This window comes from Paraburkholderia strydomiana (genome assembly GCF_031456815.1).
Taxonomy (GTDB): domain Bacteria; phylum Pseudomonadota; class Gammaproteobacteria; order Burkholderiales; family Burkholderiaceae; genus Paraburkholderia; species Paraburkholderia caledonica.
On record NZ_JAVDVL010000006.1, the window covers coordinates 171,543 to 229,213 of the forward strand.

The 57,671-nt window shown below is 61.3% G+C and carries 52 protein-coding genes (3 of these 52 running past the window's edge); 23 read left to right on the plus strand and 29 right to left on the minus strand.

Annotation, left to right across the window (positions count from 1 at the left end; all coding sequences use genetic code 11):
• The 4 genes in view from J2W46_RS18085 to J2W46_RS18100 are tightly spaced (at most 21 nt apart) and all read left to right on the plus strand, a layout consistent with a single transcriptional unit that may run on beyond the window.
• A protein-coding gene (locus tag J2W46_RS18085; protein WP_310355345.1) for a type VI secretion system Vgr family protein crosses the window boundary here: on the plus strand, positions 1-749 show its 3' end. It extends 2,107 nt beyond the left edge of the window; the window shows 749 of its 2,856 coding nt (coding positions 2,108-2,856); the start codon falls outside the window, past its left edge; it ends in the stop codon at positions 747-749.
• A 3-nt stretch (positions 750-752) separates the two neighbouring features.
• Complete coding sequence (locus tag J2W46_RS18090; protein ID WP_310355346.1) at positions 753-2,738, plus strand: phospholipase D-like domain-containing protein; 1,986 nt, start codon at positions 753-755, stop codon at positions 2,736-2,738.
• Between the two features lie 2 nt (positions 2,739-2,740).
• Positions 2,741-4,048 (plus strand): SEL1-like repeat protein, encoded by a 1,308-nt coding sequence (locus tag J2W46_RS18095; RefSeq protein ID WP_020067342.1) that lies wholly within the window; start codon positions 2,741-2,743, stop codon positions 4,046-4,048.
• A 21-nt stretch (positions 4,049-4,069) separates the two neighbouring features.
• Positions 4,070-4,357: a PAAR domain-containing protein gene (locus J2W46_RS18100; protein ID WP_084690089.1), complete on the plus strand. Its 288-nt coding sequence runs from the start codon at positions 4,070-4,072 to the stop codon at positions 4,355-4,357.
• Positions 4,358-4,468: 111 nt separating this feature from the next.
• Here the strand turns inward: J2W46_RS18100 and J2W46_RS18105 are convergent, their stop codons facing one another.
• From J2W46_RS18105 to dnaA, 6 genes are all read right to left on the minus strand, one after another.
• A complete protein-coding gene (locus J2W46_RS18105; protein ID WP_241077867.1) occupies positions 4,469-5,230 on the minus strand; it encodes a hypothetical protein in 762 nt (253 codons plus the stop codon).
• Positions 5,231-5,276: 46 nt separating this feature from the next.
• Positions 5,277-6,689 (minus strand): hypothetical protein, encoded by a 1,413-nt coding sequence (locus tag J2W46_RS18110; protein WP_020067344.1) that lies wholly within the window; start codon positions 6,687-6,689, stop codon positions 5,277-5,279.
• Between the two features lie 2 nt (positions 6,690-6,691).
• A complete protein-coding gene (locus tag J2W46_RS18115) occupies positions 6,692-9,370 on the minus strand; it encodes a type VI secretion system Vgr family protein (protein ID WP_310355347.1) in 2,679 nt (892 codons plus the stop codon).
• A gap of 790 nt (positions 9,371-10,160) precedes the next feature.
• Positions 10,161-12,632, minus strand: a complete 2,472-nt coding sequence (gyrB, locus tag J2W46_RS18120) for a DNA topoisomerase (ATP-hydrolyzing) subunit B (protein WP_020067347.1) — start codon at positions 12,630-12,632, stop codon at positions 10,161-10,163.
• Positions 12,633-12,745: 113 nt separating this feature from the next.
• Positions 12,746-13,849 (minus strand): DNA polymerase III subunit beta, encoded by a 1,104-nt coding sequence (dnaN, locus tag J2W46_RS18125; protein WP_020067348.1) that lies wholly within the window; start codon positions 13,847-13,849, stop codon positions 12,746-12,748.
• Positions 13,850-14,076: 227 nt separating this feature from the next.
• A complete protein-coding gene (gene dnaA / locus J2W46_RS18130; protein ID WP_027804513.1) occupies positions 14,077-15,696 on the minus strand; it encodes a chromosomal replication initiator protein DnaA in 1,620 nt (539 codons plus the stop codon).
• A gap of 384 nt (positions 15,697-16,080) precedes the next feature.
• On the opposite strand from dnaA, the gene rpmH reads away from it, so the two are divergent.
• The 4 genes from rpmH (at position 16,081) to yidC (ending at position 18,759) form a co-directional block, all read left to right on the plus strand.
• Positions 16,081-16,215 carry a 50S ribosomal protein L34 gene (rpmH, locus tag J2W46_RS18135; protein WP_004198824.1) on the plus strand — a complete coding sequence of 45 codons (135 nt, stop codon included), beginning with the start codon at positions 16,081-16,083 and terminating at the stop codon, positions 16,213-16,215.
• A gap of 14 nt (positions 16,216-16,229) precedes the next feature.
• The gene (locus J2W46_RS18140; protein ID WP_310355348.1) at positions 16,230-16,727 is read left to right on the plus strand and encodes a ribonuclease P protein component; all 498 of its coding nucleotides are present in this window, start codon (positions 16,230-16,232) and stop codon (positions 16,725-16,727) included.
• A 112-nt stretch (positions 16,728-16,839) separates the two neighbouring features.
• A complete protein-coding gene (gene yidD, locus J2W46_RS18145) occupies positions 16,840-17,070 on the plus strand; it encodes a membrane protein insertion efficiency factor YidD (RefSeq protein WP_006050604.1) in 231 nt (76 codons plus the stop codon).
• 30 nt (positions 17,071-17,100) lie between these two features.
• Positions 17,101-18,759 carry a membrane protein insertase YidC gene (gene yidC / locus J2W46_RS18150; protein WP_204522608.1) on the plus strand — a complete coding sequence of 553 codons (1,659 nt, stop codon included), beginning with the start codon at positions 17,101-17,103 and terminating at the stop codon, positions 18,757-18,759.
• A 114-nt stretch (positions 18,760-18,873) separates the two neighbouring features.
• Here the strand turns inward: yidC and J2W46_RS18155 are convergent, their stop codons facing one another.
• Positions 18,874-19,281: a transcriptional regulator gene (locus J2W46_RS18155; RefSeq protein WP_027804514.1), complete on the minus strand. Its 408-nt coding sequence runs from the start codon at positions 19,279-19,281 to the stop codon at positions 18,874-18,876.
• A gap of 369 nt (positions 19,282-19,650) precedes the next feature.
• Here J2W46_RS18155 and mnmE point away from each other — a divergent pair, with 369 nt between their 5' ends.
• From mnmE to J2W46_RS18170, 3 genes are all read left to right on the plus strand, one after another.
• Positions 19,651-21,045 (plus strand): tRNA uridine-5-carboxymethylaminomethyl(34) synthesis GTPase MnmE, encoded by a 1,395-nt coding sequence (gene mnmE, locus J2W46_RS18160; protein ID WP_310355349.1) that lies wholly within the window; start codon positions 19,651-19,653, stop codon positions 21,043-21,045.
• Positions 21,046-21,216: 171 nt separating this feature from the next.
• On the plus strand, positions 21,217-22,428 hold the full coding sequence (locus J2W46_RS18165; RefSeq protein ID WP_310355350.1) for a tyrosine-type recombinase/integrase: 1,212 nt from the start codon (positions 21,217-21,219) through the stop codon (positions 22,426-22,428).
• Positions 22,429-22,671: 243 nt separating this feature from the next.
• Positions 22,672-22,833 (plus strand): hypothetical protein, encoded by a 162-nt coding sequence (locus J2W46_RS18170; RefSeq protein ID WP_165572585.1) that lies wholly within the window; start codon positions 22,672-22,674, stop codon positions 22,831-22,833.
• Between the two features lie 90 nt (positions 22,834-22,923).
• Here the strand turns inward: J2W46_RS18170 and J2W46_RS18175 are convergent, their stop codons facing one another.
• Together J2W46_RS18175 and mdeB are read right to left on the minus strand one after the other, a co-directional pair.
• Complete coding sequence (locus tag J2W46_RS18175) at positions 22,924-23,268, minus strand: ecotin precursor (protein ID WP_310355351.1); 345 nt, start codon at positions 23,266-23,268, stop codon at positions 22,924-22,926.
• A gap of 114 nt (positions 23,269-23,382) precedes the next feature.
• The gene (gene mdeB, locus J2W46_RS18180; RefSeq protein ID WP_310355352.1) at positions 23,383-26,118 is read right to left on the minus strand and encodes an alpha-ketoglutarate dehydrogenase; all 2,736 of its coding nucleotides are present in this window, start codon (positions 26,116-26,118) and stop codon (positions 23,383-23,385) included.
• Between the two features lie 150 nt (positions 26,119-26,268).
• Here mdeB and J2W46_RS18185 point away from each other — a divergent pair, with 150 nt between their 5' ends.
• Positions 26,269-26,796, plus strand: a complete 528-nt coding sequence (locus J2W46_RS18185) for an Lrp/AsnC family transcriptional regulator (RefSeq protein ID WP_310355353.1) — start codon at positions 26,269-26,271, stop codon at positions 26,794-26,796.
• A gap of 138 nt (positions 26,797-26,934) precedes the next feature.
• Positions 26,935-27,360 (plus strand): HIT family protein, encoded by a 426-nt coding sequence (locus tag J2W46_RS18190; RefSeq protein WP_128596074.1) that lies wholly within the window; start codon positions 26,935-26,937, stop codon positions 27,358-27,360.
• Positions 27,361-27,434: 74 nt separating this feature from the next.
• Here the strand turns inward: J2W46_RS18190 and J2W46_RS18195 are convergent, their stop codons facing one another.
• Positions 27,435-27,614 (minus strand): hypothetical protein, encoded by a 180-nt coding sequence (locus tag J2W46_RS18195; RefSeq protein ID WP_088176051.1) that lies wholly within the window; start codon positions 27,612-27,614, stop codon positions 27,435-27,437.
• 503 nt (positions 27,615-28,117) lie between these two features.
• On the opposite strand from J2W46_RS18195, the gene sap1 reads away from it, so the two are divergent.
• Positions 28,118-28,456 carry a surface attachment protein Sap1 gene (gene sap1, locus J2W46_RS18200; RefSeq protein WP_020067361.1) on the plus strand — a complete coding sequence of 113 codons (339 nt, stop codon included), beginning with the start codon at positions 28,118-28,120 and terminating at the stop codon, positions 28,454-28,456.
• Positions 28,457-28,729: 273 nt separating this feature from the next.
• Here sap1 and J2W46_RS18205 read toward each other — a convergent pair whose 3' ends face one another.
• The 5 genes from J2W46_RS18205 to J2W46_RS18225 all read right to left on the minus strand — a co-directional run bounded on the left by J2W46_RS18205 (position 28,730) and on the right by J2W46_RS18225 (position 35,882).
• Positions 28,730-30,463 (minus strand): IlvD/Edd family dehydratase, encoded by a 1,734-nt coding sequence (locus J2W46_RS18205; RefSeq protein ID WP_310355354.1) that lies wholly within the window; start codon positions 30,461-30,463, stop codon positions 28,730-28,732.
• A 50-nt stretch (positions 30,464-30,513) separates the two neighbouring features.
• Complete coding sequence (araH, locus tag J2W46_RS18210; RefSeq protein ID WP_020067363.1) at positions 30,514-31,518, minus strand: L-arabinose ABC transporter permease AraH; 1,005 nt, start codon at positions 31,516-31,518, stop codon at positions 30,514-30,516.
• A gap of 119 nt (positions 31,519-31,637) precedes the next feature.
• Entirely contained in the window at positions 31,638-33,200 is a 1,563-nt protein-coding gene (gene araG, locus J2W46_RS18215; protein ID WP_088176050.1) for an L-arabinose ABC transporter ATP-binding protein AraG, read from the minus strand.
• Between the two features lie 92 nt (positions 33,201-33,292).
• Positions 33,293-34,297, minus strand: a complete 1,005-nt coding sequence (locus J2W46_RS18220; RefSeq protein ID WP_204522603.1) for an arabinose ABC transporter substrate-binding protein — start codon at positions 34,295-34,297, stop codon at positions 33,293-33,295.
• A gap of 136 nt (positions 34,298-34,433) precedes the next feature.
• Positions 34,434-35,882, minus strand: coding sequence for an aldehyde dehydrogenase family protein (locus J2W46_RS18225; protein ID WP_310355355.1), 1,449 nt, complete (start codon positions 35,880-35,882; stop codon positions 34,434-34,436).
• A gap of 149 nt (positions 35,883-36,031) precedes the next feature.
• Here J2W46_RS18225 and J2W46_RS18230 point away from each other — a divergent pair, with 149 nt between their 5' ends.
• Entirely contained in the window at positions 36,032-37,009 is a 978-nt protein-coding gene (locus J2W46_RS18230; protein ID WP_310355356.1) for a LysR family transcriptional regulator, read from the plus strand.
• Positions 37,010-37,152: 143 nt separating this feature from the next.
• On the plus strand, positions 37,153-37,707 hold the full coding sequence (locus tag J2W46_RS18235) for a YaeQ family protein (RefSeq protein WP_027776868.1): 555 nt from the start codon (positions 37,153-37,155) through the stop codon (positions 37,705-37,707).
• 37 nt (positions 37,708-37,744) lie between these two features.
• Here J2W46_RS18235 and J2W46_RS18240 read toward each other — a convergent pair whose 3' ends face one another.
• The gene (locus J2W46_RS18240) at positions 37,745-38,170 is read right to left on the minus strand and encodes a VOC family protein (RefSeq protein WP_310065977.1); all 426 of its coding nucleotides are present in this window, start codon (positions 38,168-38,170) and stop codon (positions 37,745-37,747) included.
• 390 nt (positions 38,171-38,560) lie between these two features.
• Between J2W46_RS18240 and ada the strand changes: the two genes are divergently transcribed.
• The 4 genes from ada to J2W46_RS18260 all read left to right on the plus strand — a co-directional run bounded on the left by ada (position 38,561) and on the right by J2W46_RS18260 (position 43,343).
• The gene (gene ada, locus J2W46_RS18245) at positions 38,561-39,736 is read left to right on the plus strand and encodes a bifunctional DNA-binding transcriptional regulator/O6-methylguanine-DNA methyltransferase Ada (RefSeq protein ID WP_310355358.1); all 1,176 of its coding nucleotides are present in this window, start codon (positions 38,561-38,563) and stop codon (positions 39,734-39,736) included.
• Positions 39,733-40,650, plus strand: coding sequence for a DNA-3-methyladenine glycosylase family protein (locus tag J2W46_RS18250; protein ID WP_310355360.1), 918 nt, complete (start codon positions 39,733-39,735; stop codon positions 40,648-40,650). Before ada ends, J2W46_RS18250 begins: the two co-directional genes overlap by 4 nt.
• 333 nt (positions 40,651-40,983) lie before the next feature.
• Positions 40,984-42,600, plus strand: a complete 1,617-nt coding sequence (gene gshA / locus J2W46_RS18255; protein WP_310355362.1) for a glutamate--cysteine ligase — start codon at positions 40,984-40,986, stop codon at positions 42,598-42,600.
• A gap of 227 nt (positions 42,601-42,827) precedes the next feature.
• A complete protein-coding gene (locus tag J2W46_RS18260) occupies positions 42,828-43,343 on the plus strand; it encodes a hypothetical protein (protein ID WP_310355577.1) in 516 nt (171 codons plus the stop codon).
• Between the two features lie 17 nt (positions 43,344-43,360).
• On the opposite strand, the gene J2W46_RS18265 is transcribed toward J2W46_RS18260, so the two are convergent.
• Entirely contained in the window at positions 43,361-44,947 is a 1,587-nt protein-coding gene (locus J2W46_RS18265) for a DHA2 family efflux MFS transporter permease subunit (RefSeq protein WP_310355364.1), read from the minus strand.
• Between the two features lie 137 nt (positions 44,948-45,084).
• Positions 45,085-45,627: a MarR family winged helix-turn-helix transcriptional regulator gene (locus tag J2W46_RS18270; RefSeq protein ID WP_310355366.1), complete on the minus strand. Its 543-nt coding sequence runs from the start codon at positions 45,625-45,627 to the stop codon at positions 45,085-45,087.
• A 259-nt stretch (positions 45,628-45,886) separates the two neighbouring features.
• Here J2W46_RS18270 and J2W46_RS18275 point away from each other — a divergent pair, with 259 nt between their 5' ends.
• Together J2W46_RS18275 and J2W46_RS18280 are read left to right on the plus strand one after the other, a co-directional pair.
• A complete protein-coding gene (locus J2W46_RS18275; RefSeq protein ID WP_087752395.1) occupies positions 45,887-46,255 on the plus strand; it encodes a hypothetical protein in 369 nt (122 codons plus the stop codon).
• A 186-nt stretch (positions 46,256-46,441) separates the two neighbouring features.
• Positions 46,442-48,043 carry an efflux transporter outer membrane subunit gene (locus J2W46_RS18280; protein WP_310355368.1) on the plus strand — a complete coding sequence of 534 codons (1,602 nt, stop codon included), beginning with the start codon at positions 46,442-46,444 and terminating at the stop codon, positions 48,041-48,043.
• Between the two features lie 153 nt (positions 48,044-48,196).
• On the opposite strand, the gene J2W46_RS18285 is transcribed toward J2W46_RS18280, so the two are convergent.
• The 8 genes from J2W46_RS18285 to gspG form a co-directional block, all read right to left on the minus strand.
• Positions 48,197-48,976, minus strand: coding sequence for a type II secretion system protein N (locus J2W46_RS18285; RefSeq protein WP_020067378.1), 780 nt, complete (start codon positions 48,974-48,976; stop codon positions 48,197-48,199).
• A 22-nt stretch (positions 48,977-48,998) separates the two neighbouring features.
• The gene (locus tag J2W46_RS18290) at positions 48,999-49,502 is read right to left on the minus strand and encodes a type II secretion system protein M (protein WP_020067379.1); all 504 of its coding nucleotides are present in this window, start codon (positions 49,500-49,502) and stop codon (positions 48,999-49,001) included.
• On the minus strand, positions 49,499-50,899 hold the full coding sequence (gspL, locus tag J2W46_RS18295) for a type II secretion system protein GspL (protein ID WP_020067380.1): 1,401 nt from the start codon (positions 50,897-50,899) through the stop codon (positions 49,499-49,501). Before gspL ends, J2W46_RS18290 begins: the two co-directional genes overlap by 4 nt.
• A 28-nt stretch (positions 50,900-50,927) precedes the next feature.
• Positions 50,928-52,118 (minus strand): type II secretion system minor pseudopilin GspK, encoded by a 1,191-nt coding sequence (gene gspK / locus J2W46_RS18300; RefSeq protein WP_310355370.1) that lies wholly within the window; start codon positions 52,116-52,118, stop codon positions 50,928-50,930.
• Between the two features lies 1 nt (position 52,119).
• A complete protein-coding gene (locus J2W46_RS18305; RefSeq protein ID WP_310355372.1) occupies positions 52,120-52,797 on the minus strand; it encodes a PulJ/GspJ family protein in 678 nt (225 codons plus the stop codon).
• The gene (gene gspI / locus J2W46_RS18310) at positions 52,775-53,188 is read right to left on the minus strand and encodes a type II secretion system minor pseudopilin GspI (protein WP_020067383.1); all 414 of its coding nucleotides are present in this window, start codon (positions 53,186-53,188) and stop codon (positions 52,775-52,777) included. Before gspI ends, J2W46_RS18305 begins: the two co-directional genes overlap by 23 nt.
• Position 53,189: 1 nt before the next feature.
• Positions 53,190-53,672, minus strand: a complete 483-nt coding sequence (locus J2W46_RS18315; protein WP_310355578.1) for a GspH/FimT family pseudopilin — start codon at positions 53,670-53,672, stop codon at positions 53,190-53,192.
• 89 nt (positions 53,673-53,761) lie between these two features.
• Complete coding sequence (gene gspG / locus J2W46_RS18320; protein ID WP_020067385.1) at positions 53,762-54,226, minus strand: type II secretion system major pseudopilin GspG; 465 nt, start codon at positions 54,224-54,226, stop codon at positions 53,762-53,764.
• Between the two features lie 157 nt (positions 54,227-54,383).
• Here gspG and J2W46_RS18325 point away from each other — a divergent pair, with 157 nt between their 5' ends.
• Positions 54,384-54,797 (plus strand): type II secretion system protein N, encoded by a 414-nt coding sequence (locus J2W46_RS18325; protein ID WP_027776885.1) that lies wholly within the window; start codon positions 54,384-54,386, stop codon positions 54,795-54,797.
• A 95-nt stretch (positions 54,798-54,892) separates the two neighbouring features.
• On the opposite strand, the gene gspF is transcribed toward J2W46_RS18325, so the two are convergent.
• Positions 54,893-56,110, minus strand: a complete 1,218-nt coding sequence (gene gspF / locus J2W46_RS18330) for a type II secretion system inner membrane protein GspF (protein ID WP_027776886.1) — start codon at positions 56,108-56,110, stop codon at positions 54,893-54,895.
• 4 nt (positions 56,111-56,114) lie between these two features.
• Positions 56,115-57,671, minus strand: partial view of a type II secretion system ATPase GspE gene (gspE, locus tag J2W46_RS18335; RefSeq protein WP_310355374.1) — the 3' portion only. It continues 3 nt past the right edge of the window; the window shows 1,557 of its 1,560 coding nt (coding positions 4-1,560); its start codon lies off the right edge, out of view; its stop codon occupies positions 56,115-56,117.
• Position 57,671 carries a 1-nt sliver of a type II secretion system secretin GspD gene (gene gspD, locus J2W46_RS18340; RefSeq protein ID WP_020067389.1) on the minus strand. Its footprint extends 2,351 nt past the window's final position, so only 1 of the gene's 2,352 nt is visible here; the start codon falls outside the window, past its right edge — the gene reads right to left on this strand; the stop codon is cut by the window's right edge — 1 of its three bases falls inside, at position 57,671. Before gspD ends, gspE begins: the two co-directional genes overlap by 4 nt.

Consider the following 57,671-nt stretch of genomic DNA (forward strand, 5'->3'; position numbering starts at 1 on the left):
AGCACGTCAATCTGGTCAGTGGACAGAGCACGCACGTTGCGACGGGCAAGTCGCTAATTGCGAGCGTGACGGAAAAGCTCAGCCTGTTTGCACAAAGCGCGGGTATGAAATTCTTTGCGGCAAAAGGGAAGGTCCAGGTTCAGGCGCACGCAGACAATGTTGAGATGACTGCCCAGAAAACGTTGAGACTACTCTCTGCGACCGACGTGCTACAGGCCGCTGCAAAACAGGAGATTCTTATAACGTCGAGCGGTGCATATATCCGGGTCAAGGACGGCAACATTGAGATTCATGCGCCGGGAAAGATCGATATCAAGGGTGCACAACACTCATTTAGCGGCCCAACGCGGATGGATGTCACCAGCCCGTCGTTCAAAGACATGCCCACTCAGCGATTGATGATCAACACCATCGCGTCGCCCTCTGCAACGAGTGTCATTCCAGAAGGTATGCCGTACAAGCTCTTTGCGGACGGCGCGCTGGTAAAGCAAGGGGTCATTGACAGCACTGGCCAGGTTCCCATTGATCATCATGTCACCACGCAACAATATAGACTGGAGCTGGCGAACGGTGTTACTCATGAGGTTCCCGTGCCCGCCGACTATCGGGGTGATGCGGCCAATGGCACGCTGGCGAATCAAGGGTTCCAATTTCATGAAAGCATGCCGGGGAGCAAATTTGCCTCGGCAGACCGGGCCGTACATCGGCAGGCATACAACGATCTGCTTAACCCCTCTTCGGACGCATAGGTCATGGCAACACCGAATCCGACCATTACCACACCAATTGCCTTGAACTGCACGAAAAGCGCTACGGCAACTCTGCCGTGGTTCGTGCAAAAAACCGAGTACGATCCAGCGCCCTGTGCGTTCAGACCGCTGGTGAATGGAGAAGAAGCATTCGGCGCGGTATATGACGCAATCGTACTTGCAAAACATTCCGTCGATATCATTTGCTGGGGCTTTCAGCCATCGATGCTTTTCAAGCGTAACGGTAGTGGTGTGCCGATTGGGCAACTCCTCGTTCAGAAGGGAGAGGAAGGAGTCAAGGTGAGACTGCTCTGCTGGCAGGATGACATCCATCTGGCGGAGTGGAGCGAAAACAACATGCCGGGTAACAATGCGGCAACCGCAGTAAAGCCCTACCTCGGTAAATCGGTCTACGCTCACATGTCGATGCTGTCACCCGACTATCAAAATAACACCGAACGGGAGTTCGACACCGAGTGGTACAGGCGTGCCAACCTGACCAATGTGACGTCGCGTCTACCCACACCCGGTGCATTGGCTGACGCGGCAGTTCGACGGATTGATCGGAAAGAGGCATTCAAGAATTTTGAGTTCGCCACGCGAGACTTCAACCCGGTCAATCGAATAGAAATAGCGTGGCGTACCTTTTGGCACGGTGAAGACTCGGCACGGAGTACACGAACTGCAGCTCAAAATAGTGCTTCAATGGGCGCGCTCGAACCCACTCATCATCAGAAAATGGTGCTGGTCGACTATGAATACCCTGATCTGGCGCTTGGCTTCGTCATGGGCCATAACATGCTGGATCAGTATTGGGATACTGACGCGCACAGTTTCGCACGGATGCATCCCCGCTTTGGGCGCAGCGGTCCTTCTCCATGGCAGGATATCTCGAGCCGGGTCACAGGCCCTGTGCTGCAATTTCTCAACGACAACTTCTGCCAGGCATGGGACGACGCGACGGGCCAAAGTCTGGGCAAATCGCGCAAGCGCTCTCCCACGCAACTATGCGCGTATCGCAACACGTCAGGCGACACACCCCTGATGGCGCAGGTGCTGCGTACGCAATCACAGGCGGGAAGTCGTGACATCGAAAAGATGTATCTGCAGGCAGTGAACAATGTCACAAAGCACATTTTTATCGAAAACCAGTATTTCAGATGGCCCCCGCTTGCCGAAAAGATCAAACAGGCCGTCAAGCAGCAAGCCACCTGGGGGCGCGATCTCGCCAAAAATCCTATCTACCTCTTTGTCGTCACGAATTCCACCGATGCAGCGGTAGGTACGGGAACGGTCAATACGTACCGGATGCTTCATGCGCTGGGCCGCGATGATTCGATCCCTGAGGTGAGCCGCCTCGAGCAGACCGATAGCCTGGCGAAAGAGCAAAAAGATGTGGAAGCACAACTTGAGCGCGAACAGCAGGCTGAAAAGAAAGTAGAAACCACTGGAGTCGACTTTTCATCCGTTGCTGGCGCGATGCAGTACCTCCAGCAGAGCCGGATGATTCAACAGGATCTTTGGCAAAAGCTGGCTGATATCAAACAAAAGCGCCGCGACGTGGCCGACCGCAGCAAGCAAATTGTTCCAACGGAGATCACGGGACTCAAGGTTCATGTCTGCACGTTGGTCGCTCCCGATTCGCTACCGGGAAATTGGCTCCCGGTATACGTGCACGCGAAGCTGATGACCGTCGACGACGCATTCATGACGTTGGGCTCGGCGAACATCAATACGCGTAGCATGGAAGCCGACAGCGAGTTGAACATCTGCCACGATAATGGAAATGTTTCCGGGGATCTACGGCGCCGGTTGTGGAGTCTTCACACTGCTGGTTTAGGTGCGAGCGATGACCCTAAAGCAGCTTTTGGCGCGTGGCGCGACATCATTACAAACAATACGGAATTGCAAAGCGCAGGCAAAAAGCCACCGTATGCGTCTCTTGTTGGTTTTATGCGAACCTCCAACGTTCGCAGTTATTCGGACTGACCATGCTCGGAAAATGTTTGATCGCAGCGCTGTTTTTTTGCCTGTTCGGCTGTACGCATAAGGACGATCCCTTGACTTCTCTGCCTGATATGAGCGCCGTGCGCGCAAATCTTGCGTTTACCTGCACGCATGAGGCTGACCATCTGCCGACACTGGATCCGCAGGCAGACCTTCTGTTCAAGTACGCGCGTTTCCTGCAGAACGCTGATGGCCCCAAGAACTTCAATGATATCGCCCGTTACTACCGGATTGCAGCAGCCCATGGGCACTACAAAGCCAATCAAAACGCGCAACTCCTGATTTCTCAGGGAATGGCCGACTCACCTGACGCGCCAAAAGAGAGCATTTCTCTTGCTAGTCAACTGGTCGAACAGGGTATACCCGGCGGCTACTATGATATTGGCCACTACCTCGAAATCGGCTACGGCTTGAAACAGGATCCCGAGTTGTCGCTACGCTACTTCCGTAAAGCGGCTGACCTGGGAAACCCCGAGGCGCAAGGGTATGTCGGAGACCTTTTGTCGCCGCACGACAAAGCTCCAGAAATAGCTAGACAGATGCGCCAGTGCGCGGTTGATCAGGGCTATGGCAAAACTGCGGGTTCGCTTGGCGTTAACCTCAAAAATGATGACCTTCAGGCTGATGCCGTAAGAGTATTCCAGAAGGGTGTAGAGAGCGGCGATGCGCAATCAGCATCATTTTTGGGAAACGGATTCAAGGGACCGCCTCAATCAGACCGGCTGTACTATCTTGCCTTGCCAAACGACCCCGAACGTACGCACCGTTACGAGCAAATCGGCAACTTCCTCGACGATAACGAAGGTCGAAATCCCAAGGTCCCCGACATCGACAAGATTGTGCCTTTGCCACCAGCGAAACTTCCGCCGTGGGATGGCACATTCCAGTGGGAGAAAGAGCGGGCGGCGGCCGTTCCGCCGCAGAAGCCGTCCGATGAACTCATCGACCGGTTGAGCAAGGAGAAGAATCTTGATCCGGCTACGGGACTGCCGCTGGCCGGGTCCTCGAGCAAGACATCGCAGAACGAGCAGCCCGCAAATGTTGCGACAAGGGTGCCGCTTGGTACTGTCGCGCAAACAGGTGAGCAGTGTCCGGAAGAAGGCGTATGGTGCGCAAAGCTCGAAGCTGGTCAGATTGGCGACGCACAGCGGCGCTTCCTGAAGGGGGACACGCTACCCTCGATTGTTGTACATGAGCCGCGAAAGGTTGCGTTGCTGGACCGCTGGATCGGTGCCCGGCAACATCTCGCAAAGGTTGAATGGCAACTGGTTGCCTACAGCGACCAAGCCTAACAGGCAAAGAACAGGTCCACAATGAAGCGATTTCTGATTCTGAACGGGGACAAGACGACGTCGAATGGGACCGTCGTCGCCCGATCGACCACGCTCGAATTGCAGGGTCGTCAAATTGCGCACGAAGGCGACGATGTCTCATGCCCAGCCTGCCATTCGACCGGGAGGATCCAGTGCGACGGGCCGCGTCTGGCGATGACTGGACCGGATGGGCGACGGGCAGCGCTGAACGACGATCTGTGCATCTGTCACTGCAACCCACCGCCGAAACTGGTCGCTTCCCAAGGTTCGACTTCTATTGAAGTCTGACTCTATAAGCTCGCGGATCGCTTGCCACCGCCACGTTCCACGACGCGCGGCCAAAGCCTCGCGTTCCAACAAACGCGGGCCGCATCGCTTCACATAATGTGGCCCGCGCCGCTAGTCAGCGACCAACACAGGCTTGCGATGTTCCTTCTCCAGTTTTCTGGGCAGGCTGACCATCACGAGATAGAGCCGAACAATCAGGCCGGCAAACCAGAGTGACACGGGCATGCCCAACACCGCCAGGGCAAACAACACACCGTTCGTTCCGAAGTTTGACGACAGTAGCCGACCCAGTATCAGATAGAACGGCGCGATACCGAAGACGAGATAGGAATAGATTTTTGGAAGAGGCGAGCGCTCTTTATTGAGTCGCTCGAACAGTGCCATTCCTGCTTGCGTTCGATAACGAAAGTCGGATGCGTTTTCTTCGAAAGCCCGTTTGACGAAAGAGGTGTTTGTGATCGTATGCATCACCGCTTGCCGTGTCATGACTGCCCAATACAGCGTCAACACAAACCCACCAAGCAGCCCCGGCCAACGCAGAAGGGGCGCCATCGGTGCAAATACGAAGTAGTAGAAATAGGCGAATATGCCAAAGAAGAAGTACATGGCAAATGTCGCAATTGATAGTATCAGCCCGCATACCCACAGCAGGTTCGAACGGCGGTACATCATCGAGACAGCAAACGGTACGAAGAGGCAAACCAGCGTAACCAGTAGTCCGATTTTCCATGGCAATCCGGATACCGCAAGATCATCCGCATATGCCGCGTACGACACACCAGCGCCCAGTACGGGAAATATGAAGTTCACCGGCGTGGCTTTCTTCGTCATCTCCCAAACTGCGTCTTTCGGTTCGGTCTCGGGCTTCGTCATCGATTGCGATCGTTGCATCTGGGCTCGCTTTCCGGTGGATGCCATCTCACGGCATGTACATCATGGGGTACTGATCATAGTCTTTGGGCATCGACTTTTCCAGATATTCGGCTGCGTGCTTCATCGACTCCCCGATAGACCGAAACCATGACGTCACATGCTCGGTGGTGTGGGTTTTCTTGTCGATCCAGTCAAGTCCATAGCCTACCGCGACCGCCACAAGGACAGTTCCTACTACGATTACCGACACCGGTAAAGCAACGGTTCCTGCGAGTAGCGCGACGGCCGCGCCGACCGCCATAGACGCAATCGCCGCACTCAAACCCGCCTTCGCAAGATCGATCCCAATCTTGCCCAGCAGGTCGGCGATGTCCTTCTTTCTCTTTCCGTCTGGACCGATTTCCTGGTAATCATGCAGCCATTCAGCCGTATCAAGCGTGATGGTAAAAATCAAAGCGATCAAGCCAGCTTTCTTGAATGCTCCTTTGGATCCCTCCCACGCGGCAGCCGCGCCCGACTCGGCCGTACCCGCTCCCCCTGCAATCGTCAGTACTTTTTCGTTTCTCACGCCGTACCGCGCGGCCGTCACCAACTTACGCAGTCGAGGGTTGCCAGTGAAAACAACGTAAGTCTTTTCCCCGACGTTCTTGTGAACGATCTTCATTAATCTGAACTTCTCCCCCCAAAGCTCCTGAATCCACTGCTTGTTGTCGTTCAGAAATGCCGTCGCACCAGCCAGTTGTCCTATTAGCCAGTTCCGTGTCGCAATCTTGTTAGTGTCTATGGCCGTATCTTCGGCGCCACCTGCAGCCAGCGTATCCACGACTTCCTTGGGAATCGAATTCTTGTCGACTTCAAAGACGTGCGCTTCCTGCATCGGCTCGACGGTGGTGCGAGGTGCCAGCTTGATCGGCAATGGGCACGACCAGAGTTGATCCGCGTGTAGCGGATCAAACGGCGGGGCAGGGCGCAGATAGTCGGGGATGGGCGGCTGCGGGTACGTGATCAGCGGCGCTACGCTAGTCGGCTTCGGCGATGCCGAAGCGGTTGGCGGATGCGAGGCGTGATTCGTACCGATCGCGATGATGATCGGCTCAGGCTTGGCTTTCGGCGACGAGGCGGTATTCACTAAACCGAACATCTGCATCGAATAGTTCTGGTACACCTTGCCGTCCTGCTTGAGTATCAGATGCCCCTTGAAATCCCTGCTGATCCAGATGTGATAGCGCTGGCCGTCCTGGAACTGCCCCTGCTTGACGCGCTTCTTTTTGGTCACGTCATAGATCCAGTCCTCGGTTGCCTCGATAGTGTAGGTGGCGCCTTTCTTCACCTGGATATCGAATACCACATCACGGTGCTTGCGAAGCAGAACTGTGATGTCGGTCTCGGCCCAGCATTCAACCGGTTCACCCGGCAGATCAATGCAGACGGTATGTTGGATAAGGGGACGGTCGCCCATTTTTATTCTCCGCTTCGCTTGACTTGGTCTGCCACGAACTTGCCGAAATCGATGCCCTTCAATTCGCCCTTGCCCTCTCCGTCGAGAACGACGTTATGCAACGCACCATCCTCCGACGCGAGCTTGATCGGTTCACCTTCGGGCACATTGCCCTCTGCGTCCATATAGCGGATTCGCATGTCGGCTTTCTTGCCTTCCGCGTTGTAGGTTCGACTGAGGCTCGTCGGTCCACTGAACGAATGATCACTACCCTTGATGTCGATCTTGCCCGGCGCGTGGATCTCGATGTTTCCGTCCTTGAGACGGATATAGGCGCCGCCTGAAGTAAGCAGAATCTCCTGCTTTGCAGCAGCATCGATACGCTCGGTTGCAGACAGTAACTTCAAGCTCTTTTGAGCGGTGATCTCGAGGTTATCTGTCTGCGCCTGAATCTCGACCTTGCCTTTCGCCGCAAACAGCTTCATTCCAGCGTTCTGCACAAACAGGCTGACCCTTTGCGCAGCGCTCACCAGCAACGATTTGCCGGCCGCGATATGCGTGCTTTGCCCGCTGACCAGATTGATGTTCTGATCGGTCGCAACGTGAGCGGATTTTTGCGTCGACAGCGCGACACCCGCAGGCGACGCGAACAGCATGACTGGTTCCTTGAACGCGTTGGCGCTGCCAGTACCGCCTCCTGCCGTGTTGCCGCCCGTGCCTGTTGTGCCCTGCACGCTGTTCTGAGTCGCATCGACGAACGATTTAAGCGAATCGCTCCCGTCCTTCAGGTTCTCCGCCTGATGCGTCTCGCTCGCCTGCGAGAGTGCCTCGATCAGGCCTTCCGAATTGCTTAGCTGGTTGCTGGCGTTGCGCACATCGAGCGGCTGGCTCGCCGCGCCACTGGTAGGGTGGGTCGACACGTAAAGCCCCTGCCCCGCCCTGACCGCGCCATACGCATCGGATTTCAGATCAAACCCGCTTCCGAGATAGTCACCGCGAGCGTTACCGGTCTGACTGATGAGATACCCAAGATGCAACTGCGCGTTCGTGCTGCTGCTGTAGAGCTGCACGCGGTTCTGTCCGGTGGCATCGTCCATGACCATCTGGTTGTATCCGCTGCCCTGATATTCCTTCGACTTGTACCCGGAAAGAATTCCGTTCGAATGCCAGTCGGGAGCTTTCGCGCCGTTGTACACGCGTCCGGTGATGACGGGACGGTCGCAGTCGCCGTCGACAAACGACACCATCACCTCTTCACCAATCCGCGGCACGTGCACCGCGCCATAACTGCCGCCAGCGTTAGACTGCGCGACCCGCATCCAGCACGACGCCTTCTCGTCCCCGGGATTCAACCGGTCCCAGTGCATCTGTACCTTGATCCGGTTGAGTGTGTCGGTGAAGACCTCCTGGTTGGCCGGACCGACTACCGTCGCGGTTTGCAGATGCATCGCGGGTTTGTGGTGCTCGAGAGGGCTGCGGAAAGGCACTGTTCGCCGCTGCGTTTCGACATTCGCCATGAAGAAGCCTTCGCTGCCGTCGCCTGAACGGATCGTCATTCCCTGCGCGCCGTGCTGTGCGCGGGCGGCGGCAAGGTGAGCGTTCAGGCTATGGGGGAAGTCTGTCGTGCTGTTTGATGCAGGCAGATTGTTCTCGATCGCCCATTCAACACCGAGCACCGCGAACTGTCGCTCCTGTTCACCGCCGGAGCTGTGATCCGGGTGGTCGGCGAGTTCAAACCAGCGGCCCGCGTCGATACGCCGGACCGCTCCAACACCATGAAAGCGCTTCGCTCGCGATTCCCATTCCTCCATCCGTACCTTTGACAGCTGATCGCCGCGCTCCTGTTGTGCATAGGTATATGCGCCGGTGTACTCGTACACCTCAGCCTGCGACGGCAGATCACCCTGTGTGGTAAGTGTGGGGACCGTGGTGCCCTTCGGATTCGCGGCGGACGACGGCGCCTTGTAGTCGAACGTGCGCGTCGTGAGGGTCGTGCTCTGCAACGTCCGGGTCCCGCTCCACTGCACGAAGGCGTCGGTTTCGCTATTGGTACCGGATCGATAGAAGTTGACCGTTTGCGGTGACAGCGGTGGAAAGGCGTCAAGATTATCAGTGACGACCAGCGTATGCGATTTGCCGTCGGCGGCCTGCTCGAAATAGCCGAACAGACCTTCGGTCTCCATCAGCCGGTGACAGAAATTCCAGTCGTCTTCGTATTGCACGCAAAACGATCGTTGCGGCAATGGATTGCGCAATGCGAAGCGGAATGCACCTCGCGCCTGCGGATGCATATTGAAGACATCGGTGAGAATCGCATCGACTGACTTATCCTGCCAGATTCGTGCATCTTTACGGAAACGCAGAAAATGCATCCATGAGGCAAACACGATCTGATAACTGGTTAGTGCGCTATCAGAACCCAGACGACGGGCGGTATGAACGTAACCGTGATGCCCGGCGTACGACTGGTCCGCTTGCTGCATCCACAGCGTGACAGGTTGGGCGATTAGCTTTTTCAGTTCAATACTGTCATTCGTCGAGACGGCATCGAGCGTAAATTCATAGTGACGGCCAACCCGGGAATGGCCCACCAGCCGCTGCGGCAGTAAAACATTAATGCCTAACGGACTGTCCAATTTCAGGAGGCGTCCCGTCTGAGCGAGTCCGCCAGTAATCGCACCAATCAGGTCCTGTGCTCCCATACCGCCTCTTCTTATTCGGCACGCGCCCCCGCGTTATCGCGCGATTCTACATAAAATCAAATGATTATCGCAATCCCACTTTAAAAAACAAATGTTAAATCGGTAGCTCTTCCGCAGCGAAATCATGCGTTCGCAATATCGGTAAAATTAACCAGAGCCGGAATTTGATCGATTACCTACATCTTCTTACATGTGTGCGAAAAATAGCGTGGGCTTTATGTACAACGCCTAAGCTTCGTACGCCGTTTCCGTACACTGTTCATGTGCGTTTCTGTGAATCCAATCATGTCCAGTGCCTTTGCTCACTGTCGTGTCAGCACGCACGAATACCCGTAGAAAGAAATTCCGACGTGGTGAATGGTGTTTTTTACCACTGCGCTTTGAGTTCAGTTGGAAGAAGAAGGATGGTGCGCAGATTCTCGTAATCCTTGAGCGAGCGGTTTAGCCGTCCAACGAAGGGCTTTCCGTGCGCATGACGCGATTTGCAATGCATGGGGTCGATGTCGAGACGGGTCAGCCCCTCCAATCGCCGCCCCTCCGTCTCTGGGCGTTGTCGAATATGAGCAGGTGCGGCGTGCCGAAGACATCAAGGACGTAAGTCAGGCCGAGCTTCGCAAGCCTGGCTTTCTTCGAAAACAGGATGGATTCGACGTACTGCAAGTGCCTCACGCAGCCCGCCGTCGGCAGATTTCACATTTTGGTGACCTCACAACTATTAAGAAAAAAGACCCATAAGTTTCTCAACTTATGGGTCTTTTTTTCTCAGGTTATGCGTCTACCTACAACACCCTCAAACATCAATATTCCCAGCCCTAAGCGCATTAGACTCAATAAACGCCCGCCGCGGCTCCACATCATCCCCCATGAGCGTAGTGAAGATCCCATCAGCCGCAATAGCATCTTCGATCTGCACTCTCAGCAAACGACGCACTGCCGGATCCATAGTCGTCTCCCAAAGCTGCCCGGGATTCATCTCACCAAGCCCCTTATAGCGCTGCTTGGAAACGTTACGCTCAGCATCAGCCAACAACCACTTCATCGCAGACTTGAAGTCGCTAACAGCCATACTCCGCTCACCGCGCTTGATAACGGCACCAGGACCAATCAATCCCTTGAATGTATTAGCGGTATTGACCAGTTGCTGATAATCGGCGGTCAGCTGAAACTCTTCGTCCAGCACCGAAACCTTCTGATTCCCGTGATGCGTCCTCGCCACGCGCAGCGACCGCAACTCGCGCACCGGGTCATACATCGTCGTAACGGTGACTTCGGGCTTCAGCGCGTCGTCCCGCAGCTTAGCCTCGAGCGCTTTCGCAGAAGCCTCAGCGGCATTTTCGCTAGAGAGATCGATGACGACTCCATCCATCACAGCCTCGAGCGCTCCAGCGTCATACAGCCTGCTCAACCGGTTGACCACCGCCTGCGCAAGCAGGTAAGCACGCGCCAACTCGCCCAATGCATCGCCGGTAATTGCCGTGCCATTCTCAGACGGCAACAATTCCGAGCCCTGTAACGCGAGCTTCAGAATGTGAGCATTGACCTCGTTCTCGTCCTTCAAATACCGCTCGTCCTTACCCGCCTTGATTTTGTACAGCGGCGGCTGCGCGATATAGATATACCCGCGCTCGATCATCTCCGGCATTTGCCGATAGAAGAACGTCAGCAGTAGTGTCCGGATGTGCGCGCCGTCCACGTCGGCGTCCGTCATGATGATGATGCGGTGATAACGCAGCTTGTCGAGGTTGTAATCCTCTTTGCCGATACCGCAACCCAGCGCCGTAATCAGCGTCACGATCTGCTCCGAAGAAAGCAGCTTGTCATAACGCGCCTTCTCCACGTTGAGCACCTTGCCGCGCAGCGGCAAAATCGCCTGAAACTTCCGGTCGCGGCCCTGCTTAGCCGACCCGCCTGCCGAGTCACCCTCGACGATGTAAATCTCCGACTTCGCCGGATCCTTTTCCTGACAATCCGCGAGCTTGCCCGGCAAACCAACGCCATCGAGCACGCCCTTGCGACGCGTCATCTCACGCGCCTTGCGAGCGGCGTCGCGAGCACGCGCTGCATCGACGATCTTGCTGCAGATAATCTTCGCGTCGTTCGGCGTCTCGAGCAGGAATTCTTCGAGCGCCTTCGCGACCACATCTTCCACCGGCGCGCGCACTTCGGACGACACCAGCTTGTCCTTCGTCTGCGCGCTGAACTTCGGCTCCGGCACCTTCACCGACAGCACGCACGAAAGCCCTTCGCGCATGTCGTCACCCGACGTCTCGACCTTCGCTTTCTTCGCGACTTCGTGATCGGCAATGTACTTGTTCAACACGCGCGTCATCGCTGCGCGCAAGCCGGTCAAGTGCGTGCCGCCGTCGCGCTGCGGAATGTTGTTCGTGAAGCAGAGCACGTTTTCGTTGTAGCTGTCGTTCCACTGCATCGCCACTTCCACGCCCACGCCGTCCTTCTCGCCGCTCACGTGGAAAATGGTCGGATGCAGCACGCTCTTGGTTTTGTTGATGTACTCGACAAAACCCTTCACGCCGCCGACAAACGCGAAATCGTCTTCCTTGCCCGAACGCTGATCGGTCAGGCGAATCCGCACGCCGTTATTCAGGAACGACAACTCGCGAATCCGCTTGGCCAGAATGTCGTAGTGATATTCGACATTGCCGAAGATCGTCTCGTCCGCCATGAAATGCACTTCGGTGCCGCGATTTTCGGTCTCGCCCACCACCTGGATAGGCGACACCGCGATGCCGCCGATCTCTTCGATCACACGGTTTTGCGGCACGCCACGGTGGAATTCCATGAAGTGCTTCTTGCCGTCGCGACGAACCGTCAAACGCAGCCATGCGGACAATGCGTTCACGCACGACACGCCCACGCCGTGCAGGCCGCCCGACACCTTGTAGCTGTTCTGGTCGAACTTGCCGCCGGCATGCAGTTCGGTCATCACGATTTCGGCCGCGCTGCGCTTCGGCTCGTGCTTGTCGTCCATCTTCAGGCCGGTCGGCACGCCGCGGCCGTTGTCGGTGATCGAGATGGAGTTGTCAGCGTGAATGATCACCTGAATGTCGTTGCAGTATCCGGCCAACGCTTCGTCGATCGAGTTGTCGAGCACTTCGAACACGAGGTGGTGCAAACCAGTGCCATCCGATGTATCCCCGATGTACATCCCCGGCCGCTTGCGCACCGCCTCCAGACCTTCGAGGATCTGAATGGACGAGGCGCCGTAGCTGTTGTCGGGTTGCGTATTGTTCGTTTCAGTCATGGATTTTTTCCGGTTCTGCATTACTGCTGGGTTGCTGCTCGGGACTTTTCAAAATGCCATAAAAACGCCAAAGGGGCGCTGCGCCCCTTGGTGTGTTCTGGTTTTTGGACGCGTTAGATGCGCATTGGCATCACGACGTATTTGAATTCGTCGTTCTCGGGAATCGTGATCAACGCGCTGGAGCTGGCATCGCCAAGGCTCACTTGCAACATGTCGACCTTCAGGTTCGCGAGCACGTCGAGCAGATACGTGACGTTGAACCCGATATCGACGCTGTCGCCGTCGTACGCGATTTCCAGTTCTTCTTGCGCCTCTTCCTGATCGGCGTTAGTCGACATGATCTTCAACTGGCCCGGCTCGATAATGCAGCGCACGCCCTTGAATTTGTCCGACGTCAAAATCGCCGCGCGTTGCAGCGAACGCTGCAGTTCTTCACGGCCGATCACGAACTGGTTTTTATGCGACTTCGGAATCACACGCTGGAAGTCGGGGAATTTTCCTTCCACCAGTTTCGACACCAGTTCGACCTGACCGAACGTGAACTTCACCTGCGTTTGCGCGATGTCGATGTTCAGCGTGTCGTCGATGTCTTCCAGCAGACGCTGCAACTCCAGAATCGTCTTGCGCGGAATGATCACTTCCTGGCGCGCGAAGGCACCTTCGATCTTCATCGACGAAAACGCCAAGCGGTGGCCGTCGGTTGCGACCGCCATCAACTGGTCGCCGTCTACTACCAGCAGCATGCCGTTCAGGTAGTAGCGAATGTCCTGCTGGGCCATCGAAAAATGGACCATGCCGAGCAACTGGCGGAACGTCTTTTGCGGAACCACGAGGCTCGCGCCGTAGTCTTTAGCTTGCGCGACCGTTGGGAACTCGTCTGCAGCCAGCGTTTGCAGTGCAAAGCGGCTCTTGCCGGATTGCACCGTCAGACGCTTGTCATTCAGCGTAAGCGTGACCTGGCCGTCGGGCATGGCGCGCAGAATGTCGAGGAGCTTTCGTGCTGCCACCGTGGTGGCCACCGAATCGCCGCCCACGCCGAAATCGGCGCGCGTGGTGATCTGCAACTCCAGGTCGGTCGACAGGAACGACACGTCCGGGCCGTTCTTGGTAATCAGCAAATTGGCGAGGATCGGCAACGTATGGCGGCGTTCGACGATGCCGCTCACGGTTTGCAGCGGCCTGAGGAGGTTATCGCGTTCGGTCTTGACCAGTTGCATAGAGTTCCTTCGTTGATATAACGGCCCACGCGCCTTTCAGCCCTTTTGGGCATTTTTCCGGCACGCAACCGCAGCTCCCCGCCGGCGCCACGCAGCGCCCGTCACGGCGTGAAATCCGCCCGCGGCCGCCGGGCGGTTAAACCTGTATTGTGCCTGAAAAAGGAACCGCCTCACTAAAATGGGGGCGAGTTACGAAATAAACAGGTCGATTTTTCCGTCGGTACCGCTCAGCCTTTCAGCGTCTGCTCCAGCACGTGCAGCTCGTGGTTCAGTTGAGCGTCCTTGCTGCGCTCGTCGGCGATTTTTCGCACCGCGTGCAGCACCGTGGTGTGGTCGCGTCCGCCGAACAACTCGCCGATTTCCGGCAAGCTCTTCTGCGTGAGCTCTTTCGCGAGATACATGGCGATCTGCCGCGGCCGCGCGATGTTCGCCGGCCGCTTTTTCGAATACATGTCCGCGACCTTGATGCTGTAAAAGTCCGCCACGGTCTTCTGAATGTTCTCCACGGAGATCTGGCGGTTCTGCACTGTCAGCAGATCTTTCAGCGCTTCTTTCGTCAGCTCGATAGTGATTTCGCGGCCGTGGAACTTCGAGTACGCCAGAATCTTGCGCAGCGCGCCTTCGAGTTCCCGCACGTTGGAGCGCAGATGCTTGGCGACGAAAAACGCGACGTCTTCATTGAGGCTCACGAATTCCGATTGCGCCTTGCGCATCAGAATCGCGACGCGCATCTCGAGCTCGGGCGGCTCGATCGCCACCGTCAGGCCGGAGTCGAAGCGCGAAATGAGACGGTCGTCGATACCCGAAATTTCCTTCGGATACGTGTCGCTGGTGATAATCACCTGCGCCTTGTTCGCGACCAGCGCCTCGAACGCGTAGAAGAACTCCTCCTGCGTGCGCGACTTGCCCGAAAAGAACTGAATATCGTCGATCAGCAGCAGATCCAGCGAATGGTAGTAGCGCTTGAAGTCGTCGAACGCCTTGCGCTGGTACGCCTTCACGACGTCCGACACGTACTGTTCCGCATGAATGTAGCGGATCCGCGCGCCGGCCTTGTCCATCAGAAGCTGGTTGCCGATTGCGTGGATCAGGTGGGTCTTGCCGAGGCCCACCCCGCCGTACAGGAACAGCGGGTTGTACGAGATGCCGGGATTGTCCGCGACCTGAATCGCCGCTGCACGCGCCAGCTGGTTGGCCTTACCGGTCACGAAGTTGTCGAAAGTCAGGACCGGGTTCAGCTTGGAGCGCTCGTACATCGAGTCGTTGTCGCCGTTGCCATTGGAGCTCGCGCTCTGGCCCGGACGCCATGTGCGGCGCGCGGCCGCGGCTTCGTTTGCGTCGAGGCTCGGCAGGTCGAGGTCGGCGGAATCTTCGGCTGCGGCGCGAGCATTTGCATTGTGCTCAGCTGCCGCGCGGGCGTTCGCGTTGAGGTTCGCCATCGCGCTGTTGGCGCCGTTCGCGCGCGCGGCGTGCGCCGCTTGTACGGCGCCAACGGCCGCGTCCACGGCAGCGCCGTTGCCCGCGCTACCGCCCATGGAATGAGGCGCCGAAGCCGGACGCGGCGCAGCCGGCGCGGCTGCCGCAGGGGCGCGCATGCCGGCTTTGGGATCCAGTACGAATTGCACGTCGACCGGGGTTTGCCAGAAATCGCGGGCCATATCCGCGATGCGGCCGGAGAACTGGCTCTTGACCCAGTCGAGCTTGAAGCGGTTCGGCGCAGCAATGCTGAGCGTGTTCGCAGCGGCGTCGAAGGCGACCGGGGCCAACGGTTTGATCCACGTCACGTACTGCTGGGGCGTGAGTTCACGCTCCAGCAATGCGGAACAGTGTTGCCAGAATTCGTTCATCGAGTTGCTGTCGTTATGGTGTGCACGACGTTCGCCGGTGCCCCCGTCGCGCGCACGCAACAAGGCCCGAAGCAGCCAGGCGTAACAGCCCCAGGCGCCTGTGCCACAAAGGATTTGCGGGGCAAGCGAGCCGGAGCGGCGTGCATCATTTTTGGGAAGTAAGGCGAGATTCTAACGCCAAACGGGAGCCGGAAGTGAGTTATCCACAGGGACGGATCAACTCCGCAAACGCACCGCGCGCCCAGACGGGACCGGCTAAAGTATTGACGGTCAACGAAAAACGGGTTTAAATAGCGGGTTCCGCGAAAACCAATTCAGCAAACCTCCGGCCATTGCGCTTTCAGCGATGATCGCGCGGTTTTTTTTCGATCAAGTGAGAGCAACATGAAACGTACTTACCAACCTTCCGTTACCCGTCGCAAGCGTACCCACGGCTTCCGCGTTCGCATGAAGACCGCTGGCGGCCGCAAGGTCATCAACGCACGTCGCGCGAAGGGCCGCAAGCGCCTCGCCATCTAAGGCAGGCGAGCGGATTGCGCGCTCTGTCCGTACCGGGCAAGACCGGTGGCGAAGCGGGACCGGCAGAGGCGCCGCAGCAGCGCTCGGTACCGTTGCGAGCGCAAGCCGCCTTCCCCAAAGCCGCAAGGCTACTGAAAACGGATGAATTTTCATCCGTTTTTCGTTTGCGCCCGTGGCGCCGCACTGCGCACTTCGTGGTGTACGGCCGGCCTACCGGCAACGAGGCTCGCCTCGGCCTCGTGATCGGCAAGAAGTATGCGCCGCGCGCGGCCACGCGTAATCTGGTACGTCGAGTCGCGCGCGAAGCCTTTCGGGTGCGTCGCGCGGAATTCGGCGGTTGGGACGTGCTGCTGCGTTTGCACACGCGCTTCGACAAAAAGGCTTTGCCGAGCGCCGCGTCGCCGCCGTTAAAGGCGTTGTGCCGCAGTGAAATCGAGTCGTTGCTCGACAAGGCAGCACGCGAAATTGCCCGTCGTCAGGCGCCGCCCGCGGACGCGCCCAAGACGGAATGACGCTCAGGTGACCACCCGCTTTTTCGCTCAGGCTGCAGTAGCCCCGGCAGCCTTGAACGGCGGGTGTCGTCCGGTACTTCACGTTGCGCGGCGCTGTCCGGCCGCACCAGCCATGCAAACGGTACTCATCGCTTTACTGCGTTTTTACAAGCTTGCCGTGAGTCCAATGCTCGGCAATCGGTGCCGTTTTTACCCTTCCTGCTCTGATTACGCGCGCGAAGCAATCCAGTATCATGGCGCCGCGCGCGGGACTTATCTCGCCGCCAGGCGTATTTGCCGTTGCCACCCGTTTTCCGCGGGCGGCATCGATCTCGTCCCGCCTCCCACTTCTGAAAAGCGCTGACGCGCCGTTCCATCGACACTGAGACAACGCATGGATATCAAACGCACCGTCCTATGGGTCATCTTCTTCATGTCAGCGGTCATGCTGTTCGACAACTGGCAACGCGACCACGGACGCCCGTCGATGTTCTTCCCGAGCGCCACGCCGACCAAGACGGTCGGTAGCGCCGCACCGGGAACCACGACGCCGGGAACCCAGCCCGCCGATTTGCCGGCCACCAACGCAGCAGCCCCGGTCAACACGCCGGCGGCTACGCAGTCGCAACTCGTCAAGTTCAGCACCGACGTCTATAACGGCGAAATCGACACTCGCGGCGGCACGCTGTCGAAGCTGTCGCTCGTCAAGCAAGGCGACGGCAAGCAGCCGGATCTCGTCATCACGCTGTTCGACCGCACCGCGAATCACACGTATCTGGCGCGTACGGGTCTGCTCGGCGGCGATTTCCCGAATCACAACGACATCTTCACGCCGTTGCCCAACCAGCCGCACGACCTGACGGGCGACGCCAAATCGTTCCAGCTCAGCTTCGAGTCGCCGGTTAAGGGCGGCCTGAAGGTCATCAAGACCTACACGTTCACGCGCGGCAGCTATGTGATCGGCGTCGATACGAAGATCCAGAACGTCGGCACCGCGCCGGTGAGCCCGTCGGTTTATATGGAACTGGTGCGTGACGACCAGCCGGTGGAAACGCCGCGCTTCTCGCACACGTTCATCGGCCCGGCTGTCTACACCGACCAGCACCACTTCCAGAAGATGACGTTCGGCGACATCGACAAGAACAAGGAAGACTTCACGAAGCAAGCCGACAACGGCTGGATCGCGATGGTGCAGCACTACTTCGCGTCGGCGTGGATTCCGCAGCAGGGCGTGAAGCGCGACATCTACGTCGAGAAGATCGATCCGACGCTGTATCGCGTTGGCGTTAAGCAGCCGGTTGCGGCCATCGCGCCGGGCCAGACGGTCGACGTGTCCGCGCGCCTCTTCGCCGGTCCGGAAGAAGAGCGCATGCTCGAAGGCATCGCGCCGGGTCTCGAACTGGTGAAGGACTACGGCTGGGTGACGATCATCGCGAAGCCGCTTTTCTGGCTGCTCGAAAAGATCCACAGCTATGTCGGCAACTGGGGTTGGGCGATCGTGCTGCTCACGCTGTTGATCAAGGCGGTGTTCTTCCCGCTCTCGGCCGCAAGCTATAAGTCCATGGCGCGTATGAAGGCGATCACGCCGCGCATGCAGGCGCTGCGCGAACGCTTCAAGGGCGATCCGCAGAAGATGAATGCCGCGCTCATGGAACTCTACAAAACCGAGAAGGTGAACCCGTTCGGCGGCTGTCTGCCGGTCGTGGTGCAGATTCCGGTGTTCATCTCGCTGTACTGGGTGCTGCTGTCGTCGGTCGAAATGCGCGGCGCGCCCTGGATTCTGTGGATTCACGATCTGTCGCAGCAGGACCCGTTCTTCATCCTGCCGGTGCTGATGGCTGTTTCCATGTTCCTGCAGACGAAGCTCAACCCGACGCCGCCGGACCCCGTTCAGGCGAAGATGATGATGTTCATGCCGATTGCGTTCTCGGTTATGTTCTTCTTCTTCCCGGCCGGTCTGGTGCTGTACTACGTCGTGAACAACGTGCTGTCGATCGCGCAGCAGTACTACATCACGCGCATGATGGGTCAGTCGAAGGCGAAGCCGGCCTGATCGCTGCTTGAAGCGCTGAGGGCAAGTCGCCTTGCCTGCAAAAACAAAGCCGCCCGGTTCAAACGAACCGGGCGGCTTTTTTCATGCGATCTGTGTGGGCAGACGGCGCACGCGCTACTCTTCTTCGGTATCCTCACCGTAAAAGCGCCCAATCATTTCTTCGACGAGAAAACGGTCTTTCGGCGTCAACGATTCGATCTTGGACGCCAGTTCGATCGTTTCCTGAGAAGGCGGATACTTCTCGCCGCGGGCCATCGGTCTGGCGCTCGCACCGGGCGAAGGCCCGTAGTGCAGCCAGTGCTCCTTCACGTTCAACCACTCGGCAAGCGTGCGCAACTTATCGGGCTTTGGGATCGTCGTACCCGTGAGCCACTTGTGCGCGGTTTGTGGAGTAACCGGACGGTCACCGCGATAGCGAAGGTTGAACTGTTCGGCGAGCTTGGTCCCGCCGCGAATCTTCAGCGGCTCCAATGTTTCCTTCAGCCTCTTCGAGAAGGCAGCTTTTTCTTTCGGGGTTGGCATGGGCCAGATTGTGCAATTCAGCGTCCTCCCAGTTGACAACTGATCAGGCTCATGTTGAACGTATTTGAGATAATTTTAGCTTGCGTGCCGCAGCACAACAGCGATTCAGCGCAATGTCAATTTTTGCGACTTTTCCATGTAGGACGTGCGTCTGCACGGCACAGCGTTCTCGTTGAGTCTGGCTCAGTCCTATTCATCAAGTAAAAATCCTAGCTTGTTTAGGATCAATCTCAACGGCGACCTGGAAAGGACGTTCTGGTCGTCAGGTGACGCGCAGACCGGCCGGCACATAGCCCGCGTTACAATGCCCGGCGCCCCGGAAATGTCCGCGCCGCCCTGCCCCACTCTTCCGATTTCGCCGCCTCACTCATGCTGACCACCGATTCCGATCCCATCGTCGCCATTGCCACCGCGCCCGGCCGGGGAGGCATCGGCGTCGTGCGCATTTCATTTGGACGCGCGGGCGAGGCCGCGGCGCAGCCGCTGATGCAGGTGTTGACCGGGCAAGCACTCGCGCCTCGTCACGCGAGTTATGTGCCTTTTTTCGACGACGGCGGCAACGCGCTCGATCGCGGCATTGCCCTTTACTTTCCCGCGCCGCATTCGTACACCGGCGAACACGTACTCGAGTTGCAAGGCCATGGCGGGCCGGTCGTGCTGCAATTGCTGCTGCAACGTTGCATCGACGCAGGGCGCGGATTTGGCCTGCGGCTCGCCGAGCCCGGCGAGTTCACCCGCCGCGCCTTTCTGAACGACAAGCTGGATCTCGCGCAGGCTGAAGCGGTGGCCGATCTGATCGAAGCGAGCACCGAGGCCGCTGCGCGCTCGGCAGGTCGTTCGCTCGACGGCACGTTTTCGCGCGACATCCATGCTTTGGTCGAAGAAGTAATCACGCTGCGCATGCTCGTCGAGGCAACGCTGGATTTCCCTGAAGAAGAGATCGATTTCCTCGAAGCTGCCGACGCCCGCGGCAAGCTCACGCGCATTCGCGAGCGTCTCGCGCACGTGCTCGCCGAGGCACGGCAAGGTGCGCTGTTGCGCGAGGGATTGTCGGTGGTGCTGGCCGGTCAGCCGAACGTCGGCAAATCTTCGTTGCTCAATGCACTTGCCGGTGCTGAACTCGCTATCGTCACGCCGATTGCGGGCACGACGCGTGACAAGGTCGCACAGACCATCCAGATCCAAGGCATTCCGCTGCACGTGATCGACACCGCAGGCCTGCGCGATACCGAAGACGAAGTCGAGAAAATCGGCATTGCGCGGACGTGGAGCGAGATCGAGCGCGCGGACGTGGTGCTGCATCTGCTGGATGCGCGCACGGGCATGACCGTGGAAGACGAAACCATTGCCGGACGCTTCCCGGCCGGTGTTCCGGTCGTGCGCGTGTTGAACAAGACGGACCTTGTCGGCTTGCCGCCGGAGGCTCGCGCGCTCGATGCCGATTTCGACCTGAGCGAAGTGCGCCTGTCGGCGAAACAAGGCGACGGCGTGAGCTTGTTGCGCGACGAACTCCTGCGCATCGCCGGTTGGCAGGCCGGCGCGGAGAGCGTCTACCTTGCGCGCGAACGTCATCTGATTGCGTTGCGCGCCGCGCAGGACCACCTTGCGACGGCCGCCGCGCATGCCGATCAAAACTCGCAGGCGCTGGATCTTTTCGCCGAAGAACTGAGACTCGCACAGGACCAGCTCAACTCAATCACTGGCGAATTCAGCTCCGACGATCTGCTGGGAGTGATTTTCAGTAGGTTTTGTATCGGCAAGTAGAAGCGGGCATGCAAACCGCCAAAAAATGGCTAAAGGCCGGACTGTAAGCCGCTTGAACGCGTTGCGAGCGAGACGGATCAACATGCTTTGTAGACCAATAACGCCGGCTTTATCTTGGTACACAAACGCAGACAGTTTAAACTCGCTCTGTCGCGTACCAGCCACTCCAACATGCCTCGCCTAGCCGCCCCGCTCACCGAATCCCAGATACGCGCACTTGAACCGCGCGCCGCCCGCTACAGCGTCGCCGACGGCAACGGCCTCGTGATCGAAGTGATGACCACGGGCACGAAGATCTGGCGCTTCCGGTATTCGCTGAACGGCAAGCGCCAGCCGCTTGCGACCATCGGCGATTACCGGATGATTTCGCTGCGCGTCGCCAGAGCGAAGGCGCAGAAGTACGCGGAGCTCGTCGCGCAAGGAATTTCGCCGGTCGCGACTGCACGCCGCGACCGCGGGGCCGAAGCGAAAGCCGACGTGCTGCGTGAAGCAGCCGAGCTTTATATGGCGACCGAGATGGCCGGGAAGTCAGATGAATATCGACGCACCACGCGCCGCGCGCTCGACAAAGACGTGTTGCCTGCAATCGGCGGCATGCGGGTCAAGGCGGTGACCGCGGAGCATGTCGTCGCCATCTGCGAGGCGATCAAAAGCCGCGGCTCGCCGAAGATGGCGCTGCATACCCGCAACGTCATCAAGCGACTCTACGAGTATCTGATCGCTCGCCAACTGGCAACCTCAAACCCGGCGGAAGTCGTGCCGGCGCGCTCCATCGCCACCTTCGAGAGCCGCACCCGCGTGCTTTCCGGCGAGGAGATCGGCACGATGCTGCATTCGATCGAAACGTCGAGCATCCGCCAGCCACTCAAGATAGCGCTGCATCTGTTGGTGCTGACGATGGTACGCAAATCTGATCTCGTGGAGGCGACGTGGGACGAGTTCGATCTCGACCGCGCGCTGTGGCGCATCTCCGCCGCGCGTCTGCATCAAGATACGGATCGCATCGTCTACCTGCCTCAGCAGGCGGTCGCGATGCTGCAACAGTTGCATCGCACGCGAGCAAGCCAAACCTTCGTCTTTCCGAGCGTAAGGGGCGACGACCGGCCGATTGCAAAGAGCACGCTCAACCAGGCGGTGAAGGCGCTTGGCCTGGAAGTCGAACATTTCGTTCTTCACGACTTCCGCCGGACGGCGTGGGCGCATCTGCGCGAGATGACAGAGCATGCACAACGGGACAAAACATCAGCGCAAACGCGACAAAGCGAGTCGCAAGGCGAGCCTGAATCCGGTCCGGCTGAGCAGCGGCAAATCGCGCAGCAATGGGCGGATTTCGTCGATGCAGAGCTCGACGCAGCGCGGAAAAGAGCCGTGGGCGCGGGATGATCGAAGGAGCAGGACGCACGTAAAGGCGAAATGCCCGCGACCTGCAATTTTAGGTACACAAAGACACGGCAGGCTGCTCCAAGCGCCTGCCCTGTAAAGAAAACGGGCGTAGTTCACGAGGTTATTAATACATCGCCACAAGCGCAAAAGCGCCAAGCCATGCCCTCGCATCACGCGGCGCTTCTCTCCTGCGACTGATCGCCTACACTGGAGCAACGATGCAACCTTTTCGTGGAGGCTGCCATGTCTGAATCGTTGATCGCTTACCTGCTTGGGCCGACCGTGATGCTGCTGGTCGGCGGGGCAATCTGGGCGGCCTCCCGCTATCACCACAAGGCGGGACCGCAAAAGCTCGAGCGCTGGCTGGATACGCACTACGCCGAGTGGCTGCATCACAAGCACTGAAGCCCGCGCCTTGCGGCGTCAAAACAAAAGGCCGTCGCAGTGAGCGACGGCCTTTCTGTCTGCAGCGTGCAGTTACGACCCGCCTACCATTTACCACCTGGGCGCAGGCTCGCCATATTCGTACTGCTGCTGCGGCGCTCCGCACGCCACATATCCGCGCTGGTACTGGTCGTAGCAGTAGCCCGGGGGCGGGCCCGCGTAAGCCGGTGCCTGCTGGTACACCGGCTGTGCATAGACAGGCTGCGCATAGACCGGTTGTTGATAGGCCACCGCGGGCGCAGGATTCAATATCGACGTCACGACCGCGCCCAGCACCGCGCCGCCGATCAGTGCGCCCACTACATCGCCGCCGCCACCGCCATGACCATGAGCCGACGCTTGTCCCGCGACGCTCAAGCTGCCCACCATCACTAACGCCACTGCTAACTTTTTCATTTTTCGCTCCCGCCGTTCAGGCATGGAACGAATTGTCGGCTACGCGCGCAGAAATAGATGCTGCAAGTGGTAACGACACATTACCTGTGTAACCACCACCGTCGACCGGTCGGATCAACGTTCCCACGACGCCGCTTGCACCGGCGCATCGCCGTAATACCGCTGACGCGCATCGCTCAGAACATGCCCCTCAAGCACGCCTTCGTCCTTTAGCGCTTTGAGCGCGGCCATGACGATCGCCTTGCGATCCACCTCGAAAAATTCCCGCAAGGCCTCACGTGTATCGCTGCGGCCGAAACCGTCCGTGCCGAGCGTCACGTAGCGGCGCGGCACGTATGCGCGAATCAGCTCGGGCACGGCGCGAACATAATCCGTCGCGGCGATGATCGGCCCTTCCGACTCGCCCAGCACTCGCGCGACGTAAGGCACGGGCGACGACGCATCGCCATAACGCGCAAGCCGCTCCGCCGCCATGCCGTCGCGCTGCAATTCGCTGAAGCTGGTCACGCTCCACACCGCGGCGTCGATCTGCCAGTCGTCCTTCAGCATGCGTTGCGCGGCGATGACCTCGCCAAGAATAGCTCCGGCGCCGAGTAATTGAATCTGCGCCGGCGCGCCCTTCTCCGCACCGGCGGCAAGCGGATAAATGCCCTTCAGAATACCTTCGCGGATGGCAGCCACATCGCCGTCCGGTGCACAAGGCTGCGCGTAGTTCTCGTTCATCACCGTGACGTAATAGAACACGTCGCGCTGACGTTCGACCATCTCCCGCATCCCTTCGTCGACGATTACCGCGACTTCGTAAGCGAACGCGGGATCGTACGCGCGGCAGTTCGGAATGGTCGATGCCGCCAGATGGCTCGTGCCGTCCTGATGCTGCAAGCCCTCGCCGCCGAGCGTCGTCTTGCCCGACGTCGCACCGATCAGAAACCCGCGTGCGCGCTGGTCAGCGGCTGCCCAGATGAGATCGCCGATCCGCTGAAAACCGAACATCGAGTAGTAGATGTAGAACGGCAGCATCGGCAGGTCGTGCACGCTGTACGACGTCGCGGCCGCGATCCACGACGACACCGCGCCCGCTTCCGAAATGCCCTCCTCCAGAATCTGTCCTTGCGTGTCCTCGCGGTAATACAGCATCGAGCCGAGGTCTTCCGGCTCGTAAAGCTGACCCAACGGCGAGTAGATACCGACCTGGCGGAACATGTTCGCCATGCCGAAGGTGCGCGCCTCGTCGGCGACAATCGGTACGACGCGTGGGCCGAGACCCGCGTCCTTCAGCAGCGCGGTCAGCATCCGAACGAGCGCCATCGTCGTAGACATTTCGCGGCCGTTGCAATCAAGCGCGAACTGGCTCCAGGAGGACATCGGCGGGACGATCAGCCCCTCCGACGCAACTCTCCGCCTTCTGGGCAGATAGCCTCCGAGAGCGGCCCGGCGAGCATGCAGGTATTGCATTTCCGGACTGTCTTCCGCGGGTTTGTAAAACTTCACCTGTTCGACGTCCGCGTCGGTGAGCGGCAAACGGAACCGGTCGCGAAACGCCTTGAGGTCGTCGAAATCGAGCTTTTTCTGTTGGTGCGTGGTCATGCGGCCCTGGCCAGCGGTGCCCATGCCAAAGCCTTTCATCGTCTTTGCGAGGATCACGGTCGGCTGGCCGCGATGCGCGAGCGCTTTTGCGTAAGCCGCATGCAGCTTGCGCACGTCGTGACCGCCGCGCCGCAAGCGGTCGATATCCTCGTCGCTCAGTTGTGCGGCGAGCGCGGCCAATTCCGGGTTCTGTCCGAAGAAGCGCTCGCGGTTGTACGCGCCGTCGTTCGCCGAAAAAGTCTGGAACTGGCCGTCGACCGTATTCGCGAACGCGCGCAGCAAAGCGCCGCTGTGGTCGCGCGAGAACAGCGCGTCCCAGTCCGAGCCCCAGATCACCTTGATCACGTTCCAGCCGGCGCCGACAAAATGCGCCTCCAGTTCGTCGATGATCCGGCCATTGCTGCGCACCGGACCATCCAGACGCTGCAGGTTGCAATTGATGACGAACACCAGATTGTCGAGCCCTTCGCGCGCGGCCAGCGACAATGCGCCGGTCGACTCCGGCTCATCCATTTCGCCGTCGCCGAAAAAGCCCCACACCTTGCGGCCTTCAGTGAGCGCGAGGCCGCGATTCGCGAGGTAGCGCATGAAGCGCGCTTGATAAATCGCATTGATCGGGCCAATGCCCATCGAGCCAGTGGGAAACTGCCAGAAGTCCGGCATCAGCCACGGATGCGGATACGAACAGAGCCCCGGCCCGCCGATCTCACGACGGTAATGCCGCAGATTGTCCTCGGAGAGAAAACCTTCCAGATACGCGCGCGCATACACACCCGGCGACGAATGCGGCTGGAAATACACGAGATCGCCCGTGCCCTCGCCCGCCCCCGGCATCGACGCGCGAAAGAAATGGTTGAAGCCGACTTCGAACAGATCGGCCGCCGATGCATAGCTCGCGATGTGGCCGCCGAGTTCGCCGTACGCCTTGTTCGCGCGCACCACCATTGCGAGAGCGTTCCAGCGCAGCGCCGCGGCAAGCCGCTCCTCCATTTCGAGATTGCCCGGATAGCGCGGCTGATCTTCGGGCGCGATCGTGTTGCGATATGGCGTGACGTTGGTACGCGCCGATTCGACGCCGAGCGACACCGCGTGACTCGCGAGCCGGTCGAACAGAAACTGCGCGCGCTCGCGGCCCACGTGTTCCACGACAGCGTCGAGCGCCTCGAGCCACTCCGCTGTTTCCTGCGGATCGGCGTCCGCCGCCTCCGTGCGCTGAACGCCGAGGCTCCGTACCTGCTCACTACCGCTGGACAAATCCGTCATAGCACCACTCCGCATCGACACGCCGGTTCAAGATCGAGTGAGTCAATGGTACTTACGAGTCGGCAAAATGAGCGTCTCATTTGCTTGCAATCGCGCGCTGCGATAGGCTATTTATTCCAGATTTCGCCTTGCTCACGGAATATTTCATCTATGACCACGCCACCCAGACGGCTCGATCGGATCGACATCGGCATCCTGAGCCAGTTGCAGCAAAACGCGCGCATCACTAACGCCGACTTGGCGCGCTCGGTAAATCTCTCGCCCACGCCGTGCTTCAACCGCGTGCGCGCGCTCGAAAAGCTCGGTCTCGTCAAGCAGCAGGTCACGCTGCTGAACCCTGAGCCGCTCGGGCTACGCATCAACGTGTTCATTCAGGTAAGTCTGGAAAAACAGGTGGAGGACGCGCTGCTGCGTTTCGAGCAGGCCATTTCCGAGCGACCGGAAGTGATGGAGTGCTATTTGATGACGGGCGATGCCGACTACCTGCTGCGCGTGGTGATGCCCGATATGCAGACTCTGGAGCGCTTCATCGTCGATCATTTGACGAAGATTCCGGGCATTTCCAACATCCGCTCCAGCTTTGCACTCAAGCAGGTGCGATATAAGACGGCGCTGCCGCTGCCGTCGTCTGGATTGACGCTGACCGACCCGGACGACGTGGCGACCGACTGGCGCTGACGCGTCACCGCGCCTCGCTTCGTTTCGCTTCGGCCAAAGCGGTGGGCTGCTGTAATAGTGGCGGCCGAGAATGGGCACGACGGCGTGCGTCAAACCTTACCCGCGACAAGCGTGCAACAAAAATCAGGAGAAAAAGCGATGAACTACGACGACAGCAATCCCTTCGCGAAGATTCTGCGCGGCGAGCTACCGTGCATCAAGGTCGCGGAAACCGATGCCGCGCTCGCCTTCATGGACCTGATGCCGCAAGCCGACGGCCATTTGCTCGTCGTGCCGAAAGAAGCGGCTGCGGAGATCTTCGACCTGTCGGACGCGGCGACGGTCGCATGCATGCGCATGACGCAAAAGCTTGCCGTCGCCGTGCGCGCGGCGTTGCGTCCGGACGGCGTGTTCATCGGCCAGTTCAATGGCGCGGCTGCCGGGCAGACGGTGCCGCATGTGCACTTTCACGTGATTCCGCGCTGGGAAGGTCAGCCTTTACGCATGCACGCGCGCGACGTCGCGGACGCAGACACACTCGAAGCGCTGGCCAAACGCATTCGCGCGCATTGGCGAGCGGACTGAGCTGCGAGTCTTCAGTCTTCGGTGACATGCGGCGCGCTCGTAGAGTGCGCTCACCGCAGCGCACGGGCGCCGCGTTACAGCCGATGCCGCGAGCGGCGCAGCGGATGACGCCAGTCGACGCGACGCGGTCTCGCTTGCATGGGGCGCGTGTCGTGCAGATGCCGGTGTTCCTGCCACAATTCGTCGGAGAAAAGAAACGCGACGATCAGCAGCGGCAGGACGAGAAAAACGCCCAATATGAGGTTCTCGAGCACGGCGGCCTCCGTTCTCACGTTGCATGGTTTTTATTGTAGAGCACCGCACGTACCTGCAATGTCGGCCAGTTGCCGTCCAGGTGCGGCGCATAACGCTGAGCGGTACCTGGCATCGTTTATCTTCTGCATTTACACCGTTATATCCGCCGCTTTAACAAGTCGGCGAAATGACTTTGTGTGCAACGCACCAAGCGCCCTTGCCCTTACTAATAAATCGCTTAAATCGAATATCGCGTTAACGCTAATACGGCCCGCAAAGCATTACTGGTTAAAGCCGTGCGCGGGCGGAGTCGCTTAGTTATCCCGCTTAATTTGGTGGCTTTGATGCGTCGCCGAACCATCCGTCATATGACGCGCACGGTGCGACAATCTGCCACTGTTGCGACCGCACACAAGATGTGCTTGTGGTTCTTGCGCGTTCTCCTAAAGTGCAAGGTGCGGGCTAGACGATGGAGTTAAATACATAGCTAACCTGAGCATTCGGCCCGCACCCGGAGGAACATATGAAAACTCGACTCGCCCTTGTTTTCGCCGTTGCAAGTCTGGCTGCCGCAAGTGTTCAGGCGCAAGACGTCATGATCAAGCCGCAGCAAACCATTCAGTTCAAAGCCAACTCGTACGGCTGTTTGTCGAAAGACAAGCTCGACGCCGTCAATGAGCACGCGCAAGCCGGTGAACAGCAGAAAATGCAGGAGTTCTTCTCCGGGTATCAATGCGTCTCTACGCCGGAGAATTCGAGCTTCCGCGTCGTGCGTGTCGTCGGTCACGACTTCGAGTTCGTGAATGCCAGCAATAGCGACACGCAAGGCCTGTGGGCGAACGATCGCTTCATCAAGCAATGATCTTATAGAACACTGAGTGCGCAGACTTTCGGCGAGTTGCCGTAACGACATGCGCTCCAGTGAATTCTCTGGCTTAAAAAGCCGGAGACTGTGAGCTTGTGCTTAAAAAAAATCGGTTGGACATTTTTCAATGTCCGGCCGATTTTTATTTGTGCGACATGTACGTGCGATGCGCGTAAAAAAGCCGATGCGGTTATGTGGAACCGCATCGGCAGCACGCCTTCTCGCAAAGCGCAGGAACAACCGTTTAACTCTTCAAACGACTCGCGCCGCTCAGTGCGAGTCGCGCGGCACCGGCGCGCCGCTGGACCCCACCAGGAAGTCGAGATCCGCGCCCTGATCCGCCTGCAGCACGTGCTCGACGTAGAGCTTGTAGTAACCGCGCTTCGGCGACTCGGGCGCCTGCCATGCGGCACGCCGGCGCGCGAGTTCGTCGTCGCTCACGTCGAGGTGCAGGCGCCGCGCTTCGACATCCAGCTCGATCATGTCGCCGGTCTGCACGAAAGCCAGCGGCCCGCCCGCAGCTGCTTCAGGCGACACGTGCAACACCACCGCGCCGTACGCTGTGCCGCTCATGCGTCCGTCGGAAATACGCACCATGTCGGTAATGCCTTTTTGCAGCACCTTTTTCGGCAACGGCATATTGCCCACTTCGGCGAAGCCCGGATAACCCTTCGGCCCTGCGCCTTTGAGCACCATGATGCAGTTTTCGTCGATGTCGAGCGACTCGTCGTCGATCTTCGCGTGCAACTCTTCGATGTTTTCGAACACGACCGCGCGGCCTCGGTGCTTCAGCAGTTCCGCAGTGGCCGCCGACGGCTTGATCACCGCGCCGTTCGGCGCCAGGTTGCCCTTGAGGACCGCAATGCCCGCCTTCGGCTTGAACGGCTCGGCGAACGTCGTGATGACTTTCTCGTCATGGTTCGGCGCGTTGCGCACGTTGTCCCAGATGGTCTTGCCGTTCACGGTAAGCGCCTCGCGATGCAGCAGCCCTTGCTCGGCCAGTTGCTTGAGCACCGCCGGCAAACCGCCCGCGTAGTAGAAGTCTTCCATCAGGTATTCGCCTGACGGTTGCAGATTCACGAGACACGGCACGTTGGAGCCGAGCTCCCAGTCTTCCAACGAAAGCTCTACGCCAATGCGCTTCGCGAGCGCGATCAGATGCACGACGGCGTTGGTCGAGCCGCCAATCGCCGCATTCGTGCGGATTGCGTTTTCGAAGGCCTGACGCGTGAGAATCTTGTCCATCGTCAGATCTTCGCGAACCATGTCGACGATGCGCCGCCCGGCCAGATGCGCGAGCACCTGGCGTCGCGCGTCGACTGCGGGAATGGCGGCGTTGTGCGGCAAGCCCATGCCGAGCGATTCGACCATCGAAGCCATCGTCGACGCCGTGCCCATCGTCATGCAGTGGCCGCGCGAGCGGTTCATGCACGACTCCGCCTCGGTGAATTCTTCCTGCGTCATCGAACCGGCGCGCACTTCCTCGGACATCTGCCACACGCCTGTGCCCGAGCCGATATGCTTGCCGCGGAACCGGCCGTTCAGCATGGGTCCACCCGACACCGCGAGCGCGGGCAGGTTGCACGACGCCGCGCCCATCAGCAGCGCAGGCGTGGTCTTGTCGCAGCCGACGAGCAGAATCACGCCGTCCATCGGATTGCCGCGAATCGATTCCTCGACGTCCATCGAAGCGAGGTTGCGGAACAGCATGGCCGTCGGTCGCAAATTGGTTTCGCCGAGCGACATCACCGGAAACTCCAGCGGCAAACCGCCCGCTTCATGCACGCCTTTTTTCACGTATTCCGCGAGCTCGCGAAAATGCGCGTTGCAGGGCGTGAGTTCCGACCATGTATTGCAGATGCCGATTACCGGACGTCCGTCGAATTCGTCGTGCGGAATGCCCTGGTTTTTCATCCACGAGCGATGCAGAAACCCGTCGCGGTCCTTGAGGCCAAACCACGCCTGGCTGCGCAGCGGCTTTTTTGTCTGGTTGGAATCAGCCATGAAATCTCCTGTTGGCAAACATGTAGGGCAGGGCGCGCGTCATTGCACGCTTAGTGCACGCGCTTGCTGCGGCGGAACTGGTCGAACAGCACCGCGAGCAGCAGGATCCCGCCGCGAATCAGGTATTGATAAAAAGTCGGCACGTTCATCAGGCTCATTGCGTCCTGCACGGAACCCATGATCAGCACGCCCACCAGCACGCCGGAAATCGTCGCGACGCCGCCCGTCAGCGACACGCCGCCGAGCACGCACGCGGAGATCACGCCGAGTTCGAGACCGACCGACGTCTTCGGATCGCCGAGACTCATACGCGACGCAAGCATCACGCCCGCAAAGCCGGTGACGAGCCCTTGAAGCACGAACACGGTGATCTTGATGCGCGTGACGGGCAGACCCGCAAGCAGGGCCGCCTCGCTGTTGCCGCCGACCGCCAGCACGTTCTTGCCGAACACGGTTTTCTTCAGCAGAAAACCGAACACCACGAAGCCGATGATGTTGCTCCAGATCGGATACGAAATGCCGAGGAAGGAGCCGCCGCCCAGATCGAAGAAGCGTTCTTCCGAAATCATCACCGCGTCGCCGCTCGACGTGATGAAGGCGAGGCCCCGCACGACTTCCATCATCGCGAGCGTGACGATCAGCGAATTGATCTTGTAGCGCGCGACCAGCACGCCGTTCACGAGCCCGACCGCGCCGCCGGCAAGCACGCCCGCGGCAACGCCGAGCAATACGCTATGCGTCACGGTGATCAACGTGGATGCCACGACCCCCGCAAACGCCACGATCGACGCGACCGACAGATCGACCTCGCCGAGCGCGAGCACGAACATCATGGTCACGGAGATCGAGCCGATCAGCGTGACGGAAAGCAGCAGGCCCTGAATGTTTCGTGAACTCAGGAAGTCGGGCACGGTGAACGACAGCACCGCAAACAGGATGATGAAGACCATCACGATGCCGGACTTGTTGATCAGATCCCAGGTCCGCGCGGCGCGCGCGCTCAGGCCCGCGGAAGCGACGGCTGGCGTGGAGGGGTCGGTCGATGGTGTGTGCATGATGTGTGTTCCGTTTCAATGCCGCGTGGTTCGGTTCGACGGCGCGATTCAGTTGCGTTCGGTTCAGGTGCCTTCTTCAGGGGCCTTCATTTGTCTGGCACCTGAGGCCAGCATGTGTTCTAGCGAGGCAGCGCGAGCTTGATGAGCGCATCGGGTGTCGCCTGTGCTTTCGGCAGATCGCCGACCAGGCGGCCTTCTTTCATTACGATCACGCGGTCGGTCACGCCGATTACTTCGGCAAGATCGCTCGACACCACGATCACCGTACGTCCCGCGTCCGCGAGCCCATACAGCAGACCGTAAATCTCGCTGCGCGCACCGACGTCGATGCCGCGCGTGGGTTCGTCCATCAGGAACACGTCGATGTCTTCCGCGAGCCAGCGCGACAGAATCACCTTCTGCTGATTGCCGCCCGAGAGCGTGCCGATCGGCGTCTCGCCGTTGCGCGTCTTGATCGCGAGCTTGCCGATGAACTCTTTCGCGGTCTGCGCTTCCTTGCGTCCGTTGAGCACGTTGAAGCGGCTGAAGTGGCGGCGGCAACTGATGTTGAGGTTGTCCGAAACCGAAGCGATCGAAACAATGCCTTCCTGCTTGCGATCTTCGGGACACAGCGCGACGCCCGCGCGCACTGCGTCGCGCGGCGTGGCGAAGCGCACCTGCTTGCCTTTGAGCGTGATGTCGCCGGCCGTGGGTTTGACCGCGCCGTAGATGAGCTTCATCAGTTCGGAGCGCCCGGCCCCGACGAGTCCGAAGAAGCCGACGATTTCGCCTTTGCGTGCGGAGAATGTGGCGGGCTCGCGCAGGCCCGGTCCCATCAATCCCTTGACGTCGAGTTGCACATCGCCGACATCGCGCGTGCGATAGCCGTACACGTCGGCGATCGAACGGCCCACCATGCAGCTGATCAGGCGGTCACGGTCGAGGCCTGCGCCTGCGTCGAACGTGTCGATGCGGCGGCCGTCGCGAAACACGGTGACGCGATCGCATAGTTCGTAGACTTCATCCATCCGATGCGTGACGTAGATGATCGCGCGGCCTTCGGCACGCAACGCGCGAATGATCCGGAACAGTTGCGTGGTCTCGCGCGACGACAACGAACTCGTCGGTTCGTCGAATGCAATCACGCGCGCGTCGCGCATCAGCGCCTTGCCGATTTCGATCATCTGACGCTGACCAATCGACAGATTTTTCACCTGCTGCGACGGATCGATTTTTTCGCCGAGGCGTTCGAGTTCGCGCACCGCGCGCGCGACGAGCGCCTTTTCGTCCAGCACACCGAAGCGGTTGGGCAGCGCGCCGAGCATCAGGTTTTCGGCCACCGTCAATTCCGGCACCAGGTGCAATTCCTGATAGATGATCGCGACACCCGCCGCGATTGCCGCCTTCGTCGTGGTGAACTGCTGCTCCACGCCATCGAGCGACAACGTGCCCGCCGCGGGCTGGTTCACGCCGGACAGGACCTTGAGCAGTGTCGATTTGCCGGCGCCGTTTTCGCCCATGAGGCCGTGCACTTCGCCGCGACGCACTTCGAGCGACACCTGGTCGAGCGCGAGCACGCCGGGAAAGCGCACGGTGATGCCGTCGAGTTGCAGATACGGCTCGGTCGAAGCGGGCACAGGCGAGGGCGTCTGTAGCGGCGCGTCGGCACCGCTAAGGGATGTCGCAGTGTGTGAGGACGTCATCAAAAAACCTCAATGGTGGACAAGCTGTGCGGGCCGCTCTCGCGTCAGGCAAATGCGAGGCGCGGCCCGCCGCGTGCAAAGTCGAACGCAGCTTAAATGCCGAGTTCTTTACGCACGTCCTGCCAGTTGCTGCGCACCATCAACTTGCCAGTGGTCTGCGTATCGGCGGGCGGCTGCTTGCCGTCCTTGATCCATTCCACGAGGTTCTCGGTGCTCTCCTTGCCGTGCATCGTCGAGCTGACGGCGATCGTGCCGTAGAAGCCCGTCGGCTCTTTCTTCTGGAACTCGGCGAAAGCCTCGCCTGCACCGTTGATGCCGACACCGATCACGTCCGCTGCCGGAATATGCAGCTGCTCGGTAGCACGCACGCCGCCCAGCACGCTTTCCTCGTTGAGCGCAAAGATCACCCACTTCTTGATGTTCGGATGCTTGGCCAACACCGGCGACGACGCGTTGAAGCCGCCTTCGTCGTCGGTCGTCTTTTGCGGGGCGTCGAAAATGTTTTCCTTCTTGAAGCCGCCGGCGAGCAGCGTTTCAGTCGCGCCGTCGGTACGCAATTTCGCGGTCGGCAGTTCGTAGTTCGTGATACGCAGTGCGCCGACTTCCTCGGGCTTCCAGCCGCGGCGCTTCATTTCGTCGCTGATTGCCTGGCCGACCTGGTTGCCGATCTTGAACGCGGACATGCCGAGGTGAGGCACATTGGCGAGCGGCTTGCCGCTGGAATCAACCAGTTGATCGTCGACGGTGACGAACTTCATGTTGTAGCGCTTGGCGCGCGCCTGAATGGCCGGTCCGAGACGCACGTCAGGCGCGCAGATCACGAAGCCCTTCGCGCCCTGGGCGCCGAGATTGTCGATCGCGGACAGCACTTTCTCGCCGTCCGGCGTGCCGATGTTCACGACCGAAAAGCCGTCCTTCTGACCGAGCGCGGTCGCGGCTTTCTGTTCGTTGATAAACCACGCCTGCTCCGGCATCTTCACGAGGAAGCCTACTTTGAGCGGCTGATCCGCGTGCGCGGAAAGTTGGGCGGCGAACGGCGCGGCGATTGCGGCGGCGGCGATCGCGGTTAGCGTCAAACGGCGAAGCTTGCTGGTCATTTCTGTCTCCTGAGGTTGAAAAGCTGCATTGATTTCGTTTATGTGCAGCGAGGCGATACGCGACGGCGCTAGCCGGGGCGTAAAAACGTGGCTATGGGATCGAGGCGGGCGGCCGCGCGCAAAAATGTCTTCACGATCAGCTCGCGACGTACGCCGTTTTCACGGCCGTCCAGAATGCTGCGTCGGTCGAGCCGTACGCGGACGCCTTGCGCCCGCCACCAGGCGCGTGATGCTCCACGGCCGAGGTCGGCAGATTGATCGTGACGAGACCGCTATGCACGTGACGGCGGAAATGCCGCGCGCGGCTGAGCGAGCGCGTGCAGATGCCGGCGCATAGACCGTAAGCGGTGTCGTTCGCGAGATGCAGCGCGTGATCGTAGTCGTCGGCACGGAGCACGACCGCGAGCGGACCGAAGATTTCCTCGCGCGCAATGCGATGTTCCGGTTCGCCGACGAACAGCGCGGGCTCGAAAAAGTAGCCGCGCGTCGCGCGTTCCAGTTGACGGCCGCCGTGCAGCAATTGCGCGCCTTCCTGCTTGCCGATTTCCACGTAATCGAGATCGCGTTCGAGTTGCGCGGCGTTCGCTACCGGGCCCATGTCCGCGCCGTGCTTGAGCGCGTGGTCCACGTTGAGCCTGGCGAGCTTCGTCTGCAATGCGTCGACGAACGGCTCGAATATCGAGCGTTCGACGATCAACCGCGCCGCCGCCGTGCTGCGCTGGCCGGTCGAGCCGTACGCGCCGGTCAATGCGGCATCGACCGCGCTGTCGAGATCGGCGTCGGCCAGAACGACAAAGGGATTCTTGCCGCCCATTTCCAGTTGCACGCGCGCCTGGCGCGCGGCAGCAGCTTGCAACACGCGCGTGCCGGTTTCCGCCGAACCGCTGAAGCTGATCGCCGCGACGAGCGGATGAGCGACGATTCGCGCGCCGACCTGCCGGCCGCTGCCCATCACGAGATTGAAGACACCGGCCGGCAAACCGGCGCGGCTCACGATCGACGCAAGCGCCGCCGCGCAAGCCGGTGTCGATTCAGCCGGCTTGTAGACCACGCAATTGCCGTGCGCCAGCGCCGCGCCGATCTTCGCCGCGGCGATTGCGAGCGGCGCGCTCCACGGCGCGATGATTCCGACCACGCCGAGCGGTTCGCGCGTCATGTCGATTTCGACGCCCGCGCGCGCCGACGCAAGCGGTTCGGCATACGCGCGCTGTGCATCGGCGGCGAGCAGCTTGAACGTCTGACCTGCGCGCGTGGCCTCGGCCAGCGCCTCGGGCAATGTCTTGCCGACTTCGCGCGCGAGCAGTCGGCCGAGTTCGTCGCGGCGCGCCAGCATTTCGCTGCCGATTGCGTCGAGCGCGTCGGCGCGACGCTGCGCCGAACTGAGCGCCCATTCGCGGAAGGCCGCGCTTGCCGCTTCGATCGCGCTATCGGTTTGCCGGACGTCGGCGCGGACATATTCGCCGACAGGTTCGTCCAGATCCGACGGATTGAGCGAGACGCCCGTGGTCGCACCCGTCTCCCATCCGCCATTGATGTAATGGCGCAGCGGGCTGGCAACGAGCGGGACGAGCGGATCGCGGTTCATCGACGGAAAGGCGCCACATGAGAAGCTTAAAGTCCACGAATGGTATGAGTGCGCGCAATAACTTTCCAATCCGTTTTTGAGCTACCCCGATAACAATTCCGGTATGGCATGATTGTGGCGATTCGAAAAAAATGCTTTGGAGACAGGCGATGACGCGTAGCTACTCGAACTGGTTCGTCCGTGCGCGACTCAAGACGCGGCAGTTGCTGCTGCTCGCCGCAATGGAAGAAGAGGGCAACGTGCGGCGCGCCGCCGACGTGCTCGGCATGACGCAGCCGGCGGCGTCCCGCCTGCTGAAAGAACTCGAAGACATGTTGGGCGTGAGCCTCTTCGACCGAACGCCGCACGGCATGCATGCAACGCTGTACGGCGAAGTCATGATCCGTCACGCGCGCATGGTGCTGTCGAATCTCAGCCACGCGCACGACGAAATCTCGGCGCTGCGCGCGGGTCTCGCCGGGCAGGTGCGCATCGGCGTGATCGCAGCGGCGGCTGCAACCATGGTGCCGCGTGCCATCGCGAGTGTGAAGGAGCGTTATCCGCAGTTGCAGATCTGGGCGGTAGTCGAAACGTCAGATGTGATGCTCCCGCGGCTTGCCGAAGGTGAACTCGACATCATGATCGGCCGCGTGCTCGAGCGCCAGAACCAGTTCAAAACCGAAGTTCGCTACGAACCGCTCGCCGACGAACCGCTGTGCGTGGTCGCGCGGCCAGGCCATCCGCTGGAAAACGAAGCGGGCCTTACGCTGCGCGGCATTGTCAACGCGAGCTGGGTATTGCACCCGCCGGGCAGTGTTTTGCGGCATCGTTTTGACCTGATGTTTTCGCAGATCGGCCTGAATCCGCCGCAGAACGTGGTGAACACCAACAACTTCCTGGCAATTTCCAGCTTGCTGCTTCAAAGCGACATGTTGGCGGTCTTGCCCGACGAAGTGGCGCGTCAGTACCAACAGTACGGCGTGTTGAAGCGCTTGCCAATCGATTTACCGTGCAGGATGGATACATTCGGTATCATCACGCGCCAGTCGCACCTGCTTTCTCCTGCGGCGTCAGTGGTGCTCGACGCGTTGCGCGAGGCGGCAGGCGAGGTTTATGGCGCTCCCGCAGAGCAGGCCTTGGCTCGTTAAATGCTTCTTCCCGTCTATGTGGTGGCCGGTGGACGGCACGGGAGGGAGACAAAATGTACAACAAACACGGAAGACGGCAGCGCGCCGTCGACGACTCATTTTCGGTTCGCTCCGCTGGAGCGAGCGTCTGGTTTAGCAACGGCATGGCTCTCAAATCGACGATTTACAAGGCGGAATTGCAGATCGCCAACATGGACCGGCACTATTACGCCGACCATTCGCTCACCATCGCGCGTCATCCGTCGGAAACCGACGAACGGATGATGGTCCGCGTCGCCGCGTTCGCGCTCTTTGCGCAGGAACGACTCGAGTTCTGCAAGGGATTGTCGGATGTCGACGAACCCGATCTGTGGCAGAAAGATCTGACCGGCGCGATTGAAACGTGGATCGAAGTCGGCCAGCCCGACGAGCGGCGCATCGCAAAGGCGAGCGGCCGTTCGAACGACGTGATCGTGATTGCGTACGGCGGACGCACTTCGGATATCTGGTGGCAGGGCGTGCGCAACAAGGTTGAGCGCATGCGCAATGTGACGGTCTGGTCGCTTGGCGAGAACGTCGCGGCAGAGTTGGGCGCGCTTGCCGAGCGCACGATGCGGCTTCAATGCACCGTACAGGACGGCGAAGCGTGGCTCGGCAGCGCGGAAGCCGACGCGGTGAAAATCGAGTGGACGGTGTTGAAGGCGCCCGCCAACGGCTGAAACGTCGGCGACTCGCGGCGGACGCCGGGGCTTACCTTTAAAGCGACGTGACCCGAGCCGCTTCCGGCGGCCCTTTCAGTTCGACCATGTTGCCCTCCGGGTCGAACAGATATAGCGACGGGCCGTAGCCGTCCGCGCCGTAGCGAACCGCCTGCTCACCAAGCCGTGCGCCGTGCTCGCCGAGATGCGCCTTGAGCGCGTCGACGTCGAACGGTTCCACGCGCAAACACACGTGATCCATGTTTCGCCCTGCGCCGACCGCGCCGTTTTCCGGGCGATCGAGCTTCGCGCCCACCTGCAGCAGGTCGATCAGCGAACGGCCCGCGCGCAACTGCGTGAGACCCAGCTCGCGCTGCTCCTTCTCGAGGCTGCAACCGAGCACCTCGCAGTAGAAGCGCGCCATGACCTCGACATTCGACGCCCGAATCACCACATGGTCGATCTCGCGAATATGGATTTTCATTTGGAACGTTTCCTCTGGCCGGCTTACGGAACGGATGAACCACCAGTTTATGAGAAAGCGGCGGCTCTGGAAGCCTTGCGGTGAGGGCCAGACGCGGAACGTACAGACGAAAAAAAGCCCGCTCTGCTTGGAGCGGGCTGAATCCATATCAGGAGGAGACATGGAGGAGACAGGTACTAATATACACACGGGGTTGGTGCGACGCAATAACTTTTTAAGGGAAAACCCGATATCGTGCAAATTTGTCGCACTTTGCGGCGAAACGAGTGCCTGGCGGGGATTCGACCGTCCGCCATTGGGAAACCGCAATGACACAGCAAGAACCGGAGCGTAGTGTGTCGGCATGCGGCCTACATTGGTGAGCATCGAGAGCACCTATTCGGGACCATCATGAACCGCGCTGCCAAGCCTGTTGACACTAGCCTTACCGCCGAGACCGCCACCTGGAATTCCGACGACGAGCGCTGGGAAGCCGTCACTCGCCGCGATCCGCTCGCGGACGGCGCTTTCTTCTACGGCGTGAAGACGACGGGTGTGTTCTGCCGTCCGTCCTGCGCTTCGCGCCAGCCGCGTCGTGAGAATGTCGCCTTCTTCGCAGACGCCGGCGGCGCCCGCGCCGCAGGCTTTCGCGATTGCAAGCGCTGCCAGCCGGGCGGATTGCCGCGCGAACTGGAGATCGTGAACCGGGCGTGCGCCGCGCTCGACGCCGATCCGCAGCAACGTCTCACGCTCGCGCAATTGAGCGACGCTGTGCACGTGAGCCCGTTTCATCTGCAGCGGCTGTTCAAGCGCGTGGTGGGCGTGTCGCCGCGTCAGTATCAGGCCGCGCAGCGCGGCGCCGCGTTGCGCGACGCGCTCAAGAGCGGCGCGGACGTCACGCGTGCGACGCTCGACGCCGGCTTCAATTCACCTTCGCGGATGTACGACAGCGCATCGGCGGAATTGGGCATGGCGCCGTCGGAATATCGCCGCAAGGGTGCGGGACTGACGGTCCGCTACGCGAGCGCGCCGACGTCGCTCGGCTTCGTGCTGGTGGCCGCGACCGACAAAGGCATCTGCAAAATCGGTTTCGGCGACGACGCCGCCTTCCTCGTCGACGAATTGCGCGGCGAATTTGCCAACGCGGCCCTGCTGGACGATCCCGAGCGGCTCGCGCCGTTCATCGCTCAAATCGACGCGTACCTGCGCGGCACGCGTCAGGACTTCGACCTGCCGCTCGATATCGCGGCGACCGCCTTCCGGCAGCGTGTCTGGGACGCGCTGCGGCGCATTCCGTATGGCCAGACGCGTAGTTATACGGAGATTGCGGAAGCGGTCGGCGCGCCGCGCGCCGTGCGCGCCGTGGCGAGCGCGTGCGCGACGAACCCGGTTGCGCTCGCCATTCCGTGTCATCGCGTCGTGCAAAAGGGCGGGGCGCTTGCGGGCTATCGCTGGGGCTTGCCGCGCAAGGCTGCCCTTCTCGATAACGAGGCGCAGCACGCGCGCACCGTTTCCGCCGATGAACCCAGCCACTCCAAGACGGGTCCTACTGAAACCGTCGCTACCAAACTGGACCACGCCGCGTGAGCACGCTTGACGAAGTCGCAACCCTGGAACTCCCGTACAAATCGCCGTTCGACTGGCCGCGCCTGCTGCGCTTTTTCGGCGGACGGGCGACGCCCGGCGTCGAGACGGTCGAAGACGGCGCCTATCGCCGCGCAATCGAATGGGACGGCGACAGTGGCACGCTCAGCGTGCGCCAGCATCCACGCAAGCGCTGTCTCGTCGCAAGCATCGACGGACCGGTGAGCCGTCACGCTGACGCGCTTGCAGCACCCATCGCGAGGATCTTCGATCTGCACGCGGAGCCGAAGAAGATCGGTGCCGCCCTGGCCGCCGACCCTTGGCTCGCGCCGCTGATCGAAGCGGCGCCAGGTCTGCGCGTGCCGGGCGCGTGGTCCGGTTTCGAACTCGTGGTACGTGCGATCGTCGGCCAGCAGGTCAGCGTGAAGGCCGCGACAACCATCATCGGACGACTGGTACAGCGAGCGGGCGAGCGTATCGAAGGGCATCCGCACGCAAGCACCGCGTGGCGGTTTCCGACGCCAGACGCCCTCGCAACAGTCGATCTCGCGCAAATCGGAATGCCGGGCAAACGCGTCGCGGCGTTGCAGGGTTTCGCGCGCGCCGTCGCGAGCGGCGACGTACCGCTCGACAGCGCAACCGCCGACGCGCAGAGCCTGCGCACGGAATTGCTCGCCTTGCCGGGCATCGGCCCGTGGACGGTCGAATACGTCGCGATGCGTGCGTGGCGCGATGCCGACGCGTGGCCTGCACTCGACCTCGTGTTGATGCAGTCGATCTCCGCGCGCGATCCGTCGCTCGTGCGGGCGACCCAGCAACGCGCGCGCACCGACGCATGGCGACCGTGGCGTGCTTATGCGGCGATGCATCTGTGGAATGAAGTAGCGGACCGCGCCGGCGCCGCGCGTGGCGGCTAGCTTTGCTTGCTAGCTCGCGTGGGTAGCGACACGCGCAGGTTGCTCCGTCGCGCCGCACCGACCGCGCGTGCGGCATGCACCGCCGCCCGCTAAAAACCCTACCGCCGCAATACCCGCAATAACCCGAATTCCCGTGGCTAAATTCGCGAATCCGGCGTGAAAACAGTCGGTCAGACCGGCCGGAACAGCCCGCCGAGGCGGCCTCAAGCAGGCGCCGTGGCGAGATGTTAAAGTGCCCGCTACTGAAAATTCCGCCGAACGTTGTCGACCGCACCATGCTGCCAGCGAGCAGCGAAGCGGCACATGGCGGCCGACAACGCCCGACTCGCATCAATGCCAAACACCACACAATCCCGCACGACCGACGCGTTCTCGCACCGCCTGTCCGTGCTGACTTCTGGCCCGCAACGCGACGCGCTGCTGCACGGCCTGCGCGGCATAGAAAGAGAAAGCCTGCGCGTGAAGCACAACGGAGAACTCGCGCTGACGCCGCATCCGCGCGCGCTCGGATCGGCGCTCACGCATCCTTCGCTGACCACCGATTATTCCGAAGCGCTGCTCGAACTGATCACGCCGGCCGAGCAGGACGTCGCGCTGACGCTCGATAAGCTCGACCGGCTGCATCGCTTTGTGTACGCAGAACTCGGCGACGAGATTCTGTGGAACAACTCAATGCCCGGCCTCTTGCCCGATACCGACGACGGCATTCCAATCGCGAACTACGGCACCTCCAATATCGGCAAGCTGAAGTACGTCTATCGGATCGGCCTTGCGCTGCGTTACGGTCGCACGATGCAATGCATTGCAGGCATCCACTACAACTATTCGCTGAACGAGGAAGTGTGGCGGCTGTTGCATGCGGATCAGCAATCCACCGCAAGTGCCGTCGATTTCCAGTCGGATCGTTATCTCGCGCTGATTCGCAATTTCCGCCGCACCAACTGGCTGCTGATGTATCTGTTCGGCGCGTCGCCGGCGCTCGACCGCCGCTTCTTGCGCGGGCGCAAACATACGCTCGAAACCTTCGACGCAGACACGTTGTACCGTCCGTATGCAACCAGCCTGCGCATGAGCGATCTCGGCTACTCGAACACCACCGCGCAAGCGGCGCTGCATGCCGACTACGACACGCTGCCCGGTTATCTCGACGCACTTGCGAAGGCTGTCAGCCAACCGTATCCGGCATACGAGGCAATCGGTACGCAACGAAACGGCGAGTGGGTGCAGATCAACACGAACGTGCTGCAGATCGAAAACGAGTTTTACTCGACGATCCGTCCGAAGCGCGTCACGTATCCCGGCGAGCGTCCTTTGCATGCGCTGGCCGCGCGCGGCGTGCAATACGTCGAAGTGCGCTGCATGGACATCGACCCATTCGAGCCGGTTGGTATTTCGCTGGAGACGTCACGCTTTCTCGACGCCTATTTGCTCGTGTGCGCGCTCGACGACAGCGCGCCATTGCCGCCGCAGCCCTACGCGGAGGCCAACCAGAACTTCGCGCGCGTAACGACCGAAGGGCGCAAGCCCGGCCTCGAACTGATCCGTGACGGCCATCCGGTCGCGATGATCGAGTGGGCCGAAGAGCTATTCGTCAAGATCGAAGCCGCGGCAGCCACGCTCGACGCACTGCAGGGCGGCGACGCGCACGCGCGCTCGGTTGCCATTCAACGGGCGAAACTTGCCGATCCGTCGCTTACGCCATCGGCGCGGGTGTTGCAGACGATGCGCGACAAGCAGCAGAGCTTCCTCGAATTCGGTCTGGAACAAAGCGAAGCGCACGCGGCCTATTTCCGCGCGCGTCCGCTGGAGCCCGGCGAGGCCAAGGAGTTTGCAGAACTGGCCAAACAATCGCTCGAGGAGCAGGCGAAGCTCGAACGCGAAGAAGTAGGCTCGTTCGATGCATTTGTCGCCGCTTATCGGGCGTATACATTGAATCGTTTCAGCGTCTGAACACACCGGCTCACGTGCGCGAAGCAACGTGCGAAAGCGGCTCGAGTAGCCGCTTTTTTTTATTGTGCGGTGCATGCGCGGTAACGGCTATTTAATCGACGCGGACAACAGCGGGCGCGTAAGCAGAACCTTCACGACTTGCAGGTTTCTTTGACGTAGAGGAAACGCCCTCCGCGCATAACGGTCCAAACTGTTACGACACGCTAGCGAGAGGGAGGATCAACGTGATGAAGCAAAGTCTGTTGGCCGCACTGTGCATTGCGACGGCGGCGGTTGCCCCGACCGCATGTTCAACGCAAGGACAAGTCGATCCCGACGTTATGCAGATTGCAACCACGCCCCTGACGTGTTCGAACAAAGCTCAGTGCGACCTCTGGTGGCAGCGCGCGCAGACGTGGGTCACGAACAACTCAAAATATAAAGTCGAATCCGCGACCGACACGCTGATTCAGACGGCCGGCCCCGATGGCGGCAAACGCGCGCTCGCGTATCAGATCACCCGCACCGCAAATCCCGACGGCACCGCGACGATCGGCTTCGCCGCACATTGCGATGGATCGCTTGGCTGCACGCCGAACCCGTGGGAAGCGGGCGCCGACTTCAAGCAATACGTTCGAGGCACCGCGGCGGGCACACAGAAACCCGATGTGAAGCCGTCGCAGCCCGCACCCACCGCCATGCACCCCGACGCGTTGCAGGGGCAGTCGGTGACGCCAACGACCGGCGAAGCCGTCAGTCAATGAGCGAAGCGTTGCGCCGATCAATGTCCCATTGAAGGACCGACGCCTTTGCGCGGTTTGGTGATCCACACGAGCACCGCAAGCACGAGGAACGCCGCACACGATATGCGGAAGAAGTCGTTCGTGGCGAGCATATTAGCCTGCGCAGTCACCACCTGCTCGAGCTGCGCGGTAATGCTGCCACCGGAAAAGCCGACGCCGGCGAGTGCATCGGTGTACGCATTCGTATTCGGCGTGTAGACGTTCACGTTGTCGACCAGCATCGCATGATGGCGGATCGTATCGTTTTCCCAATACGTCGTACTGATCGCAGTTCCGATCGCCCCCGACAAGGTCCGGAAAAAGTTCGATAAGCCCGACGCACTCGCAAGCCGTTCGTCGGATACGCTCGATAGCGTGATGGTTGTCATCGGCACAAAGAAGCACGCCACGCCGATACCCTGCACGATACGCGGCCAGATGACGTGGTTAAACGGCACGTCGAGCGTGAAAGTGGAGTTCCAGAACGACACGAACGCGAACACGATAAACGCGAAACTCGCCACCACGCGCAAATTCAACCGATGCATGTTCTTGCCGATCATCGGCGAAAGAAAGAGGGCGAGTAAGCCGACCGGCGCGGTGGCGAGACCGGCGAGGCCCGCGGTGTAGCCCATCACCGTCTGCAGCCATAGCGGGAAAATCACCACCGAGCCGAAGAACGCCATGAAGCCGAACGAGATGATCAGCACGCCAAGCGCGAAGTTGCGGTCCTTGAACAGCGAAAGGTCGACCACGGGTTCTTTCTCGGTCATCTCCCACACGAGCATGAACGCAATCGACACGACCGCGATCACTGCAAGCGTCACGATAAATGTCGAGTTGAACCAGTCGCGGTCCTTGCCGAGGTCGAGCACCATCTGCAGGCACGCCACGCCGATTACGAGCAACGTGAGACCGACCGCGTCGATACGCTGCTGGGTGGTCTTCGTTTCCCGGCCGCGCAGCAGCACGAACGCGCAGCCCGCGGATAAAAGGCCGATCGGCACGTTGATGTAGAAGATCCACGGCCACGTGTAGTTGTCGGTGATATAGCCGCCCATTACCGGCCCGAAGATCGGCGCGCAGATGACGGTCATCGCCCAAAGGCCGAGTGCGAGCCCGCGTTTTTCCGGCGGATACGAGCGCATCAGAATGGTCTGCGAAAGCGGCACCATCGGCCCGGACACAAGGCCTTGAACCAGGCGAAACATGATCAGCGACTCGAAATTCTGCGCGAAACCGCACAGCGCCGAGGCGATCGTGAAGAGCAGAACGGACAGCGTGAAAAGCCGCACTTCGCCGACGCGCCGTGCCAGCCATCCGGTGAGCGGCACAGCAATCGCCGAGGCCACCGAATACGAAGAGATCACCCACGTGCCCTGGCTGGTCGCCACGCCGAGGCTGCCGGAGATGGTCGGCACGGCCACGTTGGCAATCGACGTGTCCAGCACCTCCATGAAGGTGCCGAGCGCGAGGCCCACCGTCAGCAGCGCAAGCGCGCCGCCCGTAAGCGGCGCCGGTTCGGCTGCGGGCGGAGTAGCGGGTTGGGCCGCCGGTCCAGTAGCGTTGGAAGCCGTAGCGTCCATATGTTTTTCTCCTCAGCGCGGAAAAGATTGTTGTGCCACGTTTATCGTGTCGATTCAGCCATCGCGCATATATGCACCATCACACTCTGCCCAGACAGAGATATATGCGCAGTACAGCCCTGTAATTCGCGCTCCAGCTACTGCTTGCCGTTTTCCGGCGATGAATCGTGAAGCGGCTCGTCGGGCACCTCATCTGGCGAACACAAGCCACAACCGGCGCTCGAATCCGGATCGACGCCGTTCGCAATGAAACGACCGAGCAGATCGATCAGCGTGGCAAGGTCGGCGGCTGTGAAGCCACGCAACTGTTCGTTCAGCACCGCAGCGCCAATGTCCGGCAACTGGCGCGCCGCGTCGTGGCCTCGCGGCGTCAGTTCCAGCTTGATCATGCGTCGATCCGCGTCACTGCGCGTGCGCGACACAAAGCCCTTGTTTTCAAGGCGATCCAGAAGACGCGTCATCGAACCGCTGTCGTACGACATAACGCGAGACAACTCGAACGGCGTATTCGCCCGGCCGGCGGCCAGCATCAGAATGACGCCGATCTGCTGGGCGGTCAGCCCAAGCGGCTTCACCGCGCGGTCGGTGCGCTCAACCAGCACGTTGCGAGCCTTCGACAGGTAATAGCCGAGACTGGACTCAAGCCGGATTTCATCTGCTTTGTAGGGGCCGTCTGTCATCTTGTATCCGGAACATCGCTGGGCAAGCGAAGTTTAGCTGCCTAAGCAGGAAGATCAATGGCGATTTTCGCAGACCGCCCCGAAGGAACCGCCGAAAAACAACAGCGCACCCACATATCGCGCATCAGTATCTTGAAATTTACTTGCATAGTCAATATTATACGAAGCAACGAGTTACGCGTTGCGCGCCACCCGAGACTATGTTCTGACCGCTTTTTTGTCCGTCGCCGATGCGGCGTGACCCAAGGATGTTCCTCCCATGCTGTACCTCAAAAATACCCTCGGCGGCCTCGGCCGCTCATTGACCGATTCAGCTTTGCACAGCTTCCAGGGCCCGCATCGCTGGTGGAAGCTCGCGCTATTTGCAGTGTTGTTTGTACTGCCCGGCGGATCGGTAGGGGTTGCGATTCTGGCGTGGGTCGAGCATCGGCGTGGGCGCAAGAGTTCGAGCAGCACATCTGTCGAAATTGCAGCAGAGCCGGTGCGCCTGGCCGGCACTGCCGCCGCCCCCGCGCACAATCCGGCGAGCGCCTGCCAATCGCGCGGCGACGCCCCATGCCGGGCAGCCGCGGGCAAGCTCGCGCGCAAGCCGGCATCGGCGGAATCGCGGGTCGACTCGCGGGCGTGATGGGTGGCGTCGCTCGCCGGTAACAGCGCGTAACCTTCGCGACACCGTCGGTAACACACCTACATCGCTCGCCGCATTAACCTTTCTGTTTCCCGCGCCCAGCGGGCTCTTACGCTAACATGCCGGCAAACCATACCGGCCGGCGCCGTCATCGGCGGCATCGCGGCGTCCAGAAGGAAATCATGCATGCAGTCTGACCGAATCTCGTCCGCGCGGACCTTTGCCCCGCGCGTCCTGACCCTCGCGGTAGCTGTGTCCGTCGCGGGCCTCGTGGCCGCATGCGCGGTCGGTCCAGATTACAAGCGTCCAGACGCCGAGATTCCCGCCTCGTACAAGGAAGCCGCACCCGGCTGGAAAGTCGCACAACCGTCGGATCAGCAGGATCGCGGCGCATGGTGGACCGTCTATCAGGATCCGCAACTCGATGCGCTCGAAGACAAGCTGAACGCCGCGAATCAGACCGTCGCCCAATTTGCCGCCGCTTACCGTCAGGCCCGCGCACTGGTCGGTGAGGCGCGCGCGGCGTATTTCCCGACCGTCGGCTTGTCCGCGGGCGCTACGCGCTCCGGCAGCGGTGTTTCATCGAATGCGGTTGCAGCGAGCGGGAGCAACCGCTCGGGCGTCATCAACAGCTACAACCTGCAACTCGACGCCAGCTGGGAACCCGATCTATGGGGCTCGGTGGGTCGTTCCGTGAACGCGCAGAAGGCGGGCCAACAAAGCGCGGCCGCCGATCTGGCCAACGCTCGTCTATCCGCACAGGCCACGCTCGCGCAGACGTACTTCGCGCTGCGCTCGCTCGATTCGAACCAGAAGCTGCTCGACGAAACCGTCGCCGCCTATCAACGCTCGCTGCAACTCACGCAGAACCAGTACGCCGCGGGCGTGGCCGCGCGCTCGGACGTCATCCAGGCGCAAACGCAGCTGCAATCGGCGCAGGCCTCCGCGATCGACAACGGCGTTCAGCGCGCGCAGGACGAACACGCGATCGCAGTGCTCGTGGGCGAACCGGCTTCCACGTTTTCAATTCCGCTGATGCCGCTCACCGCGACGCCGCCCGCCGTGCCCGCGCAGATGCCGTCCGCGCTGCTGGAGCGGCGGCCCGACATCGCGTCTGCGGAGCGCAAGGCTGCGGCAGCCAACGAGCAGATCGGCATCGCAATTGCCGCCTTCTTCCCATCGCTCACGTTGTCGGCCAGCGGCGGCTTCCAGAGTTCGTTGTTCTCGCAACTGCTGACCGCGCCGTCGCGCTTCTGGACCGTCGGTCCGCAACTCGCGGCAACCCTGTTCGACGCCGGGCTGCGCCGCGCGCAAACCGAAGCCGCCCGGGCCGCCTACGACCAGAACGTCGCGACCTATCGCCAAACGGTGCTGACCGCGTTCCAGGACGTTGAGGACAACCTCGCGTCGCAGCGCATCCTCGAGCAGGAAATCGTGGTGCAGCAGCAGGCCGTGGAATCGGCGCGCCAGGCGCTTGCCATCGTGACGAACGAATACAAGGCCGGCACCGTGGGCTTCGTGAACGTCCTTACCGCGCAAACCACGGCGTTCACGGCCGAACAGAAGCTGCAGACCATCGCAGGTCAGCGGATGGTGTCGTCGGTCGGTCTGGTCAAGGCGCTGGGCGGTGGCTGGGACGTCACGCAGATGAACCGCGAAACCGGCGATGTGGCCGCACCAGCACCATTGCCAGCGTCATCCACGTCACCGGCGACGCCGGTTGCGGGAAGCGATGCCCCGCAAACGTCAATGCCCGCTCAGGCGCAGATACAAGCGCAAAGCAAATAGAACTCGCGGGCGTGAGCAAGCGCCGCACGGCGCTGAAATACGAAAGAGGCATGAGCGGCTAACGGAGCCGGACATGCCTCTTTTTTATTCTGTCTGAGAACTCGCGCAGCGTGACGTAAGTGCGACCTTCCGCGTTGCCGCGCCACACCTCGCTCAATGAGCGAAAGACAACGTGACGGTGTCCGGTCCGCTCGGCCGTCCCAGCAAATTCAGCAGTCCCGCGAGATTGTCGCGAGCCTCGGGCGCGGACGTCGCCGTTCCGTGAAATGACGTGGAAGCCGGCGACACGACCCCGCGGCCGTTCAGCATCAGCGGGCCTTTGATTGTGCGCAACTCGATTGTCGACGAGACACCCTCCGCCTGGAACACAAGCTGGTACGAGCCGAGCGGCTTTACCGGCGATACGCGCGAACTCACGTCGCTCAGCGCGACCGTCAGCTGGCCGAACGCCTCGCGGTTGAAGCTGCGCCAGTCGGACCACGAAAGCCGCACGTCGCCCTGCAGATCCAGTGTGTTGAACGGCGCGCCCAGACCGCTTAGCAGCGAAGCAGGGACGCCTATCGTGCCGGGGGTGACGTTGGCGCTGCGCGGCGTCGCGTCGATGGTAATCGGATCGGGCATTGCCTCGCTATGGCGCATGGTCATGCGCACACGGCCGGTGAAGAGCGGCCAGAACGCCGTGCGCCATTCGATCCGTCCCGGCAGCAGCGTCGCGGCGCTCATGTCGGAGCCGGCCGCCAGCATCAGCGTAGCCGAGCCGTGCCAGAGCGAACCGCTCGGGTCGACGAGGTTCACATGGCCGCCGCTCTGGCGGGCAAATTGCGGCGTGATCCACGCAGCGGGTAACAGCGCGAGCATCACGGCGGCGTTCGAGAGGACCGCAACCAGCACCCAGGGCAGCACGGCGCGCAGGCGCCGCATCCAGTAAGTCATGCGAGATCCCGTGACAGCGCGGTCATTTCGCCGTGGATGGCTGCAACGACGCAGTGACATCCACCTGGCCGTCTTCTTTTAGCGCGGTCACGTGCGCCTCGGAGACCTGCACCTTGAACTGACGGCGCACGTCGTCGACCCAGGCCGTCCACGCGGGAAACGACGCGTTCTTCATCTGCACCTGCACCGCGTTGCCGATCACCTGCACTTGCGTGGCCGCAAGGCCATGATCGCTCAGCGACGCGGTGAGCGCGTCCTTCAGTGCACCGCCGGTCGGCGCAACACCCTGTGCCGCCGCGGAAAGCTGGCGCGCTTCGTTGGCCTGCGCGGTCATTTGCGCGAGCTGCCGCTGCAAGGTGGGCAGCGATTCACGCAGACGCGCGCGGCCCTCCTGCGCCGGCGCCCACAGCACCGACCACGCGATCACCACTGCGAGCACGCCGCCGCCCCACGTCAGCAACGCTTTTTCGCGGTCGGTTCGCTGGTACCAGAAGCCTGCCCAGGTTTGCGCGAGTTCAGCTTTCATTGTCCGTTCCTGATGGTCCACTTGCCGGTGTTGCTGTCGATCGCGCCGCTCAGTCCGTTGCGCGCAAGGCGTTTGGCGAAGTCGGGGTCCAGCTTCACTTCGGGTTTGAAGGTAACGTCGAGACGCCGGTCGTGATAATCCAGCGCGGCGATGCCGTTGACCGGCACAGGCGGGAGCGACCTTGCGAGGCCATCGGCGAGCGACAGAAAATCGCCCGGCGAAAGCTCACCGGCGGCCACGCGCAGCTGCTGCAACTGACGCGACATCTGATCGGGCGCATCGAGAACGACCGTCGTCTTCGGAAAGGTGGTCAGCAGAAGCTCGGTCATCTGCGTGCTGATCGCGTCGCGCTGACGTGAAAGCATCAACCACTGCACATTTGCACCGACGATGGCGACGACCAGCGCGCCGAGCGCCAGCAGCACCGGCAGGCGCAGACGGCGCAGCGTCGCGCGGTCGAGCCGCCACGGCTGCGACGCAAATTCGAACTGGCAGAGATCGAAGCGGCATGTGAGCGCGCGGCGCGCAAGCTGCTCGAAGGGCAGCGGACTCGCGCCGTGCACGAGTGCGCCGAGACGTGCCGGACTGCTCGCACCAAGACTCGGCTCGTTGCCCGGAACCTCGGTCAACATGTAGAGCGAAACCGGCGTTGCGCCAGCGAGCGCGGCAAGTGTCGCGTTCACCGCATTTGCAGGCACGGCAAGGCCTTCGCCTTGCGCGCCGCGGGCAATCGCCAGCTCCACGCGCGGCATGCCGCTTTCGACGGCGCCTTCCAGCAGCATTGCGGGCGCAGTCTGAACCACGGTGCCGAGCACCGCCGCCACCATCGGCACGACTTGGGGCGCAGTGTCGGCCGCAACGGGCACCGGCGCAGCGTCGGCGAGCGACGCGCCCGCCATGGCCGGCTCGGTCGCGCTCACGGTTTCGGCGACTTCGGCCGGCACGGCAGGCAACGTTGCTTCCGGCAGACAACGCGTGACCGGCACGGCGCGCAGACTCCGGTGGCCAGCTGCGGAGAAAGCCTCGTAGATGAAGCGGAACCATCCACGGTCGATGATCGCCAGCATTTGACGACCGCCCGCGGCCGATTGCGAATCGACGGCAATATGGCAGGTTTGCGGGTCCTGGATCAGCTGATCCTCGACGATATTGGGCAATGCCTGGCGCAGCTTCGGGCCGCGCAGCGGCGGCAGCGTGGCGGGCATCATCAGCAGGTCGCGCGCGGCAACCATCAGCACCGTCGACGTGGCGCGCGGCAGCAGCGCAAGCGCCGAGCGGCCGGCGCGTTGCGTGCGTCCCGACTTGTCGAGCAGCACGAATGGCAAGTCCGGCAGTTGCCATTCCTGCGACGGCACCGCCGGATCACGCGGCGGCAATAAGACGATCAGCGTGCTCAAAGGCCACTCTCTTTGGGAAAGGCGTTATTCATAGTTGGTCTTGCACCCGCACGATACGCGTAGTGTGAGTCAAAGCATCGCGATAGACGAGCGTCGTGCGATCCACCTCGGCGCGCTCGTGCTGCACGCGCCCGTGAATCAGGAAGTAGTTCGTATTGACGTCGTACTGATTCGGATCGACCGAGACGGTCTGCGCACCCGCGCCGCGCAAAGCAAGCTGCACGTCGCCGGCATTATGGAAAAACACTGTCTGCCGGCGCGCGACAAATGCCTGCGCGGACGACAGACTCATGCCCGGCACAATCGCGGCGATGACCTCCGCGGAGGCCGTGTTCATGTTGACCGCGGACACCGTAGGCAGCACGGTGACGAACGGCCGCAAGCGCGCGACCATCTCCGGCGTATAGCCGGGAATGTCGAGCAGCGAGTCGACGCTGGTCATTTGCAACGGCGCGTGCGCCGCGCTGTCGTCGCCGTCTTCGATACCGGGCTTGTCGGTAAAGCCGCCGCTCGTTGCGCCGCCTTGAATGGGCGCCGTCGCTGTCGTGCCGGACGTCGACGTGACAGTCTGAAAACGCGTTGCCGACTGCGCGAGGCTCGCACGCACCTGCACGGCGGTGTTCTTGGCGAGCTGGCCGCTCAAGCCGAGCGACACGAGCAGACGCTGGTATGCGCCGATCTGCTCCGTGTCCAGTTGCATGACCCCGGGCGCGGGGCTCGCAACCAGGTTGCGAAGATTGAACTTGGCCTGAGCGTCTTCAATGGATCCCGACAGGTAGGTGGCGGCGCCCTGCTGAGCGCGGACCTCGCCGATCTGGCCGAGGAAATCGGAAAGTCTCGTCTTTGCGATCGGCACGCCCCACACGCCGCCCAGATACGTAATGCCTGCGGAGGTATCGCCTTCAGAGCGAAGAATCAGACGCGTCCAGTCGAGCGCACCGCGCGAAACCCATTGGGCCTGCGCGAGCAGGCGCTGATTCTCGATTCGGCGAACCTGAACCTGCTGGCGCCACAGCATGCCGGAGACCAGAATCGCCGACAACGCCACTACCAGCAACGCGCTGATAATGGCCGCGCCGCGCTGCTGTGCACGTTGTTGTCCACGTCCGCGGCCGACCTCTCCGCCTCGCGTCGCCCGACATTGCGCCAAGCCACGCGAGCCATCGATCGAGGCTGAACAAACGGCAGAACGTCGCGTATGAAGCGAGGAGAATCTCATGTCATTCTCCAATCAGAAAAACGCGAGTGATGGGCCGCGCGAGCGACTTCGCGCCCACGCTCACTTCAAGTCCGGTCACCGAACGCGGCAACGGCGCATTGCCGAGCTGCGGCACCTTCAGGTTATTGTCGGCCTCCGTGATCGCGCCCTGCACGTCTTTCATCTGGGTAGTCCAGCCGACTCTCGGCACGTAGAGGCGCGCGGAAATCGCGCCGACGCCGCCCATCAAAGGCAAGCCGGTCCAACCTTCGCTTTCGCCGCCGCGCAGCGCCGAGCGTAGATCGCCGACGCTCGCAAGCGGCGGCGACGCATAGCGAATCACGCGTCCTTCGGTGACGCGGTAACGCACGACCTGCAAACGCGGCGCGGAACCGGGCAAGGTTAATTGCCGCACGATCTGCAAGCCGCCGCCCGCGAGCGAGACCGCGGGTTGGCCGGATTCGTCGTCCGAGGCGGCCTGACGTGCGTCGATACGCATCTGGTCGAACAGCTGCGCGAAGACCCGCTCGTCTTCCATTGCATTCGTGATGGTCTGCCGGCCGCGAATGATCTGATCGAGTCCACGCCACGACAACACCGCGATCACCGCCATGATCGCGATCGCGACCAGCAGCTCGATCAGCGTGAAGCCACGCGCGTCCGCACGGCGGCGGCGCTCAGAGCGAACGGTTGTTTTCATTCGCGACCACCGTGACCATCTGAGCGAGGTTGCCGGAACGCCCAGGCATCGTCACCATGACTTCCACGCGACGAAACACCGGGTTCGGCGTCGACGTCACATGCTCGGTACAGATCAACTGCAGATTGCCTTGCGAACAATCGAAGCTCGTCGAGCCGACGTTCGGCCATGCATGCGTAAGACGCAATTGCGCGAGCGTGTTGTCCGCGCTCCAGCCAGCCAGCAGGCGCCGGTGAAGATCGGCTTCGCCGCTCGCGAGACTGCCTACTGCACGCAACGATGCGGCGAGAGCCACCGCGATGATCGCGAGCGCGACGAGCACCTCGATCATCGTGAAACCGCGCTGGCGGTTAGCGGCCTTGCGCGCCGCCGTGCTGCTGCAACGACGCATGTCAGTGAACCTCGTAACGGCCGTTGCCGGTGCCGACGATCGTCGCGCGCCCCGCAGCGGAGAAGAGCGTGATGCGCACCGGCACGTCGATCGCCTCGGTGCCGAATACAACACGGCTCGCTTGCGAACTCGAACCCGGATAGTCGATCGTCACGCCGGTCACGCCGCCTTCCCACTGACGGGGCTTCAGCAGATCGTCGCGCAGCGGACGCCAGCCGTCTTCAGTACGCATGTCGAAACGAAAGCCACCGTCCAGTGGTTGCCATGCGATGGGACGCGCGCGCACCTGCGCTTCGTCGCCGGCCGACTCGAACAGCAACGCGAGACGTTGCGCTTCTTCGTTCAGATCGGTGCGCGGATTGCGCGTCATCGTCAATGCGGTCAAGGACACCAGCAAGCCTGCGATCACCAGCACCACCATCATTTCCAGCAGTGTGAAACCCGCCGCGCGCCGACGGCCGGCTCTCGCACTCATTGCGCTCATTGCGGCCGAACGGCGGCAGTCACGCGCGTGCGTAGCCGTGCCGGCCGCGGCGAGCGGCGGCTTGATCGTCACGCGTGCTTTGCTGTCGTCTATTGCCACGAGCCCACATCGGCGTCATTGCCTTCGCCGCCCGCCTTGCCGTCCGCGCCGTAGCTGAACACGTCGATCTCGCCGTGCACGCCCGGATTCAGATACTGGTAGCCGTTGCCCCACGGATCGTTCGGCAGACGTTCGAGGTAGCCGCCGTCTTTCCAGTTGTTCGGCACCGGATCGGTGGCCGGCTTTTCGATCAATGCGCGCAGGCCCTGCTCCTGAGTCGGATAACGGCCGTTGTCCAGACGATAAAGCTTGAGCGCCTGCATCACGGTGCCGATGTCCTGCTTCGCGGCAACGCGCCGCGCTTCGTCCGGACGGCTCATGATTTTGGGCACGATCAACGCGGCCAGAATGCCGAGAATCGCGATCACGACCATGATTTCGATCAGCGTAAAGCCGCGTTGACGACGGCTGCGCGGACCCGCGATTGCTGTGCGGCGAGTGGTCGACAGTTGCATAGCTTGCTACCTCTTTTCAGGTGAATTTTCGACTGGGCGGGATTCGCGTCCAGCACTTTCGGTGCCATTGAACACGCCCGGCCGGTCATTTTAATGTCATGCAATCGCGGGGTTTCAACCCAACGCAATTTTCACAATAGTCCGTACAATGATGCGCATGAACGCCATCCAAATCCGCCTTCTGTCGCTTGCGCTGTTCGCCGTGTTCTGCGCGACGCTGACCTACTGGATCATCACGCTCACCACGACGTCGGGCGCACCGTTGCCCGCAGCCGCCGCGCACGCGCAGGTCTCGACCGACCAGGCCGCCACGCTTTTCGGCGGCCAGCTCACGCGCACCGCGAACCAGGACGTGCATCTGTTCGGCATTCTTGCTTTGCGTGAAGGCGCCGCGGCCATTGTCAGCGTGGGCGGCGAACCTCCGCGTGCGGTATCGCTCGGCAGCACACTGATGCAAGGCGCCAAACTCTCCGAAGTCCGCGCCCGTTCGATCGTTATCGACCGCAATGGCGCGCATTCCGAAGTATTCCTGCCGGCCAACGCGGCCGGTCCCACGATCTACGTTCGCTAAAACGGAGCAGAGCGGGGCGACACGCACGCCGCTTCGCATCGGCCCGCAGCACGGCCGCCGCACAAAGGCGCCGCCACGCCACCCTCACGCCGCCCTCACTGCACCAGATTGTTCAACTCGATGATCGGCAGCATCACCGCCAGCACGATCACCAGCACCACGCCGCCCATCGCCAGAATAAGCAGCGGCTCCAGCAAACTCGTCAGAAACATCGTGCGACGCTCGAGCTCGCGCGCTTCGCCGTCGGCCGCTCGGTCGAGCATGGTCGTGACGTCGCCGGTCGCTTCGCCCGAACGGATCAGGTGAACCAGCACCGGCGGAAACGTCTTCGTATTGCCGAGCGCGCGGGAGAGCGACGTGCCTTCACGAACACGCACGATGGCGTCGTCGATGTTGCCGCGCATGGCCGTATTGCTGAGCGTTTCAGCCGCGGCCTGCAGCGCGCGCAGAATCGGCACGCCGGCCGCCGTCAGAATGCCGAGCGTGCTCGCAAAACGCACCGTGTTGTAGCCGCGCACGAGTTTGCCGAGTAGCGGGGCGGTGAGCAGCCACCGGTCGAACGCGAGGCGCGGGCCGGCTTGTCTGAGCGTCGAACGCACTGCATAAAAGAGAATCGCCACCGCGATCAGCACGGCCCACCACCAGTTCCGCACGAAACCGGACAGCGCCATCATCATGATCGTGAGGAAGGGCAGTTGCTGCTTGGTGCTTGCGAACACGTTGACCACTTGCGGCACCACGTAACTCAACAGAAACGTGACGATGCCGAACGCGATGATTGTGACGATGGTCGGGTACGTGAACGCGAGCACGATCTTCTGCTTGAGCGCGTTGCGTTGCTCGATGTAGTCGGCCAGCCGCGACAGCACGAGTCCGAGCTTGCCGGTATGTTCGCCGGCAGCAACCAGCGCGCGATAAATCTCTGGAAAGTCTTTCGGATGCTGCGTCAGCGCATTCGCGAGCGAGTGGCCGCCGAGCACTTCCGCGCGAATTGCGGCCATCAGTTCGCGAATGTAGTCGCGCTCCGATTGTTCGGTGAGCACTGAGAGCGCTTCGTCGAGCGGCAGGCCGGCAATCAGCAGACTGGCCAACTGACGCGTGAGAATCGCCTGCTCGCGCTGCGACAACCGCCGTCCCAACGACAGACGTTGATTGCGCTCGCCGCGCGTGCGTGTGGCCGCCGGTTCGACCACAAGCGGCGTGAGTCCCTGCGAACGGAGGTTGGTGCGGGCACCGCGCGCGCTGTCGGCGTCGAGCACGCCTTTTTGCGCCTTGCCCGCCGCGTCGATCGCTTCAAAACGAAATGCCGGCATGCGCTTATGCTCCGCCCGTCACGCGGATCACTTCTTCAAGCGACGTCAGCCCCGAAGCGAGCCAGCGCTCCGCGTCCTCGCGCAGCGTGAGCATGCCTTGCGCGCGGCCTGCCGCGAGGATGTCCGCGTCGGATGCATTGCGGTGAATCAGCGTGCGAATTTCGTCGTCGATCAGCAGAAGTTCATACACGCCGCGGCGGCCTGCGTAACCGGACTGGCCGCATTTGTCGCAACCGACCGGATGCCAATGCACGCGACCGTCTTCGTCGACGCGCTTTTCGCGGCACACCGGGCACAAACGCCGCACGAGCCGCTGCGCCAGCACACCTAGCAGCGACGACGCGAGCAGATACGGCTCGACACCCATGTCGGTCAAACGCGTGACGGCGGACGCGGCGTCGTTGGTATGCAGCGTAGCCAGCACGAGGTGGCCGGTGAGCGAAGCCTGCACCGCGATCTGCGCAGTTTCGAGGTCGCGGATTTCCCCGATCATGATGATGTCCGGATCCTGACGCAGAATCGAGCGCAGCGCGCGCGCGAAGTTCATGCCGATCCGCTCGTTCACCTGGGTCTGGCCGATGCCCGCCAGGTCGTATTCGATTGGGTCCTCCACCGTCATGATGTTGGTGGTCGCCGTTTCGAGCCGCGACATCGACGCGTATAGCGTGGTCGTCTTGCCCGAGCCGGTCGGGCCCGTTACCAGCACGATGCCGTGCGGCCTGCCGATCAGCTTGTCGAACTTGCCGAGCGTGTCGGCTCCCATGCCAAGCGCTTCGAGGTTCAGGCGCGTCGCGTCCTTTTCGAGCAAACGCAGCACCGCGCGTTCGCCGTGGCCAGTCGGCAGAGTCGACACGCGCACGTCGACCGGACGCCCGCCCACGCGCAGCGTGATACGGCCGTCTTGTGGCAGACGTTTCTCGGCGATATCGAGCTGCGCCATGATCTTGATCCGCGAGATCAGCGCGCCGTGCAGCGCTTTCTTCGGACGCACGACGTCGCGCAACGTACCGTCGACGCGAAAACGCACCACCGACGACGTTTCGAACGGCTCGATGTGAATGTCCGACGCCTGTTCGCGCGCCGCCTGCGTGAGCAGCGCGTTGATCATGCGGATGATCGGTGCGTCGTCTTCGGATTCCAGCAGGTCTTCCACCTCGGGAATGTCCTGCATGAGGCGAGACAGATCCACTTCGCCTTCCACTTCGCCGACCACCTGCGCCGCGCTGCCGTCCTGGCGCGCATAGGCCTGGTTGATCGCCTGCGCGAGTTCGTCGGCGGGAATACGCACCACGGACACCGCGCCGAAATTGCGCGCCACTTCGGCGAGCGCGGCTTCGCTCGTACGCTCGCTGATCCACACTTCGAGGCTGTCGGCGTGCTGATGCGCGACCAGAATCTGGCCGCTGCGCGCGAAACCATAGGGCACGAGCCTCGCGGCGATCGCCGACGGCGCCGCGCGCTCCGCATGGTCGGCGTGCTCTGTCATTGCCGCCGATGCAACTCCGGCGGCCCGCGACGATGCCGGCGACGTTGAGGCTGACGGCGGCATGGACGGCGTATT

Bases quoted from the DNA above. Each gene is read 5' to 3' on its own strand.
- gspI (WP_020067383.1), bottom strand. From the start codon at position 53,188: ATGCGTCGTTGCAGCAGCACGGCGGCGCGCAAGGCCGCTAACCGCCAG.
- J2W46_RS18110 (WP_020067344.1), bottom strand. From the start codon at position 6,689: ATGGGCGACCGTCCCCTTATCCAACATACCGTCTGCATTGATCTGCCG.
- J2W46_RS18280 (WP_310355368.1), top strand. From the start codon at position 46,442: ATGCAGTCTGACCGAATCTCGTCCGCGCGGACCTTTGCCCCGCGCGTC.
- yidD (WP_006050604.1), top strand. From the start codon at position 16,840: ATGCAAACGGTACTCATCGCTTTACTGCGTTTTTACAAGCTTGCCGTG.
- dnaN (WP_020067348.1), bottom strand. From the start codon at position 13,849: ATGCAACTGGTCAAGACCGAACGCGATAACCTCCTCAGGCCGCTGCAA.
- J2W46_RS18325 (WP_027776885.1), top strand. From the start codon at position 54,384: ATGAACGCCATCCAAATCCGCCTTCTGTCGCTTGCGCTGTTCGCCGTG.
- rpmH (WP_004198824.1), top strand. From the start codon at position 16,081: ATGAAACGTACTTACCAACCTTCCGTTACCCGTCGCAAGCGTACCCAC.
- gyrB (WP_020067347.1), bottom strand. From the start codon at position 12,632: ATGACTGAAACGAACAATACGCAACCCGACAACAGCTACGGCGCCTCG.
- J2W46_RS18185 (WP_310355353.1), top strand. From the start codon at position 26,269: ATGACCACGCCACCCAGACGGCTCGATCGGATCGACATCGGCATCCTG.
- ada (WP_310355358.1), top strand. From the start codon at position 38,561: ATGAACCGCGCTGCCAAGCCTGTTGACACTAGCCTTACCGCCGAGACC.
- mdeB (WP_310355352.1), bottom strand. From the start codon at position 26,118: ATGACGGATTTGTCCAGCGGTAGTGAGCAGGTACGGAGCCTCGGCGTT.
- J2W46_RS18260 (WP_310355577.1), top strand. From the start codon at position 42,828: ATGAAGCAAAGTCTGTTGGCCGCACTGTGCATTGCGACGGCGGCGGTT.
- J2W46_RS18175 (WP_310355351.1), bottom strand. From the start codon at position 23,268: ATGAAAAAGTTAGCAGTGGCGTTAGTGATGGTGGGCAGCTTGAGCGTC.
- gspF (WP_027776886.1), bottom strand. From the start codon at position 56,110: ATGCCGGCATTTCGTTTTGAAGCGATCGACGCGGCGGGCAAGGCGCAA.
- dnaA (WP_027804513.1), bottom strand. From the start codon at position 15,696: ATGAACGAATTCTGGCAACACTGTTCCGCATTGCTGGAGCGTGAACTC.
- J2W46_RS18220 (WP_204522603.1), bottom strand. From the start codon at position 34,297: ATGACCAGCAAGCTTCGCCGTTTGACGCTAACCGCGATCGCCGCCGCC.
- J2W46_RS18100 (WP_084690089.1), top strand. From the start codon at position 4,070: ATGAAGCGATTTCTGATTCTGAACGGGGACAAGACGACGTCGAATGGG.
- J2W46_RS18205 (WP_310355354.1), bottom strand. From the start codon at position 30,463: ATGGCTGATTCCAACCAGACAAAAAAGCCGCTGCGCAGCCAGGCGTGG.
- sap1 (WP_020067361.1), top strand. From the start codon at position 28,118: ATGAAAACTCGACTCGCCCTTGTTTTCGCCGTTGCAAGTCTGGCTGCC.
- gspG (WP_020067385.1), bottom strand. From the start codon at position 54,226: ATGCAACTGTCGACCACTCGCCGCACAGCAATCGCGGGTCCGCGCAGC.
- J2W46_RS18235 (WP_027776868.1), top strand. From the start codon at position 37,153: ATGGCTCTCAAATCGACGATTTACAAGGCGGAATTGCAGATCGCCAAC.
- J2W46_RS18275 (WP_087752395.1), top strand. From the start codon at position 45,887: ATGCTGTACCTCAAAAATACCCTCGGCGGCCTCGGCCGCTCATTGACC.
- J2W46_RS18170 (WP_165572585.1), top strand. From the start codon at position 22,672: ATGTCTGAATCGTTGATCGCTTACCTGCTTGGGCCGACCGTGATGCTG.
- mnmE (WP_310355349.1), top strand. From the start codon at position 19,651: ATGCTGACCACCGATTCCGATCCCATCGTCGCCATTGCCACCGCGCCC.
- J2W46_RS18240 (WP_310065977.1), bottom strand. From the start codon at position 38,170: ATGAAAATCCATATTCGCGAGATCGACCATGTGGTGATTCGGGCGTCG.
- J2W46_RS18105 (WP_241077867.1), bottom strand. From the start codon at position 5,230: ATGACGAAGCCCGAGACCGAACCGAAAGACGCAGTTTGGGAGATGACG.
- J2W46_RS18155 (WP_027804514.1), bottom strand. From the start codon at position 19,281: ATGCCAACCCCGAAAGAAAAAGCTGCCTTCTCGAAGAGGCTGAAGGAA.
- J2W46_RS18090 (WP_310355346.1), top strand. From the start codon at position 753: ATGGCAACACCGAATCCGACCATTACCACACCAATTGCCTTGAACTGC.
- yidC (WP_204522608.1), top strand. From the start codon at position 17,101: ATGGATATCAAACGCACCGTCCTATGGGTCATCTTCTTCATGTCAGCG.
- J2W46_RS18265 (WP_310355364.1), bottom strand. From the start codon at position 44,947: ATGGACGCTACGGCTTCCAACGCTACTGGACCGGCGGCCCAACCCGCT.
- J2W46_RS18305 (WP_310355372.1), bottom strand. From the start codon at position 52,797: ATGAAAACAACCGTTCGCTCTGAGCGCCGCCGCCGTGCGGACGCGCGT.
- J2W46_RS18115 (WP_310355347.1), bottom strand. From the start codon at position 9,370: ATGGGAGCACAGGACCTGATTGGTGCGATTACTGGCGGACTCGCTCAG.
- araH (WP_020067363.1), bottom strand. From the start codon at position 31,518: ATGCACACACCATCGACCGACCCCTCCACGCCAGCCGTCGCTTCCGCG.
- J2W46_RS18230 (WP_310355356.1), top strand. From the start codon at position 36,032: ATGACGCGTAGCTACTCGAACTGGTTCGTCCGTGCGCGACTCAAGACG.
- gspK (WP_310355370.1), bottom strand. From the start codon at position 52,118: ATGAGATTCTCCTCGCTTCATACGCGACGTTCTGCCGTTTGTTCAGCC.
- J2W46_RS18290 (WP_020067379.1), bottom strand. From the start codon at position 49,502: ATGAAAGCTGAACTCGCGCAAACCTGGGCAGGCTTCTGGTACCAGCGA.
- J2W46_RS18270 (WP_310355366.1), bottom strand. From the start codon at position 45,627: ATGACAGACGGCCCCTACAAAGCAGATGAAATCCGGCTTGAGTCCAGT.
- J2W46_RS18165 (WP_310355350.1), top strand. From the start codon at position 21,217: ATGCCTCGCCTAGCCGCCCCGCTCACCGAATCCCAGATACGCGCACTT.
- J2W46_RS18190 (WP_128596074.1), top strand. From the start codon at position 26,935: ATGAACTACGACGACAGCAATCCCTTCGCGAAGATTCTGCGCGGCGAG.
- J2W46_RS18225 (WP_310355355.1), bottom strand. From the start codon at position 35,882: ATGAACCGCGATCCGCTCGTCCCGCTCGTTGCCAGCCCGCTGCGCCAT.
- J2W46_RS18285 (WP_020067378.1), bottom strand. From the start codon at position 48,976: ATGACTTACTGGATGCGGCGCCTGCGCGCCGTGCTGCCCTGGGTGCTG.
- J2W46_RS18095 (WP_020067342.1), top strand. From the start codon at position 2,741: ATGCTCGGAAAATGTTTGATCGCAGCGCTGTTTTTTTGCCTGTTCGGC.
- J2W46_RS18315 (WP_310355578.1), bottom strand. From the start codon at position 53,672: ATGAGCGCAATGAGTGCGAGAGCCGGCCGTCGGCGCGCGGCGGGTTTC.
- gshA (WP_310355362.1), top strand. From the start codon at position 40,984: ATGCCAAACACCACACAATCCCGCACGACCGACGCGTTCTCGCACCGC.
- araG (WP_088176050.1), bottom strand. From the start codon at position 33,200: ATGACGTCCTCACACACTGCGACATCCCTTAGCGGTGCCGACGCGCCG.